The organism is Anaerovorax odorimutans DSM 5092, assembly GCF_000426305.1.
Taxonomy (GTDB): Bacteria; Bacillota; Clostridia; order Peptostreptococcales; family Anaerovoracaceae; genus Anaerovorax; species Anaerovorax odorimutans.
On record NZ_AUFC01000009.1, the window covers coordinates 1 to 57671 of the forward strand.

The following is a 57671-nucleotide window of genomic DNA, read 5'->3' on the forward strand; positions in this document are numbered from 1 at the left end:
TACCGTTGGCGCATCATTTACCTCATTTACAGTTATCGTTGCCGTTGCTTCTTCGGAATACACTGTTCCATCATTTACCTTCCATGTAAAGCTGTCTGTTCCAACATAATTTGTATCAGGAGTATATGTAAATGTACCATCTGTGTTTACCGTTACGCTTCCATGACTTGGATCTTTTACCTTTACATAAGTTAAGTGATCTCCTGTATCCGCATCTGCTGCATATGTGGTTAAATCTCCATTAATTGCTGTATCTTCATTTGTTGTAAAGGTATGATTACTTACTGTCGGTGCATCATTAACTGCCGCAATTGCTAATGTCATTGTTGCTGCTGAAGAATATGAATTGCCGTCACTGGCTTTCCATGTAAAGTTTGTATCTCCGTTAAAATCTGCTGTAGGAACAAAGGTTATATTTGCTAAATCAGCAGCATTGATATCTTGCCCTGCTGTTACATTTGAATCATTCACTTTTAATGTTCCGTTCGCCGGCAGGGTTACAATCTGTACCTTACTTAATGCATCACTTTCTTCATCCGCATATATTTCTGCCCCGTTAAAATCCGCTATGGCAAAACTCATTGTTGTATCTTCCGTGCCATCTTTTGAGCTGTTTGAAATCGTTGGCGAATTGTTAGCAGGAGCAGGAGCTGTCATGTTACTAACAGAAAATGAGTCTAACTGCAAAGTACTAGCATTAGTCGTGTCAGCATAAACAGTAAAATAATCCAGATCCTTTGATGATAAAATATCAAATCCGGTAAAATCAGCCTGTTTAGCCCCTCCAGAGCTATGAACATATGAGTCAGTTACGGTGAATGTACCTCCAGCATAATGTCCAACAATTCTCACATTGTTTAAATCCGCGTACGTCGCGTAAAATGCAAGTAAGCTGATAGCATCAAGTCTAAAAGTACTAAGTGAGGAGCCATTGGCTGCAACTTTAATTGCAACAGTTCCTGATGATGAAGAAGATGCATAAGCGCCATAGTATTTATCTAAATCTACAGATGTACCATTAACATTTGCACTTACTAAGAAATAGTCATTACTAAGAGTAGCACCATTATCAGTAAGGTCGTTATAACTGCAAATACTAGTAGGCCATAATATTTTTATAAATTTTCCCATTGCTTCTTTTGTAAACGGTGGCTTACTTGCTACATCCCCAACAACCGCCTCCAGCGTCCAGTCTCCACCTTTATCTTCTGCACCTGTAGGATTAATCGATGCAGCAACATCAGCTCCAGTCACTTGAGCTAATTTGGTTATAAAGTTTTTTCCTTCTTCACCTTTTGCAACATTACAGCCAAAAAGCTGAATATCCCCATCCTTACTTAGATAACCTGAAAGCTTTTGCCATTTATCTTTATCTTTTTCTAGTTCTTCAATATCAATGGCTCCATTTTTAAATTTTAATTCTCCGCTAGTACCATGAGAAATAATATTCAAACAATCTACTTTCTTCATAGCTTCTAATTTAGAAAGAATAGCATCTAAGGGATCATTCTTTCCATCTAATAACAGAATTTCTCCCTCTTTTACCCCGTCCCTGAGCAATTCCCAATCTTCTAAAGAAGTATCAATAACTGTGAGGATTTTTCTTTCTTGTTTTTCAAAATATGTGATATCAGAGTCTCCATCAATTAAGACCCCTTGAGCTTCTATTGGTTCATATGAATTCTTAGGTGCTTTACTTGTAATCATATGAAGCGAGGTAGTCTTGATGTCCTGTACTGACTGTGTATTTTTATTACTTAGAAAGCTATCTTCATCCAAAACAACACTGCTTTCTCCACTTAAGATAGCATCATTTTCATCCTGTTTCAGAGTATTTGTAATCAAGGCGGAAGACTGATAGTCCGAAACTGCTTGTGCCATAATGGGTGTTGTCTGTAATGTGACCAAAAGGGCCGCGATTGTCACACAAGATGCTATTTTTTTGTATATTTCTGTTCCTTGAAAAGCATCAGCAATTTTTTCAATCATTCTACGTTCATCTATCTGTTGATTCTTATCAATTTTTTCAAGTAAATCAATGCAAGCTCTTCTTTGTTTATGAGTCTCTAAATAACTTTCATCAATTTCATATTTGTTAAAAAGTGATTGTTGATATGTATTAAAGCCCTTATTTCTTCGTTTCATTTTGAGATTCCTCCTTTATTGAAATACGCTTGGTATCCACTATATTCTCCACCCATTCACATCCAAATGGAGTAATTAATGCTCTATGCTTTAATGATTGCTGATAATTGAGGATATTTACTCGTTTATATCCTTCCAAAATATGAACGTCATACAGTTCTTCCACATCGCTTTCATACTCTATTTTACCCACAACTTCTCCAGAATTTAGATCAACAATAACTACGCCAGCCTTTATTTCTTTATCTACAAGTTCTAAATCCGAAAAAGTATGTGTATTTCGAAGTTTGCTTATCCCAATGAACGCATACTGGTCTTTAAAGCTGAGACCTCTGATAAATCCATCCAATTTTGCAACCACTTGATAAGACTTCGTTTTTAAGTCTACCTTGATTAGCTGCTCCGTAGCGGATAAAAGCATATAAATATCCCCTTTATATACTCTGGGCGAATGAGGCATAGGCAGACCTGATAAAACAATCTGATTTGTTTTTACATCCATTAGAATTCCACTTGTCAGCTTGTTCTCACGCCATCCTTCCTTTGAAGCAGTCTCTCCAAACGCCGTAACATATCGAATCTCACTGGAATCATCCACAGCCATTCCATTAAGATGACACAAATCCTGAGGGATATATTTTTCAATAAACGGAGGCTTCCAAATTGGATTGAAGGAATATTCGCCATCCAAACGACAAAGACAACTAAAAGAAGTATTCACTCCTATCAATCCTTTTTTAGTAAATGCAATATCATGAATATCTACATAATCTGTTCGAAAAACTGAAGTTGGATAGTAGAAAGCATCATACACATCAGGCTTTTCTGGATAAGTTTTTGCTAAATTAGGATCTGTTCGAAAAACTGTCACCCCTAATGCTCCTGCTAACGCCATCAGCGGTTTTCGTAAAGCAATCCCCATGGGTCTAGAAAATTCTCTTACTAACTGATACATCCTTTCTCCGTCACTGGACAATATAATTACTTTTCCGGCCTGATAAGTAGACAATATCAAAGAAATGTTCAATTTATCAAGCAATTCCAGCGTTTGTCCGCTGTAAGAACATTGAAATGGTCTCATTCTATTCCTTTCTGATACACACTTTTGTAAATGCTATATGTGATTCTTTATTTTATAATATTTATGAAAATTTTTCCATTTATTTCTTGAAAATCTCAGGATATGAAAAACATGCTTTTACTAAATATTTTATCCTATACAATAAGTAAAATGATACTTCTGAGATTTAGGATAATTATCAAAATACCAACTATTATAAGCAGATTTTTTGTTGGCATTTTCTTGCATACATAAGCTGCCAAAGGGGCTGCTAAAACCCCTCCAATAGCCAGTCCAGCAATATATTTCCAATATTCTCCAATTCCCAAAAAAAGAGTAAACGTTAATGCTTGTACTATGGTTACAAAAAATTCAGCGGTATTTACTGAACCTATCGTATATCGAGGCGGGTGACCAGAGGCAACCATTGTTGAAGTGACAATAGGTCCCCAGCCTCCACCTCCTACTGCATCAAAAAATCCTCCAATCAATCCCACCAAAACTAATTGTTTTCCTTTAATTAACTTTCGAGAAATACCATGTATCCCTCTAATCAAAACAACTATACCCATAACGAGCAAGTAAATATTTACTATAGGAGAAATCATATCACCAGGAAATGATGTAAGAATATATGCACCAAGAGCTCCGCCAATGACACCGGGAAAAACTAGCTTTTTAAAGATTGTCCAATCAATGTTTTTCATTTTCCAGTGAGAAATCCCTGAAACCAAGGTAGTAAACACTTCTGCTGTATGTACGCTGGCACTGGCAATTTTAGGTGAAATTCCTATAGTAGTTAAAAATGTTGTTGAACTAACACCATACGCCATTCCAAGTGATCCATCAATCATTTGTGCCATAAACCCAATAATAACAATACTGATGAAATTAATGTCCATTATCTTTTCTCCGCTTTTATATTTTAAAATGCTTTTCTAAATAAAATAGTACCTGCTCTACACACTCTCTTATATCATTCTTTTCTGTATCTAAAATCAAATCGGGACAGTCTGGTTCTTCATATGGAGAAGACACACCCGTAAAGTTTTTTATTTTCCCCTCCATTGCTTTGGAATACAAGCCTTTGGTATCTCTTGCAAGACACGTTTCGAAGGAAGCTTTTACGTAGACTTCAACAAATCCAAGCTCTCCTATGATATTCTTTGCTTTTTCGCGCATACTCCTAAGTGGTGATATAAAAGAAACCAGAGTAATCATTCCACTCTCTTTAAAAAGCTTCGCTGTCTCTGATACTCTTCTGATATTCTCATCTCGATCAATAAGGGAAAATCCTAAGTCTGAATTCAATCCATCTCTAATATTGTCACCATCTAGTCTGAATGACAGTTTACCTTGATTCATCAACTGTCTTTCCAGTTCAATTGCTATAGTTGATTTTCCTGCACCAGATAGCCCTGTAAACCATAATACGATTCCCTGTTGCCCTAATTGTCCACAGCGTTCTTCATAAGAAACTTTTCCGCTTTGAGTAAATAAAGGCATTTCCAATGTTTCTGAATAGTTTTTAATATTTTCCAGAATTATTCCACCGCCTGAAATATTATAATTTTCTACTATGACAAATCGTCCTGCACTTGGAAAAAGATCAGCTGTGTCAAAAGCAATTTCTTTATCAAGTGTCAATATACATTCTGCGATTTCATGCCTTTCCACTTTATTTTCATTTTTTGCTAAAATTTCTATATTGGAAGCATCCATTATACTTAAAATTTTCTCAACTTTTACATCTATTTTAGTTGTCCCTATTTTAAATAAATATTTTTTCCCTTCCATTAAAGACTGTTTCCCCAACCAAAAAAGCCTTGTCTTTATATGCCTTCCTACAAAAGGGGGCTGCTCCCCAAGCTTTATGGCAATTTCTCCCCTTTGAAGAAAAAGTTGTTCTTCTAATGTAAATCCGGTAGCATACCCTACTGTGACCTGATTAATTTTTTCTTTACCAAAACATTCAATAGATTTTAATCTGCTTTTCTTTTCAGATGGATAAAAAATAAGTTGGTCGCCAATGTTCAGCGTGCCCGAGTCTACTGTTCCTGCTATAATTCTCCTTTGATCTCCATCTTTAGTAAATTTATAAATATCTTGAATGGGCATTCTGAAAGGTTTTTCCAGCGTTTTTTCTTCTCCTTTTAAAGTCTCCAAAGTTTCTAAAAGAGTTTTTCCGTCATACCATTCCATATGTTCAGAATAATTGACAATATTATCACCATAAAAACCACTTATAGGGATGAACGACTGTGGTTTTAAAGATGTCCCTTGAAGAAATTCAATGTATTCCTCTGTTATTTCATCAAACCTTTCTTTCTTGTATCCTACTAAATCCATTTTGTTGATTAAAATGCAAACCTGCTCGATTCCCAATAAAGATAAATATACACCATGCCTTTTAGAGTTATCCCGTACACCTTCAACTGCATCAATTACCAACACCGCCGCATCTGCACGAGAAGCACCAGAAACCATATTTTTTATAAACTCTGTATGTCCCGGTGCATCAATTAATATGTAATTTTTATTTTTTGTTTTAAAAAAACATCTCGCTGAATCAATGGTTATACCCTGTGACTGTTCCTCTTTTAGTGCATCTAATAAAAATGCATATTCAAAAGGTCTGGCTGTTTTACGGCATTTTTCTCTTATCTGCTCTAATTTTCCTTCCGGTAAAGAACCATAATCCATTAATAAACGCCCAATAACCGTACTTTTACCATGATCTACATGTCCTGCGAAAACTACACGCATGTCTTGTTGAAGAGAAGAAGTATCCATTATCTTATCCATGCTACATATACCCATCCCTTCTGAGTTCTTCCAGCCCTCCGCCGTCTTCCTTATCTTGCTCTCGTCCAGCTCGTTCAGCAATATTAGCAAATTTGCCATCCTTTAGTTCATAAACAATTTCCCGGACAGTTTTAGCTGTTGATTTTACTGGCTTTGTACATGGAGCACATCCTAAAGAACGATACCTGCTGCCTTCTCCTTGGTCAAAATATAATGATACTACGGGAATTTTTTCTCGTTCAATATATTCCCAAATATCTAATTCTGTCCAATCAAGCAAAGGATGAATACGTACATGTGTGCCCGGAGCAAATTCTGTTTTATATTGGTTCCATAATTCCGGAGGTTGTTCAGCAATATTCCAATCATTGTTTTTATCCCTGGGCGAAAAATATCTTTCCTTTGAACGGCTTCCTTCTTCATCTGACCGAACGCCTACAATGACACCAGTAAAAGGTTCCGTGTTTTTATCTTCTTCGTATAATCCACTCTGATGATTCAACCTATATCGAATACCTTCTCCATTTAAAACTTTTTTTAGTGCTTCTGTCTTTAAATTTTTACAGCATTGTATTCTGTTTGTAACTCCATCTGGATAAGTATTTTTATTCATCAATGCCTCTGTATTTTCTCCATAGATCATATCCAGATTCCATTTTTTTGCAATTCTATCTCTATATTCAATCATCTCAGTTATTTTAAAATGTGTATCAATATGCACAAGAGGCATAGGAACATGTCCAAAAAAAGCTTTTCTTGCAAGCCATAATAAGACGGTGCTATCTTTACCAATCGACCAAAGCATACAGAGGTTTGGAAATTGCCTGTAAGCCTCTCTTAAAATATAGATGCTTTTATTTTCCAATTTATCAAGATGGTTCAATTTAACTCCTCCATTACTATACTATCTAATCAATTAATAAATAAGAGTATATAATTATGATTAAATTTCTCACACAAATTAAAAAATTTTTTCCTTTTAATTTTTTTGCTTCATTTTAAAGGTATAAAGTGGTATATTTTTCTTGTTAATACCATTTTAAAGAAAAATTATTTTCTTTAAAGTACTGAACCTGCACCTGTTTGCCACAAAATTGGTACTTGACAAATTGACATATTTATGTATAAACCGTATAATATAAAAATCTTGAAATATGATTTTGACGAAAGGACTTCGAAATGGAGTATTTAAATATTGCTGTCTGTGAGGACTGCCTCGAAGAACAAAAACAACTCATATCTCTCATTGAAAACAATGGTTTTTCTACAAAAATATCAGTATTTAACAGTGGAGATGAAATACTTAAGGAATATGGAACGGGTAAATTTGACCTTATTTTTATGGATATTTATATGGATGGTATATCGGGTGTGGAAACCGTTACTGCCATTCGTAAGATTGATGAAAATGTTCCTGTTGCCTTTACTTCAACCAGTACTGAGCATACACTGGAAAGCTATCGCTTAGGAGCCTTAAAATACATAGAAAAACCTGTAAAAGCAAAGCCTGTTCATGAACTTTTGGAACTGGCACGACTAAAAAAAGAAAACACTCCACGGCTTATTCTTAAAATAAAAGGAAAAGATATCTCTATTCCCTTTGATAGAATATTATATGCCGAACAAAATGCTCACACACTTTCTCTGTTTTTAGAAGGTGGTGAATTGTTACAGTTAACTGAAAAACTGGATAATATTAAAGAACAATTTGAGGGACATGATTTCTTTCGCTGTCACAAAAGCTATCTGGTAAATTTTGCTTATGTAAAAAGCCTAGATAAGGAATTAATGGTGTTTTCCATGAAAGAGGGCAAAAATGTGCATATCCGCAGAGAAAGTATGGCAAAAGCACGAAAAGCCTTTGAAGCTTACCTTTTTGACATGGCAAGGAGGATGAGCCATGAATAAAAAAAGAATTATTTTTGTCTTTATAGCCGGTATCTTTTTTATTTTGTTAACAGCACTAGTTATAGGTGCATTACGTTTTAATAACACTATTTCGGCAGATACTCTCTCAGTAATCGAACTTACAGAAGTCACAGCAGTTATTGATGGCAAGGAACAAAATATATCTTTGCCATATAGCTTTCAAAACCTGTCTCCAAGAACTCCTGTAACAATTACGTTCAAATTTGATGCAAAAAAGAACGATTGTCTGTATATCAAAAGTGTATATGCACCTCTGAAGGTTTATTCCAATAATAGTTTGATTTACAAATACGGACAGAAAAGTACCTACCCGAAATTTATGCAGGATCCTGCTACAGCAGTGGAAATTGTGCCGCTGCCGGATACGGAACAAAATATCAAGCTGCGAATGGAATATTTGTCACCTTGTTCCCGTGATGTTCTTATTATTCATCCTGTTTTACTAGGCAGCGAGACTGCTATCATGAAAAGCCTTTGCATTAAACTGGGATTTTCGTTTGTTTTTTCTTTAATAGAACTTTTTATAGGGTTATTCCTGTTTATAGCTAGTTTATTTGTAATATCCTTTGAAAAAAAAGGCATTGCTTTTTTTTGGCTTGGTTTTTTTGCATTTGCTACAGGAATTTGGGCATTCGATGAATGTAACTTGACAGGTCTTTTTATCCATAATCCTACAATCCTGTACCTTCTGGCATTTGCCGGGCTTTTTACTCTGCCCATCCCATTGATATATTTTGGACTAGAAGTAATAAACTTTAAAAATAAAATTCCGCTTTTACTTAATGCTCTACTACTTGGCATTTTTGCCTCTCTTGCACTGTTTTTCCAGCTTTTTGGCTTAGTCTCTCTTTCAAAGAGTATGTATCTATTTCATATCCTTATACCTTTTACACTATGCTTTTTTGCAGGGTGTATTTTGTATGAGGGTATAAAATGCCAAAACAAATCTGCAAAGCGATTCTTTTTTCCCATGTTGGTGCTTGCACTGTTTACCATATTGGAAACTGTGAACTATCAGCTGCGCTTTACCAATGTGCTGTCTCTTTTCTTCCAAATCGGTATTATGATTTTCATTTTAATGATGTGTATGAATGGTGGTATTTTTATCAGGGATTCTCTTCATTTACATGTGGAGAAGCAGCAACTTGAATTTGAAGTAAATCTCATGGAAAAACAGGTGGAGGCTCAGAAAAAACATCATAAGCTACTTCGTGAAAATGCAGAAATAGTTAAGGCACAGCGTCATGACTTACGTCATCAGCTTGCTGTAATCCGCAATTATAGTGAAAATGAAGATAACAGCAAGCTTATAAGCTATCTGAATACACTGATTGCAGAAATTCCTTTAGAGAAAGGTACAGACTACTGTGAAAACACAGCAGTCAATGCTATCGTTTCTCATTATGCTGGCATTGCTGAACAAAATGGCATTAAGCTATCCATAAAGCTTAATGTCCCAGAATACCCCGAGCAAATCACAGACAGCAACCTTTGTGTAATTTTCGGAAACCTTTTGGAAAATGCGGTTGAGGCCTGTGCGCGCATGACAGAAGGACATAAATTTATACGTCTGAACAGCCGTTTGCAGTACGAAATTTTGACTATCACCATGGATAACAGCTTTGATGGTAAATTTGTAAAAAAAGATGGTAAATTTGTTTCACGAAAGCGTAGAAAGCTGGGAATAGGTCTGGACTCAATAACATCAGTTACCGAAAAACATGGCGGCAGTGCAAGGTTTGAAGCAGACGGACTGGTATTTAAATCCTCGGTTTATGTAAAAGTATAAGATTCATAAATATCAGGCAAAAAAATACTAGAATACCAAAATTCTACAGTAATTGTCTATTTTTTAATAACTTTGTATGGAGTCTAAATCAAACAAACACAGAAAACCTCTAAAACTTAATTCAAATTATCCTTTTACAATTTTTTTCTATGTGCTCTTGTGTAGACATCCTCTATTCCAATGATTCTAGCTTGCCCAAAAGATCATGTATATTATAAAATTCAACTACTTTCTTTGCTTCTTCAAAAGAATTATAAATAGTAATCGTATTCTTTATCTTTTTCGTAGTATCAAGAGACATCTTATTGTTCCTATCTGAATTAAGTACATTTACCAGATAATCATTACCTGCTGAAGAAGGATTAATCCCTAAAAGTCCATTTTTCACAAGTTCTTTTTTCCAATTGGGTTGAAATACAATAAGTTGAATAAATGTAAACATATTAGGAGCTAAATAATAACACTGCAATTCATTATTCACGTAATATATTGGAGCATCTTTCACGGAAATATCAACTTCAATGTTGGTGGAGCCAAAACAGCCACCTAAACTATCTATTGCAAAAACACCGATTTGAGGCATAGGATAAAATTCCAACTTAGGAATTTCATCATCAAATATAAATCGTACATCATATTCTTCCGCTAAAACTCGGTATACCTTTTCCTGCCTATCTGAAACAGGCATTGAGAGTATATATTTTCCCGTAAATACTAATTTTTGTTCCTCTCCTGCACCATTTATTACACCAAGACTAGGTGCACCACTAAATCTTCGATATAATTGTTCCATGTCTATATAAAGTATTTTTTCTTCCATTAACATTTCAGATAACCTTTCTTTTCCTAATACGCTCACACCTCAAAATATTAACTATTTATCGAAACGTGATTATAATTTAAATAAAGATATTTTTGAATTTTGACGACTTACAAGCAACTTTATTCAGTAACAATCAAATATTATGCAACGTAAACAAACATACGCATGTAATATTGTATATGCTTCCGCAAAACAGGTTGGTTTCGATTATCTATCTAACTATTGCGACTATATACTTTTAGCCATCTCAACAAATTTTTTATAAAGCCCATCATCTATAATGCTGTAATACCCATTATAACCAATTTGCATAACAGATTTTCCATCTAATAAATAGGTATAATAATCAGTTGAAGTACCGTCCGGATAAGTTTCACGTATGAGATAACATTCATTAAGCGTTTTCATATCAATATTCGAAGGCCATGCAGCAGATTTTATCATATAATCAAAAATTAAATCTTCTGTAAGCTTTGCCTTATCACCTGACAACTTAAAAAAATCTGATTGCACCTGACCATTTTTCAGCTTAGCCAATGAGTAAGATACAGAAAATGCAGGTGTATTTAGTAAATCTACAGTTCTTTTCATCATTTTACCGTTTTCTCCAGGCAGATAAGCTGTAAGAGTCAGCTCTGTATAAGAATTATCTAATGAAATACTGTAACGTTTACCCGGCTCCCATGTTTTTGATTTATTAATATCCTCAAATAAATTACAAATTGCTGAAAATCCATCTGATTTGATTCTTCCAACAATGTAAATATTCCAATTTTCAGGATTTCCATAGCTTTGTGGAATTTCGAAACTTACCTCGTCTTCAGTGTGATAAGCACTCGCAGCAAGTTGATTAAGAGTTTCTTCAACAGAAATAGACTCAGCTCTTGCCCCTGTAAAAGTACCCCCAACGCATACCGCTGCTATTAAAAGCACAATAACCATAGTGGATATAAAAGTTTTTGGTTTCTTAATAATCATATTTAATCTCTCCTTTATGCCCCTTTTCCCTGATACCATTGTAGTCGCCGCATATAAAATACCGGAAGGCGCTTTTTTAACAGTAATCATATCAACAAGCGTATGTCCGTAATCCAGACGGTTTTCCTCTCCAATTTGCTTGATAACTGACTCATCGCAAGCCAGCTCGCTGTCAATGCGAGAAAGAATTGCCGCAGCCCAAACAAGTGGATTCCACCAATAAGCTGCAAGACATATGCCTCTCAAAATTGACCAGATATGGTCACCGTGGCGATAATGGCATAGTTCGTGAGTGAGTACATAACTAATACTATTTTCTTTTTCCGTAGCTTTAGGTGTCAGATAAACTCCCGGACGAAAGATACCAAACAAGCAAGGCGAGGCAATGTATCCACTGACATATACCGGCAGCATAAAATCAGCAGCATCATAAGCACTTCGCGTTTTATAAAGCCTCCTGTAAAATAACAAATTCGTTCCACAAATCCACGATCCAACTACGATAATGCCAACTAACCAAATAAGGTTCAATGTTGTATTAGCACTCTCTGCGTAATAAACGCTGGCTGCATCCCGTAAAATAGCTGGATTAACAACATTGACAGCAGTATTTCCAATACCCGTAGATATTGTACTGATATGCAGTTCTGAAATTGGCAGACCTTTCATTATGATATTCATAATGCTAAATGGACTTTTCAATAAAGGAAATGGCAACAGCAGTCGGATTAAAACCAGTCCCCATAGAGCATATTGTAATCTGTAGCTAATTTTACTGCGGAAAAGAAAACGCAAGACAATCACAGCCAAAATCAGAACGGACGATGTAATAATACATTCGATCATTTGTCTGTCTCCTTTTCTGCCTTACCTAATATGTCATATAGCTCGTCGATGTCCTCTTTACTCAATGCCTTTTGCCCTGCCATAGATGCCACCATCAGCCCAATACTTCCTTCGAAAACCTTGCTGAGAAAGCTCCCGGTTTCATAGAAAGTTGCGTCCTCTTTTTTCAATATAGGATAATAAAGCTTTGAGCGCCCTTCTTTTTTAAAACGAACTGCGCCCTTTGCTTCCATTCGCGACAACATCATAAAAATAGTTCCCTTTGTCCATGCGGTATCATCCTTTAGTGAAGATACAAGTTGTGCAATTGTACGAGGTGCTTTTTCCCATAAAAGCTTCATTAATTTCCATTCTCCGTCGGATAGATTGATATTTTCAGTCACAGTAATCCCTCCTTGGTTGACATTTGTTATCTTTACTATATACCGTTAGATAACAAATGTCAACCATCTTACTTTCCTATATGACTAAAAGATCCTATGCTTATTATTTTATAAAATTTGAAATAACCTTAACCTTATTACCCTTTTAAGATCTTATGCGCATATACTATCATTTGTATCTGAGTCATCTTAAATAATTAAAATTCTTGTCACATTGTTCACTTCCTATCATCAGAAAAACATTACGTTATCATTATTATCCTATCATACAATATCGGCACGAATATATTGATTATTAATTTCTACTGCTATGGATTTGCTCTTATCTGTATTTGAAATACTGAAAACTGTACCATAACTCCAGTTGACTCTTTTCTGCTTAGATATCTTACCGGGTTTAATTTCAATCTTATTAAGATCGCTTCTAAGGATTTCCAAATTTGTTTCAGAATCAAATACCTTATTACTGCCAATCACGCCGAGATACGCATCAAGGTCATTATCACTAATTTCAGTTTCAGTAATTTGGTACACACTACCTCCATACAAAATCTGAGTACAGTTGTCAGCGTTAATCATTATTTCTCCATCAGCTTTGTTCTGTAATTCTTCAAAAGATATTATTTCTGCATCATCAGCCAGTATTTTGGGAACTGCCTTATGAAACCTGCCATTTACACCAATAACCAGATTCTCACCATCTTCACTGTTCTTATAAATGTTTAAAAACTGAACCACATAAACAGCTTCATCGGGCAAACTACTCTTTAAATCTGACAAACTTAATTCCCGTAATTCAATAACTGTACGCTGTTGATCCAGCACAGCAAGCTTTTGGATATATCCGACCCATTGGCCTAGATTATCTTTGTCTACCGTGTCCTCTAAAATAAGATAATCTGTTCCTCCATAAATAAAAATAGCACCATCTTTGTCATTAAGAGAACAATATTCTCGTTGGCTTTTCCTGTCAGCTATTTCATTGTTCAGGAAAAAGCAGCCTGATATACTAAAGCACAAAAAGAGTAGTAAGATAACTAAGATTATTTTTTTCATTTATAATTCTCCTGTTCGCAAAATAATTTATATTTTCAATCTAGCATGTAAATCTAAAGAAATTATAAAGAAAAGTTAAATTATGATCTTATTTGAGTTGATTCTATACAATCCGAAACAATACTACTTTATTGGCATTTTGATCTTTGTGGTAATTCCCTATATAATATAAAAAAGAAAAAGGCTAACTACATTTCAAATGTATAAGGAGTATATTATAAGAGATAAATCGATAACACTCTCCAAAAAGAAGAAAACGAAGCTTTAGCAAGACACTCCATATCCTTAACCTTCCAAAGCCTATAAAGGTTGGAAGGTTTTTTCACGTGTTAGTCTGTATTCCCTAGAACCGATCTTATTTTTAACGCTATTTCATACATTCCCTTATAAAGCAGCGAATAGCCTCTTCTGCACATTTTGAAGCCTTATTATTGTAATTTCTAGAATAAGAATCTAAAAATCCATGCTCGGCATCAAACTCAATGATAGATAAATATTGTTTATCTTGAAGTTGGCAAACCAACGTATGAACATCAAAAGAATCTTCCTTCGCAAATAGTAAAAGCATTGGACAAATAGGATTTATATCAATATAATCCCTTATACGAGAACCATAACAAGCTACAATACCACTACATAATAAATTTTCACAGCATCTCCACGCTATAGTCGCTCCTACACTAAAACCAACAATAAATACATTGTCATATTTATTATTTAATTGATTAATAAAACTGCTGATTTCTTTATATACTTCAAACCCAACATTCTCCATAAAAAAGTTATATGCTTCTATAGATTCCTCGTATGAAAACGAAGACCTGTCAATCATATTTGGACAAAAGACATCATAACCGGCTTCTATAAACTTTTCACATTGCTCTATTATAAATTGGTTAACTCCATATATCTCATGTAGCACAACAATTGCTTGTTTACTTTTCTCTGATTTCATATCCAATAATTTAACCTCTTAAAATATTAATAGTAATATATTAAACTTTACGTACTACCGCCTTTAATCACAATAGCTATTTTTAATTGTAAGAGTTACAACCGCTCCGTGACCATCTTGTCGATTTGCGATTTCAAGCTGCCCTCCGTGTGACTCAGCTACTGATTTGGCAATGTAAAGTCCCAGACCATAGTGTTTTCCAGAACGTTCTGCCCTCTCGGTAAAAAACTCCATCGTTGCATTTTTAAATCCAGCAGCAGAAAACCCCTTACCGCTGTCAGCTACAATAAAAGATAATGTTTCTTTGTTCCCAGTAATTTTAAATTTAATGGCACTTCCATTAGAGGAATACTCAACTGCATTGTCCAGAATATTTAAAACGGCTCGGCTAATAAACGACTCATCCCCGCAGAATGTTTCCGGCAGAATGCTTTTCTCTATGCACAAAGCAATGTTTTTTACATTGCAGAGTGCTTTTGCTTGTTCCTCAATTTCCAAAAGAAAACCTTGAACGGGAAATGGATGCTTCAAAAAAACCGCAGAATCTGTGACAGTAGCAGTATCCATAAGCAGCTGGATATAGTTTTCAATTCTACCCGAGCTTATTTGGATATATTGCAACAAATCTTTATCTGTCTGTGGTAATTCTGATTCTAACAACAGTTCAGTATTGCCTTTAATAATTGTTAAAGGTGTTTTTATATCATGAGCAATGGCAGAAATTTGTGTTTTTTTACTTTGCTCTATATCCCATTGCTGGTTTAAGGAGTCTGATAATGCTGTTTTTAGTTCATCTATGGATTGCAAAACTGTATTTAATTCTCTAATTTGTGTAGGAACAATATTAAAATACAAATCCTTTTGTTTTATAGAATCAGTAGCTTTGATAATTGGAGCAAGTTCTGTTTTTAACTTCTTGCTAAATCTAAAGGCAATAATCACCGCTATAAAAATAAAACAAGCGAAGGATATAATAATAGCCATTATCTCAGGTTCTGGAAATAGTTTGTGTAACACAGGGGATGCAAAATGTGCCAATATATCATATTTAACGACAAGGCTGCTCCCGTCACTGCGTTGAATAAGCCTAAATTGTCCATTCGAGTTTCCAGACAAATACTCTTTCGCACGAGATATCTCGTTTTCCGACATATTGCTGCTTTGCACATCACCGCTTCTTCCAAATAATACATAGGTGCAGGATAGAGGAATTAAAGATTGATCAAAAGATTCACTTTCTATAAGCTGATTTTCTACTTTCTGTAAAGCTTGTTCAGCATAATTTGCAGGCAAAATAATCCCTTTTGCAAGTGCGTAGTAAAAGCTAGATATAAGAACTATAACAATTAAAACCATAATAGCGCAAAACGCCGCTAAATGACGTAAAAATAACGCATATAAAGAGGTAGCTTTTGGTTGCTTTATTTCCATTTATATCCTAACCCCCATACTGTTTCAATTGGACTTTCTGAACATCTGGCAAACTTTTCTCTGATATTCTTCACATGGACACGAATCGCAGTAATATCACTTTCAGAATCAAATCCAAAAGTTTGTTCAAGAATACGTTCAAGTGAAAAAACTTGACCTCTGTTTCGTGCCAATAGTTCGCAGATTTCGTATTCACTTTTTGTCAAAGGTATCTGGTTATCATTTGCTTTAATTTGTTTTTCGGATAAATCAAAGCGAATATTATCAAGCAATAGTGTTTGATGACGTTCTCGATGCTCTCTACGAAGATGTGCCGATACTCTTGCACGTAATTCAGAAAGGCTAAATGGCTTTTTAATATAATCATCTGCACCAAGTATAAGACCTTCTACAACATCTTTATCCATTGTCTTTGCCGTTAAGAAAATGATGGGACAATCTACATCTTGTCGAATACTACGGCAAAAAGAGAATCCGTCAACCTCAGGCATCATAACATCAAGTAAAATTATATCATATACTTTAAAATCTTTAGCCGTTAATCCTAATGCACTATTTTTACATGTAACAATATGACCATCCCTTGTAAGGGTATTCTCAATTAATTTGCATATATCTTTTTCATCATCAACTACAAAAATCTTTGCCATTTAATCCCTCCTGTTATCATTCTCTCTCTAATTCAGCGCAATTACAATTTCTATATTAATTCGCTTCATTTTTTCTACCTTCCCATTTTTCGCTCCATAGCTTTAACACTATAATGAGTATAGTACTTGAAATTAATATAAACAAGAATCCTTTATCTACTCCGGGATTGTTTAGAAAAAGCCTATTTGTTGCTTTACTCTCTACAAGTATACTACAAAAACGTGTTGCAATACTCCAAGGAAGAAACGGCCAAATGCGATCACCAAGCCCTGTTAAAAGGAGTGCCGATAATAAGCTGCCAACAATACCAGTACCAAGTCCTATTCCTTTTCCAAAAGCAAAACTTAAAATATATTGTAACACATATAATGGTAAATTCCCTAAAAATAAAAGTATAGCTGCTTTTAGATACAATGAAATCGGAAAAAATACATTGCCCATTGCATGAAACATAATACCAAAACCAAAAACTGCTATAAAAGAAGATAAAAGGCCAAATATCAGCAATACTGTGAGTTTTCCAAAGTGAGGGATATATTTTTTCCCAGGGGCACAGAGAAGCAATTGAAATGAGCCTGCTTGTAGTTCTTGTTCGGCTACCATTACTGTAATTATTCCTATTAAAAGTGGAAATGCCATTGATAACACTTGCAAGTAAGCTGATACTTTTAGTGTTTCGTCACACAATGAAACCGTATAGTAAGCAAGAAACGCTGCGGCCCCCAAAATGGGAATAAGAAGATGGACAAACAGCAGGGCTGAATGTATTACTTTAAAGCCATCAGACTTTATGCATCTAACAAATTGTTTCATTATTACACCTCACGTTTCTGAAACCATAGTGAAGTAACAAGTGTTACTAAAACATAAAGAACAACAGTAATCAATACCCCAGGCAAAATTACATTGGCATTGGCCATTTCACTGCCTGCCTCTACTTGTAATCCATTTGGCAGCACACCGATAGTAGGGCTCATAAGTCTTGCAGGAATAGCAAATGGAACCCACCAAAAGCTTTTTACCGCACAAACTACTGCAATCCCCAAATTACACAGCAGACTAAACAGAATAGCTGTAAATGCTCCCAATTTCTCTGTTACAAACATCCATAGTGGAATTTGCCATGCAAAAGTAATAAACAGCAATATACTTGCACAAAAGCTTGAAACTATAGTAATTGTATGTCCTAACATCATACCGCCAGCAGTAATTCCTATAAAGAATATCATACAAGTTGTGAATAGGAACAATGTGCATAGTATGGTTTGTGCATTCCAAAGTTTATTTTTCTGCACAGCTACCCCGAACAAACCATGTCTATTCGTTTTTTGTTCTCTCGCAGCTGTAAAAGCACAAAACATTGTAAAGCAGCCTGGTAAAAGCGTCGTATACCACCAATTATAGGCCCCGTTTTGCAGATTACTTCCCCCCATTAACGCAAAAGCCAATAAAATTGTAATAAGTGGAGCCAGCCACAATAATACTTTGTTAAAACTATGCTTTTGCTTTAACCATTCCGACTTAACAAAATTAAGCATTAAATTCACCTGCCTTTCGTACAACATCCATAAATAGTGCTTCCAGATCATTTGCAGCATCAATTTTATCCTCATACCATAGTCTGCCATTGGCAATAATACCGATATGATCAGCGATCTGTTCTACCTCTGATAAAATGTGGCTTGAAAGAATAACTGTAATTCCTTGCTGTGGAAGGGAGCGAATGAGTTCTCTAAGTTCTCCAATCCCAATAGGATCCAGTCCATTTGTAGGTTCGTCTAAAATTAGTAATTTTGGATTGTTTAACAATGCCATGGCAATGCCAAGACGTTGTTTCATTCCCATGGAAAAATGACCTGTACGCTTTTTTCCTGTGTTTTTAAGGTCTACAACTTTCAAAACCTCGGCAATACGACTATCAGGTAAACCGTAAAGTAAAGTTCTTACTTTTAAGTTTTCGTGAGCAGTCAAATTTTCGTAAATTGGAGGTGATTCAATAAGTGCCCCAATAGACAATAAATCATTACGACTCCATGGTCTTCCATTAAAATAAATCTCTCCAGAAGTGGGAGTTATCATTCCTGTTAATGTTTTCAATAAAGTGGATTTTCCCGCACCATTCGGACCAAGCAGCCCATAAACCGAATTTTCCATTATAGAAATTGAAATATTATTATTTGCTTTTTGTTTTTTAAAATTTTTGCACAAATTTTGTGTAACCAATATGTTTTTCATAAAAAATATCCTTTCTTCTTGTGATAACAAAAGAATAAAGGATATTTATAAAGATTTTATAAGCTTTTAATTTTATATTTTATATATATAATCTGTGCCAGATAATGCTACTAGTAATAAACATGTTTTATAGATTCAAAATTACCTTAACCTTCCCATTTATATTATATTATCTCAAAATATCTCAGCGCATCTTTAATCGCATCCATGCCTTAAAAATGGTATTATGACTTTAGTAGAGACAATGATTTTTAAAAAAATTCACTAGAAAGCCCAAAAATATACAGATACACAAAAGGAAGAGGCTGTTAAGTATTATTTTAAGTATCGAATAAATGCTTAAAAAACTATAAGTGCATTATGTTATCCAAGCAGAGCTATTCTTAATGCATGAATGGCTGAATAATATCCTTGGACAGCAAAAGAGTTGTTCATATCACAAGTCTTTGATAGAATAATACTAATGACCAAAAGGATCAAAAAATTATAAATTCAAATTTAATGGGAGGAATTTAGATGGATTGTAAAATACGAGAATGGCAAATAGAAGATGCAGAAAACCTAGCATTAACATTAAATAACAAGAAAATCCAAGACAATTTAAGAGATGGATTACCCTATCCATATACTGTCAAGAATGCAGAAGAATATATTACATCCATGTTGTCAGCAGATAAAGATACAACTTATGCCTTTGCAATTACGGTAAATGATAAAGCTATCGGAAGCATTGGAGTGTTTCGGTGTAACAATATTCATTTTAGAACTGGTGAAATAGGTTATTACATTGCAGAACCATATTGGGGAAAAGGGATTGGAGTAAGTGCAGTGAAACAGACTTGCCGGTATATTTTTGAACACACAGATATTATTAGGATTTTTGCAGAACCTTTTGCTTACAATACTGCTTCTTGTTGTATTCTTGAAAAGGTAGGCTTTCAATGTGAAGGCATTTTGCGAAAAAATGCAGTCAAAAACGGAGTTGTCCTTGATATAAAAATGTATGGGCTAATTAAAGAATATTAAAATAAACATTAACGGATTATTCTATTTATACGTCTAATTTAATTTTGGTATAAGGCAATTCCTTTTAAATAGAGTAATTTTAAATAAATATATAGTCTTAATAATTGCTATAGTTCATTATCTGCTATAAATAAAAACAAAGTAGCAAGAAATTTATAATCAATATTCTTTACCACTTTGTTTTTTGATAATTTTTTTAAATCTTAGTCGGCTATCATAATTTTTATACTAATATTCAAAAGAAATACAGCCAACTCATTCATCATATAATATTGAAATTAAGTTCATTTTGTTCTTACCTATTTTATAATCATCATTATATACTTTTATTGATTAAATCAAATTCAATGATAAAAGCATTTTATTAATCAAAACGGCTGTTTCAGCACGTGTCATGTATTCTTTAGGTCTCAACTTACCACTACTTCCTTTGACAATATTCATCTTTAAACAATAAGCAGCAGAACTCTTAGCCCAATTTGAAATATTTTTTCCAAACTGGTTAGATACTTTATCAATTTGAATTTGTTGTGCCAATTTTAATTATATTCTTACTTTTATAAAAGCTAACACATTGGATATATTTATTTCCCATGGGTATCCTAATTTTGAGGTGATAAAAATGGATTTTAAAAACCGAACTATCTTGGAAGGAAACATTGATAAACCAATTCCAGAGGATGTCTATCCGGTAATCGATACCGATCTTGCACGTGACAACATTGAAAACGATATTCCTGAATCTGATCTACAAGACCTGTGATTCCCTGCCGCCTATTCAGGCGGTTTTGGGTATAGAAATACAAAACTCAAAATTATTTGATACAATAAAAAAATTTACAACAGAAATTGTAAAACAAGGCGCAGAGATAATAATTAATAGATTATATAAAGATTTCTTTAATAGTTTTAACTTCTGAATTTTACAAAGAAATAAAAAGATGGTAAACTATACTAATAAATACTCAATTATTAATGAAATACTAATTGCTGTAGATAACCATGAAATATGACAAATTGAAAATGGTAATTATAATAGCAATATTGGTGTTAATAAATTAGAAATCATAAGACATGTTGTATAAATTAAGAGGAGTATTATATGTTGGAATTTTACAGAAAAAATTATATATCTAAAAATAATTTTATTAATATATTTGATGTCATTTTTGCAATAACTGTAACTATTGTAGGATATATAAGATTGCCAGGAGGTAATTTCTTTGCTTTATGGGTTATATTACTCATAATAGTTTGGATTAAAGCAATATTGACAATTTTTTGTATGATAAAATATCGAAATGCGAAAGAGATTGAATAATAATAAAGTTTGACAAACTAATTACAAACAATTTCTAAAATAGAACGTCAAAAGCTCTCTAGTAAAATGTAAACGCTCCGGCGGCGGCCGGAGCGTTTAAAAGTACTATAAAAAAGGTCCCTCGTTTTATCTTTGCAAGTACTCTTCTACAAATATTGGTTCAATATACTCTTTAATAAGTTCTATCCTATCCTTAGCATCCGGCATAAAAATAGAAGCAATAGAAATCACCATTTCTTTCTTTGCATTGACATAAATCACATTTCCGCCGTCACCCAGAGCCGCATAGCAATCCTTGTCAATGATCCACCAAAGATAGCCATAGGACAGATTGCCCCATTGGAAGCATCGGCTATGTTCAATTGTGCTCTCTGATATCCACTTAGCTGACACAATTTGTTTACCATCCCACGTTCCACCATTTAGATATAATTGGCCTATTTTTGCCATGTCCGTAGGTGTCAGGAAAAGTCCCCAGCTTGCTGTATTTATTCCTTGCGGGTCAACAACCCAGCCACTGGTGTTTTTATCATTCATAACGGCCATATGTTCTTCTTTATTTCGCAGCACCAAATTGTGCGTAACATTAATTCCCAATGGTGAGAATAATTTTTCTGTAGCAAAATCTAGTATAGACTGTCCTGTAGCTCTTACAAGAATACCTGACAAAAGGTGGGTGCCTCCGATAGCGGAATAATTGAATTCCCCGATAGCTCCCTCCCCGCCTAATAAATCAAGTGCATCTTTTGTGGGATTCTGGCTTGTGAAAAATTTTTCGTATGGTTCCGTCTTATATTTATATGGAGCCGTCATAGTAAGCAAATTTCTAATTGTAACACCTTGTATTGTTTTTTCACCTATTTCTACAGTGTAATCCGGGAAAAAGTCCAATACCTTCCGATTGATACTTTTAATATAGCCTTTATCAATAGCGATTCCAATTAACGCAGAAAAAACACTCTTTGTCACCGATGCAACATGAATAGCATTATTAATGGCATATCCATTAAAGTATTTTTCATATAATTTTATACCGTTTTTTTTTACAATAATGCCCGCAATATTACTATAGTCACTGTTTATTGTCTTTTCAAGCTCTTCGATTTTTTTCTGATTCATATAATCAATTTCCTCCTTTAAATTATAAAGGATATCCTTAAAATAAAGGATATCTTGATTAAAAAAATTTTGCAAGATCTATTTTAAAATAAATCATAAACATGTCAGTAAAATTTTAAATTCAGATAAATCAAATATATTTACAAAACATAATTTGTTTTATATATATTCCTTCGTCTCTTACACCCTTACACCCATTGAATCACTTTGATCATTATGCTTAATTAGAAAACATTGTACTTAAATAGCATAGACAACAAAGACTTTTTTCTGTACATGCCTCAATTTGAGTTGTATCAATAAAAATAGCAAAATACGATTTTTACCAATATCAAAAAGTGGGAAATTTATATTTTAACTGGGATTTATTTTGGCAGTAAAAAGGAGCTGGCTACTAAATATTTAGCACTACTACAGTCCCAGTGCCTTATAAATATATCTTGATTAATTTAAAACGGTGCTTATAATATGTCAACTTATATTGGCATCAAAGTATTTTAAATTGTCCTTTCTGTCTTCTTGTCAAAGATATGTATCTTATTTGAGTCAAAGGTTAAGTCAATAAAATTATCAGCCCTACAAGATTCTATAGCTGGCGTCTTAACTATAAACTTGCTTTCGCTTAATGCACAATGCAGATACATCTCTGAACCGAGATGTTCTACTAATTCTAGTTTCATCTTAATAGACTCTGAATCAGCTGCTTTCCGAACAAGAATATCCTCAGGACGAATACCTAATATAACTTCTCCTCCCTCATACTGAGCAAGTTTCTCTTTTCTGTTCTCTGCAAATTCTATGTAATGTCCTGAAAATTCAGTGCCATATTTGTCTCCTGTTTTTATAATTTTTCCATTAAAAAAATTCATCTGAGGTGTTCCGATAAACCCTGCAACAAAAACGTTGCAAGGGCTATTGTACAACTCTTGCGGAGTACCAATCTGCTGAATATATCCATCCTTCATTACTACCATTCGATCACTCATGGTCATAGCTTCCGTCTGATCATGAGTAACATAAATAAAAGTAGTTTCCAAATCTTTGTGCAGCTTTAAAATTTCTGTACGCATTTGATTCCTCAGTTTAGCATCCAAATTTGACAGAGGCTCATCAAGTAAAAACACTGCCGGTTCTCGAACCATAGCACGCCCCAGTGCTACACGCTGGCGCTGCCCTCCAGAAAGAGCCTTTGGCTTTCTGTCAAGGAGATGTTCAATACCCAGAATTTTAGCTGCATCCTCAACCTTTTGTTTTATTTCTTTTTTAGGAAGCTTTCTTAAAGTAAGTCCAAAGGCCATGTTTTTAAATACTGTCATATGTGGATATAAAGCGTAGTTCTGGAATACCATAGCAATATCTCTGTCCTTTGGTGCTGCATCATTTACCAGTTTGTCTCCTATGTATACTTCTCCAGCGCTTATTTCTTCAAGTCCTGCGATCATTCGAAGTGTAGTTGATTTTCCGCAGCCTGACGGTCCTACCAGTACAATAAACTCCTTATCAGCTATCTCCAAATTGAAATCATGAACTGCTGTAACATTGCCTGAATAAATTTTTTTTAAATTTTTAATTATAATCTCTGACATTGTTTTCTTCTCCCAATGAATGTAATTCTTGTATTAAAATTATAATGATATTTGTAAAAAATCCTATTATTATAATAAGTGATATATAAATATTCAGCTTTAAATTTGAAGCTATTATACTAAAATCAGAAGAATCATTAAACTTCATAAACGGCATATAATCACTGAAAAGCAAGAAATACTCGATAAAGCTAATGGTAATATTCAAAATCAGAATAATGGTTAATACCATTCCGATCAAAAGAAAAACGGCTTCTAAAACTTCTTTAAAATGATCCCGAACCAGCTCTATTATATAAATTTGTTTTGCTAAACTTCTTATATTATTTAAATTTTCCCTGAATCTAACTTGACTTATTTTATAAATAAAAATCAAAATACTGATAACCGCAAATTTCAATCCACTGAAAGATATTTTATAAACCAATCCCTCCAATTTTTTTAGATAAGTAAAACTATAATCATTTTCATCCATTATTGCTGATTTACATTTATTTTTTACTTGTTCTTCTGTTATATTGGCTTCCATTTTAACAGCAAAGGAATCTGGATTCGCACCTGAACAAGCAGCCGGAACGTAAATACTCTCTTTCTCACTTTTATCTTCTATCACACCCGTAACTGTATACTCATCCTGACCCGTATTTATCTTACTTCCGCATATATTAATATTTCCGAACATTGCATAGGAAGCAGCCTTATTTAAAACAGCAGATTTTTTTCGTTCCTTTTGATCCTGTTCTGTAAAAAAAGAACCTTTGATAAGATTGTTTTTCATAGTAAAAGGATATGAATAGTTAGTTTTTTTCAAATTTACTTCATAATTTTTGTTTAAAGCTTTTATACTTTCCTTCGATATAATTTCATAAGTCAAAAGAAATGAATCCCCATTAAGCTTTTCTAAAGCTTCCGCATTGATTTCCGATGTATTTGATGGAATTGGCATTACTAATAGCAAATCATCACAGTTCATAAGTTTCACATGAGCAGATATGAGCAGCAGACATATTAAGAAAGCTACTGCAAATATCCGTAAAATAATTTTAAGTTTACTTTGCAAAGAAATCACCTTCATTTTCAAGTATTACAGTATCTCCTGCTAATATTTCCTTATTGCAAAGCAATACAACCGGTTCAAAAAATGTAATTCCTTTTGTTATTATGGTATTCTCATTGTCGTTATCACCAATATACACTTTCAGCTTTTCAACATAAAATTCTTCTCCAAGCATACCCTTTCTTTGTTTTATCTGATACACAAAATATCCATCACTGTCCTTATTCAATGTACCGTTTGGTACAAGTGTATGAGATTCGCTGCTTTTCTTCTCAAACTTAACATCAAAGGTTTCTCCTGCTTTCACTTTATCTGATTTAATCAATACAGATACAGTTTTGTTCCCTTCTTCTGCTTTTACTTCATTAACAGTTCCCTCAAAAGAATGTGATGAATTTTCAAGCTTGCACTTGTCTCCCTCCACAATAAAATTGTTCTCTAATGCAATACTGCAATTTATTTTAAAATCCTCAGATAATCCACATTTTGCAATAAGCTCTCCACTATTTACTTTTTGACCTTCATGAACCGATAATTCCGAAACCATTATATTGTCAGGAGCATATATTGTCATTGACTCCGATTGAGAAAGGTCCTGATATTCAAGCATAAGCTTCTGTCTCTTAACATAAAGAGATTGAAGCTCTCTATCTACTTTATCATAATCGCCCCTCGGAACAGCACCTGCTTCATACAGCATTTTTAAGTCCCTGCAATCATTTTCTATATTTTTAATATCCATTTTCACCTGCTGAAGTTCATAAGACTTTTCTCTATTTTGGGATATTTCTTCTTTTGATAATGATAATCTTGCAATCGGCTGCCCCATCTTAACATAATCCCCCTGTTTAACAAAAATCTCTTCCACATTTCCTCCGTTATCAGTATACACTTCAACCTTATCTGCACATTCTGCAATTCCTTTAACCATTTCTAACTTGTCCAGCTTTCCCTTTAACGGAGTTGTTGCTGTTACAACAGGCAGGTTATAGTTATACACCGTTTTTGAAACAAAAGTGAGAATTAGAATCAAAATTATAATTACTGCTCCTATTGTTTTTATATTGATTCTTTTTTTTAAATGATCCAAATTATTCATGGCAACTTCCTTTTTTCTATTTTATTCCCGACAATTCAATTCCTTTTTCTAAGTCTTTCTGTCCAATGGTTAAAAACCAAAGAGGCAGAAGCATATAAACTGTAGATACCGCAAAAATTAAGCTGATGTTTTCTGAAGGTATCATAGAAAGAAATACAGAAAGCGGTTCCCTGTAATATTCTTTGATAAAGATAATTACCTGATCTACAATATTCCAATATTCTATAAATACCAGCATGGATAAAGCCGCAATGCCGGATTTCATTTCAGGCAAACCTATATGACAAAAAATATAAAGTGCACTTGCTCCATCCACCTGTGCGGCTTCAAAGTATTCCTTAGGTATTCCCTTCATAGTCTGCCTGAGCAAAAATGTACCGAAAGGACAAAATATTCCGGGAAGAATTATAGCAAGGTAACTGGTTGTCAAGCCAAGTTTATCAGCTACAATATAGTTTGGTACTAAAACTGCCTGAAGCGGCAGAAGCATTACTATAATATAAATTAAAAAAACTTTTTCTTTATGCTTCCATTGCCAAATTGTAAATCCATATGCGCTAAGCACAGATATGATAACATTTCCAATAACTACTGGTACTGTAATCTTAAGAGAATTTGCCAAAAGTATTAAAAATACAGGCTGATCAATCAACGCATTCTTATATTGTGAAACTGTAATCTGGCTTGGAATTAGTGGAATCTGTATAAACTTTTCCTTTACCCCATTTACTAAATCAAAAACCGAAAGCGTTGTAGTATAATGGGTTATGATATCATTTCCCGGCATAAAAGAATTTGTAATGGTCACAATAAGAGGAATCAAAAACAGTACTCCCAGCACAGTCAATATCCCCATAATGACCATATTTTGTAGTTTTTGGCTCATTCCCCATGCCTCCTTTCAAACCAGAATAAAAACTGAACCAGTAATGTGATAATTAAAACCATTATACTTGTAGCTGTTGTCAGTTTTTGATAATTCAATGAGTAAAACATATTGTTCATGAAATGCTGAAGCATATAGATGCTTTCATGAGGATATTTTCCTGTTATCAGGTAAATTTCTTTAAATACCTTAAAGGAATTTACAATAGACATAATTGCAACAAGTACAATCATTGATACCAACCCCGGTAAGGTTATATAAAAGAAAGTCTTAACTTCATTGGCACCGTCAACAGTGGCAGCTTCATAATTTTCCTTTGGAATATTATGAAGTCCTGCCATGAATAAAACCATATTGTAACCAAGATTCTTCCAAATAAAGATAACTGCTATAACATACAGCGAAGCTGAAGTTTCAAGCCAATTAATACCCTTAAGCCCAACTGTATTCAGTATCGAATTGACATAACCTTGATTCATAAACAATGCCTTCCAGAAAAACACCATTGAACCTGACGGAATCACCAGAGGTATGAGAAAAACCAAAACAAATAATTCTTTATACTTCTTTATCCGGTTAATCAGCATTGCTACCATCAAAGATAAGAACATACCCAAAGGGACACTGATTCCAATAAAAATTAATGTGTTTTTTAAACCCAAAAGATAAGGTTTGTTATGAAATAATTCAATAAAATTTCTAAGACCAACAAAAGAGCCGTTTACCGTTTTATCCATAAAAGCATATCCCATGGACACAAAAAATGGCCATATATAAAACATAATCAATCCTGCGAAGCCTGCAAGCAAGAATAAAAACGCAGGATCGATTTTGTGTTTTTTTAAGATTTTACTAGATTTCTTTATTTTAAATTTATTTAGTTTTCCTATTTCTTCTAATTTATTCATTTAGATATAACTCTATTTTTTTCTGCAAAATATTTGCTACTTCATTTGCTGTTTTTGAACCATCAAAATAGTATGATACTTCTTTTTCAATCATTGTATCTATAGTATCGTCTTTAATTGGGCAGCAATTTAAAGATGCAGAATATTTCTCAATTAATTTTTTATAAGTCTCGTACACTTTTTTCTGTTCCTCAGTTAACTCCTTGCCTTGTTGATCCATAGTATTCTCGCCAAGCGACAGCCCCAAAATATCCGACTTACATTTTTCCAAACAAGCTTCATTATTAATAGGCAGACCAATAGAAAACGATTGTGTATTACCATCTATAAGGAATTTGATAAATGCCCACGCTAAACCTTTATTCTCCGAATTAGAATTGATTCCATAAGCCTGCGTATATTTAAAGTTAATATTACCTTCCTTATTTGTCAAAAGCCCCAGTAATTTATCATTACTTTCATCTCCAGCCATAACATCAAACGAGTTTTCTGGATCTATTCCTACTCTTTTAAAAGCCTCATCTAGTAGAAAAAAATTCCCCTTAGTTCTATAGATATACTTTGCTTGAGTCATTTTTTTATAGTCTTCCATAGAAAATTCATTAGAACCTGAATCCAATTTCAAATAACCATCTTCTCCATATTTTTTTACTGATTTCAATAGCTTCACAAAGCTTCCGTCTGTCAAATTTACTTTTCTGTTTTTTACATCAATGAACTTTTCATAATCCGCTGAAAGTAATTCTCTAAGCATTCCTGCATCAGCAAATTCATCAAACATTTTTATTTGGCCATCAGAATTCTTATTTACACGTTGAAAAGGTATCTTCCCCGCTTCAATCAATTGATTATATGTAAACTTGCTGTTATTTTGCAGACTTTGTTTTTCATTTTCATCAAATAAAGAAGTATCATATGTAAGATAATAAAACATGTAATCCAAAGGCAGGATATACTGACCCCCTTTATATTCCATTGCATCCAGTATATTTTTTCGATAATCTTTAATATCAAAGCTGCTGTCAGCATCCATATAGTTCTGCAGATTTTCAAGCTGGCCACCATCTGCATATTTATAATAAGGCAGAACATCCATAGCCAAAATATCTGAACCTTTTCCGCTCATTAATTCCGTATTAATTTTACTGATATAATCAGTACGCTGCTGCTCATCATCACCCGCTGTCATCGTCACAATAGTTGCGCCTCCATCTTCCATCTCCTTTTGTTCAGGCATTGGAGCAAAGCATTCTATATTTATTTTCGTACCGGGATTCTTTTTTTCAAAAGCTTTTGCAGCCTTTTCAAGAGCATCTTTATAAGACATCGTATCATAACACGATACTGTAATCTCCCCTGATAACTTTTCATTTAATATATTTTTCACCGTTTCTTCTTCTGATTGTTCGCAACCTGTTGCTGAAATTACAAGAGTAACAGCACATAAAACTGCAATCCATTTTTTCATAATACACCTCCATTAATTATTTCAAATTATTTCCTATATAGGATACATGCTTAACCTGTATCCTATCTGAAATTTTTCTGTAGTTATTCTGTAGAGGAATATTTTTTTAGTCTACATCCTATTACAGATAATTCAAGTATAACAACACATAAAAAATACCACTGCTAGATTATAACTTAGCAGTGGCATCCCATATTTATCCAATATATATTTATTCATGAATGGGTATTTCCATCCAAAAAATCACATCTTTGTTTTGCATCTCCAAAGCAAATGTAATATGTAATGAATCAAGTATTTTTTTCACAATGGTTAAACCTAATCCTCCACGCCCATCGTCCCTACTTCTAGCTTTGTCCACTCTATAAAATGGCTGAAACAATTTTTCCCTTGTTTCTTCATCTATATGAGAATTAGTATTAAGAATACAAAAACGAATAGTATTATCATCCTGCACTTCGCTCCAAATGCGGATTATCTCTCTACTTGGTGAGTTTTGAATAGCATTCATTATTACATTTGAAAAAACATTACTTATCATTTTCCGATCAGTAAAACAAAAAACATTTTCTGGTACATTGATAATGATGCTTTGTTCCTTTTTATCCGCAAGCGTAGTATACTCTGGCAATAAGGAATGGATAATATCCAAAAGATTTACATTTTCTTTATGCGGAGCAATTCTTTCATCAGAAAGTTTAACAATTTCAAGAATTTCAGTTATAATTCGATTCTGAACACCCATCATACTTAAACATTCCCGCAAGTACTTTGGGTGATTATTGTAATCTCCTATTCCTGCTATCATTCCCTCTAAAAGTGCAGAAGCTGCAGCAATAGGTGTTTTAAGTTCATGTGAAGCAGCCGAAAAGAAATATCTTTGATTTTCTTCCATTTCTTTTCCATGAGTAATTTCATCTTGCAGTTTTGATATAGTATATTTCAATTTTTCATACATATTATGAACGTCCTTGGCCAGCTGTCCTACTTCATCCTCTCTTGAAAAGGATAGTGAAACCTCTTCAAGGCAAGCCATCTTACGAGTATCATTAGCCAATTTTTTGATTGGGCTTGTAATTCCTCTTGCAAACAATACTGCTCCTGCAATGCTGGCACAGAGCAAAAGACACAAAATAAATACTGCTTTTTTTATAAACTTCTTATATATATCTTCACTGCCTGTTACCACTTCAGTACAAATAATCATATCATCATCCAAACTAATAGTAACCGTCTCAACATTATCTTGTGTTTTATCTATATCACTACATATATATGATTCATTATTTGGTTCAATCGCCACAGATTTTATGCCATCTTTAGTATTTTTATCTTGAATTTCTAATTTTATTTTTTCACTATTATTGGAATCAATTGTAGCTGTCCCTGAAGTTGTGTCCCTTTTAGAATCAATTTCATTCGAAATTATGGCACTTTTTTTCTGTCGTTCTAAATTATCTGAATTCAAGGATTCTTCACTATCACTTGTAATTTTTGTTGTATAAACCACATATCCATCTTTGTTTTCAATACTAAACGGAAACGCTTGATTCTTATCATGAAATTCATTTGCCGATTTTACAATCTGGTCAATTCCGAAATCTTTTGAAATGCTTACTTTTAATGGTTGAAAAATAGTATTATACTGCTGTACTTGAAGATAATCATAAAAGTCTTTAAACTGCTGTGCAAAAACCATTACAGTAATGCCTATTGTAAGTAAAAGAAAAAGCAAGGTATATAAAAAAACCTTTCCAAAGAATCCAAATTTCTTTACAATCATGCTTCTTCCTCCAAACAATATCCAATTCCTCTAATTGTTTTTATTACATTAACAGGCAATTTGCTTCTCAGATTTTTAATGTGTGTATGTACAATTCCCTCATCGCCATCATAATCATAGCCCCATATTTTTGTCAAAAATGTCTCATGTGAAATAACTTTTCCTTTATTTTGTGCAAGTAAAAGTAAAATTTCAAATTCTCTCAAAGTAAGAGGTAATTCTGTTTTATCATAAACAGCCTTAAAAGATTCTGTAAATAAAGACAATTTTCCAACGCTGATTTCTTTTTTAAGCAAACCGCTTCTTCTCAGCAATGCTTCTACTCGTTTTATAAGAATCAGCATAGAAAAAGGCTTAATCACATAATCATCGGCTTCATTTTGAAAAGCTGTCAACTGATTTATATCATCTGACAATGCCGTCATCATCAAAATCGGCGCATTACTAATCTTTCTAAATTCTTTCAAAAGTTCTTGTCCATTTAAATTGGGAAGTAAAATGTCAAGAATCGCAAGATGATAGTTTTTGTCATAAAACATTTCCAAAGCAGTTTCACCATTACAAGCAGTGTCAACAGAAAATCCTTCATTTTGAAGAAAGGTTTTAACTGTGTCACAAATATGTTTATCATCTTCTACAACTAAAATCTGAATATCCATTACATTACCTCTTTTGCATTATTTTAACACAGTAATCTGAAGTTTTTCTGAAATATTTTAAAATAGTTCATTATCATATATAAGCAAAAACAGAGTGACAAGAAATTGATAATCAATATTCTTTACCACTCTATTTTAACCGCTCCTTAATAAAGAGCTGTCATAAAATTTTTTATCATATTAGGTCTGATTTCTGCAAAAGATTTTTTATAATGATTGCCACTTGCGCACGGGTTATATATACTTTGGGAAAAAGAGTATAATTTTCATTATCTTCTATCACTTTCGTCATGGATAGTATCCTCCGACTAATGTCCTTCTATTTACGTGTAATCGCTTTTTGATTAATAATAAAGTCTACCGTTCTTTTTGCATCATATTGTGAACTGATATTCAAATTGATTATTAGATTCTGTTCAGCATTAATGTAACTTACTTCATGATAGTATATTAGTCAGTGCTATCAACTCTTTTTGCTACAACAGCAAGCCTCCCATTTTCAGTCCAGTAGTCGCAGGTTGAAAGGGTGATTAGTGAGTCTCCGTACTCAGCTGTTCTCCCCGTTTGATAAAGAGACAGTTTCTCAATATTGCTAACATACTCATCAAATTTTGCTTTTGTCTCTATATTCGTATATTGATAGTATTTGAAGACATCTTGATTTTTTCTGTATACTTGCGAAACAAAAACTGCAATAATTTCATAAACACCCTCTTCATATATAGTATCAAATTGAATAAAAGGATGTTTTTTATAAAAATCTTGGTTTTTGTAGTTTTTGAGCATTCCAAACATGCTCCCATCCGCAAAGTAATGTCCGTAAATAATCCAGTTGGTACTTGAGCTTAGAAGGTTACTGGATATGTCCAAATAAATGGCCCCATATTTACTTTTTTTCCTATCCGGACCATGCGTAAGATAAAAATTATTATCTTCTATTGGTTTCATAACTGGGTAATCTATCATGGTATCATCTATTCTAATCCAACCTGCAAACTGTGGATTTTTCTCATAGTTAGTTAGGAACTTTGGTAATATTTCAGTTCCTTTTATTTTTTTTATATGTGATACGTTATCCTCTCGAATATTTTCACTCATTTCTTTCTGCATCTCATCTGAATAATAGGATTTCACGGAAGTATACATAAGATAAGAAGTACTGAATAAAAATAAAAGAAGAAAGGTGATGGTTAAAATTTTTAATTTCAATTTAAACACCACCTTTCTACTTATTTTATAGCTTTATTCCTATATTAATTTTCTTTAAAGCCTCTTCTCACTTACTCTTATCTAGGACTGCAATTTTCTTCTTCTTAAAACTTCTGTCAGAATTAGTCCGATTACTGAAAGAACAGCTAAAAAGATTATAAAGTTTATTGATATTAAGCTGACCCCTGTCTTAGGAGTATCATCCAAATCTGCTGGGCCCATAGGAACATCTTCATCAATAATCCATCCTGCCGGTACTTCTTCAGGATCAATTTGAGAAATTTCTCCACTTTCTATCTTATAATTTTTGAATTGAACGGTAACATCACGTTTTCCTGCCTGATCTGTCAATTGGAAAGAATACTCCTTACTGCTTTTCTTATATCCTGCTGGCGCAAATTTTTCTCTTAGAGAATATTCTACACCCAGCTCCAATTGCTCAAAAATTACAACTCCATTCTTATCTGTTAACTTAGATGTTTGAATGAGATTCTTACTTTCATCAATCAGTTCAAAAGTAGCACCAGATAAAGCCTGTGAAGGATTTTCTCCATCCACTTTTATGATTTTTAAACTTCCCAGAATTGCCTCAGGTGTGGTAATGGAACCTGGTGTCGTTACTCCTCCAGGCGTAGTAGTTTTGCCACCATCACTGCCACCACTGCCACCACCATTACTATTTTTTTTAGTGTTTGTAAAGACAGCAGTATGAGTTTTATTTGTGTCAATTATTCCCTTTTCACCTGTATGGGTGGTGGTATATCCATCACTGGAATAATCCTTTTCCGTTACGACATACTTCAAATCCTTGGGTAGTCCGTTGATGGTAATGGCATCACTGTCTTTAAGGTAAAACCTATCTCCGCTTTGGATTACTCCAGACAGCAAACCGTCTTTATTAATATATTGATAGGAGTTAATGTTCATCGAGCCATCAGCATTAAAAAATTCTATTATAAATTCGAAAGCTCTATTTTCATTGGCATTACCTGCAACGATTTTTTGAATCGTCAGGTTTCCTACTGTGTTGTCCGCAAAATCTATTACAGAGAGCTTGTTGGAATTCGCTCCTGTCTTTCCATCAATGGAAGAGCTAACTGTAGTACTTACAGTCGTTACTGTAATAGTGTGAATCACGCCTTCCAGCGAATATCCTACCGGCGCTTTTGTCTCCTTAAGCAGATACGTTCCGTCAGGAATAACCTTCAGTATGAGTTTGCCATCAATTCCGGTTGTTCCCTTACGAATGACCGTCTTACCATCCTGGGCGTAAAGCGTGAATTCCGCTCCGGCAAGAGGAAGACTTGAACCATCAGTCTTGGTGATTTCTAGCCAGCCGTTTCTCTGTAGAGTAGCAAAACCATCTTGTTCAGAAATGGCATAATCTGTTCCAGTTGCTTCAACATCTCCACTGCTACCAATCAACTTCACATGATTTAATACCGTACCCACTATGCCGGTGACATCCGTAATGTAGGTCAGTCGATAAGCCTTACTACTATCTGGTATTTTGAAAGTCAGAATCCGTGTTTCGTTGTCATACGAAAGATTATCACCGAGATTCAAAGCCACTGGAGTTCCTATCTGGTACGTTCCATCCGCTTTAAGCAACATTTCGTTCGCTGTGATATTGCCGTTGACCAGCAATGTACCGGCATTATCGGTTCGCAATTCTAGTCCCATAGGCAGCTTATCCTCGATTCTTCTTTCACCATTCTTCGTTAAATCGTAGGATTTGTATTCCACTGTCCATTTTACTTGTCCAGCCTCCAGTAATGCATTGGTCTTATCCAGTACTTTATTCACTATGGAAACAGCTCGTTTAACGGATACTCCTGGCTGCCAGTTTTCAGCTTTTAAACCCAGACTATTTTCTTCTGTCGTAATCTTATTTGTATCAAAGTAATCCTCTATTTTATCTGCTTTAGGTTTCGCCTTTACCAAAATAACATAAGGCTTATCCAGTGTAGAAAAGGTAAAGGTGGCTGTCTGAGGATTTATACCTTTCTCAAATACTGGTGTTAGTCCAGTCACATTGGCTAGTGCTGTACCAGAAGCCTGCAAGGTTCCAGTTGTATTTGGAATTCCCTCGAAAATTAGAAAGTCTTTTCCGGGGAGAATCTCCACAAACTCCCAGTCAGCTGGCAGCGTGTCGGTGGCAATTGCAGACCCTAACTTATCACCAACCGCATTTATGTCAGCTCCTGTCCAGTTCAGACCATTAGCGTTAACGCTGAGGCGAAAAATCACTGATTTGTCTATGTAGTGAAAGCCGTCGGATGCTGTTGTTGTAATGTTGTTGACCCCATCTGCGGGATCATTATGAGCCTCGCGTTTAAGCATTTCTTTAGCAAGCACCCTACTATTATAAGAAGGATTTGCCGTCACCTCTGTAAGCTTTGTCGTACCGTTGAACAGCATGGCTGTATTGTATATCTGCTTGCTGGTGTTACTAGCAAAGATATCTGGATTCAGGACGAGGGTATCAAAGGTAAATTCATTGACCTGCGTACCCGACAGACCCGTGAATACAAGTAGATCTGCAACCGGTTTACCATCTTGCATTATAGTATGCACAGTAGGCGCCGAAACAAGCGTCGGTCCTATGTTGGTAAAGTTGCCGTTGTATTTCTGGTCATACCGAATATTTGTAATGTCTGAAGTGTTAATCCCTGCAGGCCAACCAGTAGCTGTTGCCTTATCAAACCCACTAGTGCTGTTTCCATAAACCAGAAGATCATATACCTTAAGATTGTCAAGGCTGCTCTGCCCTTTTGCGTCCACCTTCAACGTCCATTTCACAGTACGATCTTTGACATTTACCGTTCCGGTTTTAGTAATTGCATTATATCCGATATTCACCCCAATATCACCTGTTGTCAAACCATCAGAACCGGGAGAACCGTCCCAACTAATGCTAGCCTTGTTTGTATATTTTGTGATTGTCGTCGTGCCGTTTGTATCATCCGCTACACTGGTAATAAGGAGTAAACGACCTTTCCTGTTAATATCGCCGATTTCATATTTCCCATCCACAGGTGTCGAAGGAAATGTCTTTATTTCTGCCCATGTATCAGGAGCAGTTTCTTCTTCCCATTTCGCTGATACCCAGGTCAGACCAGGATTCAGTACATCGGTAATCACGACGTTTTTAAGAGATGCTCCTTCGTGGTTAGCGGTAATGGTCCATGCGATGGTACGCCCTGTAGGAATATAAGTACTTCCTCCTGTATCACTTGGCAAACCAGTTTTTTCAATCCATTTCGGAGGAGTGAATTGAACAGTTCCCAAAGCATCTTTTTTCAGAACATCAGAGCTATCCTTCAGAACGGCTTTGTTCATAATCGATTGCTCTCCACTACCATAATACTTGTCCTCGGGTATTTTGGTTACAAAACTAATATTTTTTGGGCTTGTAGAGCCTTTCGGGAAAATATAACTTAGTATAGAACCCGTATAATCAGGCGTCGGTGAGACTATCCCACTGACTGCAAAAGTATCCGCAACATAACTGCCCACCTTGCTTAAATCATCCACAAACTTGTAACCTTCCAGATCAATAGGATTGCCGGCCTTTACTGCTCCCACTGTTACATTCCATTCAACCTGCCTTTCGGCTAGATTTACAGTCCCCGATTTTACCACTGTATATTCAACTGGAGCTTCCGCTACATGTACAGTGAAGTTTTTCTCCAAAATACTAACGGTTACATCCTTCTCTGTGCCGTCATCACCGGTTTTATCATATTTTAAATTTGCGGTGAATTGACATTTAACCGTATTAAGAGTAGGGTCGCTACCATCAAACAATAGCTCATCTCCGTCAAATTGGACTTCGGCAAACACTTTACCCGCTTCCGAACCAGTGCCGCTTACAAGTGTAAGATGCCCAACCGTAATAGTGCCAAATTTTAATTCCTTTGATCCTGTACTGCTCGCCATTAAAGCAAATTTATCGCTCACCTCAAAACGAGCTGTATCACCTGCATTAACAGGATTTGCAGGAGTTGGTTCATCACCTATTACAGGCACCCGAAAGGAGATTTCCACCGAAAGTTCTTTTTCGCTGTCTATTTTATCAGAAGTTGTCAATATCTTATCATCTTGCTTCAGCGTTACCTCCTGCTCAGTGAGATTATCTGTCACATCTGTTCCCTCTGCAGCATACGCTACGGGGGTAAATAACGAAAATAGAAGCATCAACACAAGGATAAATGCAATTGGCGACGCCGGACTTCTTTTTCTGTTTCTCATCCTATTCCTCCTTTGAATAAATATTATTTTTATACAAAGTAAAGTAACGAGATGAAAATTAAGCCGGTTGCACTACTTGCTCATTTTATACCAAGTGCCCAAATATAGTATAAACCTCAATGCAGTCTCAATAATTCTGCTACATTACTTCTCCTCTTGAGTTTATACTCTCCTGCTCACAAAACCCTCACAACTGCTATAATTTTTGAAGATTCGTCAAAAATTCTCTGTAAAACTTTTTTGTAGAATCCTTTGGATCGATATGTAATTCTTTTCTTAGATATTCCTCCAGACGTTTATAGCAATAAATTATCTGCATCTTATTCCCTGTAAGACAATACAGCCACATCAGTCTCACTACAGAGTCTTCATTTGTTGGTTCTATTTTAATTATCTTTTCAAAATGCTTTTCAGCCTGATAATAATTTTTACAAACCATATAATACTCTGCAAGTTTTTTTCTTCCTTCTAAATAATTTCTTTTTATCTTCTCGCTTTGCTCTATAGCCCATATGTACCCTTCTGATTCAAACAATTCACCCTGATAAAGATTCAGTACCTTTTCAAAAGTCAAAATGTTCTTACTTGTTATCTCTTGATTACTATTCAAATAAATTATCATTTCCTCTGCATCCCATAAAAGACTCTGTAAATCAATAAAATATTTCCCCTTATTGCATTGAATAGTCGTTTTAATCCCCCCTGCCTTTAAAGCGCTTTTCATTCGGTTCATTGTACTGTGCAGGCTGTGAATTGCTTTCTCCGGTACAGCATCAGGCCAAAGAATATCACAAAGTTGCCACTTATCCAACTCTCTATCTCTTTCACAAAGAAAGTAAGCAAAAAGCTCCTTGGTTTTTAAAGTAGGCCACTTAACCAATTCTCCCTCTTTCTCTCCATAAATCTGTAATCCCCCAAGTGATAGAATCTTGTTTTTCTTTCGCTGCTCCCAAAGATTCTTAGGAGGTTTGTAATATTTTAGCAAACGCTTCACGGTAATATTCAAACTTTCCATAGTAATAGGCTTCATAATATAGTTCACCGCATTAACTTCAAAAGCTTCCAGTGCATAATGCTCATACGCGGTAACAAATACGACTTGAGTATCATCTTTCTCCTTGATTCTCGCCGCAAAATCGATTCCGTTTAAATAAGGCATCTCTATATCAGCGAAAACCACATCCGGTAAAAGTATATCCATCTGCTCCAGGGCCTCTTGTCCGTCCATAAATTCTCCAACGATCTCAAGATTTTCATTTTTGCTAATTATTCTTTTTAAAAGTTCTAAACTAGGCCTTTCATCATCAATAATTATAGTTCTCATCTGATCCCCCCTTACATCAATCATTCTGCTGAATTCTTATAGTTACTGTGGTCCCTTCTCCAAGCTTGCTCTCTATCTCAATTTGTGATTTCTTCCACTTCTTGATCCTTTTACTAATATTTAAATAACCGATGCCTTCATTTCTGTACTCTAAATTTTTTAAAGTTTGCAATTTTTCTGCAGACATTCCTATACCAGTATCCTGCACTTCTATCCACAGATTAGAATCCTCTTTTTTGACAGAGATAAATACACTCCCTCCCTCCTTCTTTTTACAAAGTCCATGCTTTATTGCATTCTCCACTAATGGTTGTATGCAAAGAGGTGGAATTTCTGTATTTAAAAGATACGGTTCAATATCATATTTTACTTTAATCTTATCCCCAAAACGAGCTTGTTCAATTGCCACATAAGCATCAATCATTTCAATTTCTCTATTAAGAGGAATGATCATAAGCTTATGGTCTACATCAAAAGTCAATCTTAAATATTTACTGAAGTCTGTAAGCAGCTTAGCTGCCTTTTCACTGTCTGTATAACAAAAAGAAATCATCGTATTTATAGCATTATAAAGGAAATGGGGTTTAATTTGCGCTTGTAAAAAAGCTAATTCACTTTTCACCGCTTCTTCCATAGATTCCTTTAATTCAATTAAGGTTTTTACTCTTGCTTTGATCTCCGATTCACGGAAAGGTTTTAAAATGAAGTCATTAGCTCCAGCTTCTAATCCAAGATTCAAATCATGATTTTCCATTCCTACCACGGAAATTATAATTGGAAGTTTGATTAGAGAATAGACTTCTCTTATTTTTTTGCAGATTGAAATACCGGATACCCCTGGCATCATCGCATCCAGTATTATCAGATCCACCTGCTGGTTCTTTATAATTTGCAGAGCTTCTTCGCTGGAAATTGCCGCCAAAATACGATATCCTTCATCTTCTAATACATTAGCGGCAGTCTGGATATTAAAGATTTCATCATCAACAACTAGTACAGTATTTCTATTATCATGTTCTTTATTAGCTTCAGCATCTAACGATATTTTTTTTGAATGAACATGATGATCTAAAGCCTTTAATTTTTTCTTTTCCCCGACATGTGCTACATTTCTCTTTGACGTGGCTTTAGGTAAAATAACTGTAAATCTGCTTCCTTTACCCATTTCTGACCATTCCACATAAACCTTGCCATCCATCAGTTCAAGCAGACGGCGAGATACATATAACCCCAATCCAATACCTTCAGAGTTTAAAGTCATATAAGGTTGGAAAATCTCTTCCCACTTTTCTTCCTGAATCCCCGGTCCATCATCCTCTATGAAAATAGCAATCATGCTCTTTTCTTGCTTACCTCGAATCCATATGGTTCCTTGTTCCATATTTTGTAAAGAATTAAGGATCAGATTCCACAAAATCTGCCTTACTCTACTTTCATCCGCCTTTACTAAAAAAGATTCCTTAATATCTAGTACTATTTCAATTTTTCTATTTTCTACTAATTCCCTCATACTATCAATGACAAGCTCTGCGCAAACCTTCATATCTACAGAAGATAATTTCATCTTCAGCTGATTATTGTTCAGCAAAGTCAGATCCAAAGAAGTATCTACAATATTTAATAATTTTTGAATAATATTTTTTGTAAGTACGGCATTTTTCATGCACTTTTCTTTAGAATAAGCATCCTCTGAACGCTCTTTAATGATATAGTCTGAAATATTTAAAATACTATTTAAAGGAGCCTTAATTTCGTAAGATGTCTTAATTATGAACTCATCCTTAATCTTGTCCAGTTTTATCATTTTCTCATAGTTTACTGCAAACCGGAAAGCAATAATAATCTGAGAAAGAAGTACAAAACCGCAAAAAGCTATGGATCCGAGTATCCTACTGGAACTCCATGTTAGATTATATAAAAAATTGCTGAAAAAGGCCGTGAACAGGCAAGTAGTACATAATAAATAAAGAAGAACCTCCTTTTTCATTATTACATCTTTCTTTACACGATCGTATGCAATCCATAATTTTATAATAATATAAAGGTATATTAAACAAGTAAATGTAAAAATGATCCCATTCAAATAGCTGGTATACTTATAATCCATAAATATAATAACAAAAAAATAAATGGAAAAAATAATAAATATTATACGTACCAGAAGATTTGAAATCACCCATTTTTCTACAAAATTAATATAAGCTGTAGTAGAAAATGGTACCCCTATAAGACTAATTAGCTGAATTTTACAAAATAATTCAAAAGGAATATCAGGAAAAAATCCATAAATTATCTTTTGACCCGTAAAAAGCAACAGGATTGCTAGCGAAAAAAATTGAAAAGAAGCATACAATGAACCTTTATCTTTTCCGCCTGTGTAACAAAGATACAGATAATAGACACCAAAGAAAAAGGATAATATTGCTCCTGATAATTCTATAGAATCAATTACAGTTTTTTGTAATTCAATATTTTTTTGACTGCCTAATATTATATATAAGCTATTGCTGTGGAAAGGATAATCAAAATTTGCCATTTGCAGCAGAATTTCTATTTCTTCTCCATCAACATCAAAATAGGAGTTATATGCGGCATTTTTAGGTACATAGCCTTCGTTCTTTTCGGCTGGATTTCCGCAAACTCCTTCCATATGGCCGTTTACATAAAGTCGATTACTCATTCTAATGTTATCTATTTTAATTCCAAAAGGCTCTTTTGAAGGTCTTATTTTTACGTTCAATCGAAAAGTTCTGATTCCTCTTGGATTTAACTTTAGGTTATGGGAATTCTCAAGCTTGCTTCCCGTTAGTTTAATATATCCCGTAAGTTGAGGTTTGCTGCCTGTTGTGAAATTAAAATCTTCTGGGGTAAGTAGCTGACCTTCGTAGCACTCCCATTCGCCATCCAGTTTAACCATACCATCTTCATGAAAATCGAATGAAGAAAGGTTAAGCTTTCCTTGCACTGCAGAAGGCGAGTTTCTTATAAAAAAAAGATTTGATGTATAAAGAAACAAAATTAATAGAGCAAATAGAATAATGGTAATAATTTTTATAATATCTTTCACGGATTTTCTCCTTGTTTTGTATACTAATTATTGTAATAATATCTAATCACAAGCAACAAAGTATGATTTAAGAAACGTTAGGCAAATTATTAATAATTTTTATGAGATATTTTTATTTAAGATTATAAATCAAAAGAAGGGAAAAAATAAATTACCATAATCCCAGATTCGGTGTAATTACATATTTCCAATTAATTCTTTTACTTCCATAATATGCGATTTGCTAACAGGAATAATAGCCGAATAATTTAATTTTATATTAAAAGTACCGCTACTTGTAGGCATAATTTCTGTAATATGTGTAGGATTGATAATGTAACTTCTATGGCATCTAAAAAAGCCTCTACTTCTCAGCCGTTCATCCATCTCTTTCATTGTTTTCTTAGTAGTATAATCCCCTTCCGCAGTTACAACAGCAACAAATTTAGTCATGGCTTCTACATATAAAATCTCATTAAAATTAATAAAATGATAGTTCTCACCATCAAAAACAACAAGCCTATCAGATGTTTTATTCATTATTTTTTTTAAATCTGTCAGCTGATTAAACAATCGTTCTTTGGTTTGAAAATTATTTTCTAACATTTTTCGTAATTTTTCAACTGTTTGTGTTAAACGACTCAATCTTACAGGTTTAACAATGTAATCTATAGCATTCACTTCAAAAGCCTGCAGTGCATAATTGTTATAAGCCGTAACAAATATAATTAAAAGATTTTCGTTATGCTCTAGTATCTCAACAGCAAAACTCAGTCCGTTAAGGATGGGCATATCAATGTCAATAAAAACCACATCTGGTTCCATCATCTCAACTTCTTTCAGGGCAACAAGTGGGTCTGTAAACTGAGCAATAACATTAACATCATCAAAATTATTAAGTTGATAAGATAGTTCATCAAGAGCTGGCAGCTCATCATCAATTAAAATTACTCTCATAAATATTAATTATTCCTCCTAGTGTGAAATCCTTAATTGTACTTTGGTTCCATGCCCCGGGTCACTTTCAATTTCAAGACCATGCCCATATATGGCCATCATACGTCGCTGTACATTATAAAGTCCAATTCCCACACCATCCACCTTATTTTGTAATAGCTTGGGAATCAATTCAGCATTTAAACCAACACCATCATCTTCAACAGTTAGTAATACATCCTCACCGTCATATTTTACAGAAATTCGAACTGTACCACCTAACTGTTTTTCAAGAATACCATGGCGAACGGCATTCTCTACAATAGGCTGTAGCACTAAATGTGGAACATTGCATTTTATACTCTCATCAATGTCATATTCCACCTTAAGCTTATCCTTAAATCGAGCCATTTCAATGAAAAGGTATGACTTAATTATACTGATTTCCTTTAAAATGGGCATTGTTTTTTCCATAGAAGGAACATTAAAATTTTCCCGAAGATATTCGCTAAGCCCAATAATCATTTCCCTTGCCAAATCCGAATCAGTTCTTATGTATGATACAATGGTGTTAAGTGCATTGTAAAGAAAATGAGGTTTAATCTGTGATTGCAGAAAATATAGCTCTGCTGAAAGAGCCACTTCTGTTGTTCTTTTTAGCTCTATAAGTGTTTTAATGCGAGCTTTTAATTCTTTGTTATTAAAAGGCTTTTGTAGATAATCGTTGGCACCAACATTAAACCCAACAACCAAATCCTCATTAATATTTCTTGCCGTAAGAAGAAGTATTGGTAATTGTGACAACGTATAAAGTTTCCTTATTTCAATGCAAACATCAAAACCAGACATCTGTGGCATCATTATGTCCAACAAAACAAGATCATATTGTAATCCATTATTAAGTAAATCCAAAGCTTCTTTACCGCTGTATGCAGGTATTGGTTGATAACCTTCTTTAGTTAAAATATTGCTCATAATTCTAATATTAATTGGTTCATCATCAACAACCAAGACTCTTGGCAAGTTGTCTCCATTTAAAGTTGGTTCTTCAACGGTTTGAATATCATAATCAAGATCTAATTCATTTTCCCATTTTTTTTGTGGTAAAACTTCTGATATTGAAATTTTAACGTCATCTTTTCTTACCGGTATTGAAAACATAAACTGAGATCCTGCCCCAGGTATTGATTCTACCCATAATGTTCCTCCATGAAGCTCCACAAGGCTCTTTGTAATTGACAATCCCAAGCCTGTTCCGCCATATTTTCTTGAAATCGAACTGTCGGCCTGTTCAAAGGCATTAAAAATATATCTCATCTGTTCCTGAGCAATCCCAATGCCAGTATCTGATACCGTTATCTGTATTTGATCCTCAAATTTTACTGCGGTAATTCTAATTTCACCAGAATTAGTAAATTTCAGTGCATTTCCAATTAAATTGAATAAAATCTGCAAAAGACGATTTTCATCCACATAAATTAAATCAAGATTAGGATCAATATCATTAATAAGTTTAACCATTTTATTCCTTGTTTGATGTTCAAAAGACTTACAAACCATGTCTGTTAAAATATAAATATCCACATCCTGCTTCTGAATAATAATATCTTGATTACGAAGCTTTGAAAAATCTAATATATCTTGAACCAAACCAGATAACCTTTTTGCACTTGAAACTGCAAGTGAAATGTCATAAAGTTCTTCATCACTAAAATCTACATTCTTTGATTCTAAAATTGGTTCAAGAAGACCAATAATACTATGCAAAGGTGTTTTTAGCTCATGAGTTGTATTGGCAAGAAATTCATTTTTTAAATTATCAAGCCTCTGAAGTTCTTCGTTTTTTTCCTCTAACTCCTTGGAGTATTTCTGAATCAACAGGAGTTGTTTTTGGTTATCCAAAAATTGCCGCCTTATCATCTTATTACCCCAGAAAGCAATTCCAGACATTATTAAAAATATTGCATATCTCCCTACATGATCCGACAAATCAATATATGTCCACAAAAATGGTGATTTTACTGTAAATATAGTAATCCAAAAAAGACCAAAAATAAATGAATAAACCCAAAAAATGCTAGTTGAGTAATAGCACATGCTTATAAAAACCATGATAAGGACATTGCCCCAAACTGTAATACCACCAAATTTACTACCATCAAAAGTTATAATTATAGTGGAAATTGCTACAACATATGACATTGCCAATGTGTGCATAATTAAAGCTTCTCGTACTTTTAGCTTTTTCAGAATAAAGGGTAAAAATGATACAATAAGAATTACAGTACAGTCTACCAGTACATGCATAATCCAACTTTTATTATCTTGAATTCTTGTCAGTTCTTCAACAACAAAGATAAAGCAACAGAAAATTGCCACTACAAAGGTATTTCGTGATACAGTTGCATTTGCATCTGCATTCAGTTTTTCTGCTAAATCAGCATCTATTTTATCTATCATTTTATATTTTTTAAATATATTCATTATCCCACCCTAATTTTAATAGATTAAAAAACAAAAAAATTTAAACAACTTATTATCACATAAGTTATTATTAAATTCCCTAATCCTTTTAAATCAAATACTCTAGAATTTTTAATTATTTATAATTGTACATCCATAATGAGATTTTGTCTAAGCATTTATATCTTTAAGCTTATAACTGTTAATAATACTTCACTACAATTCTTAAACTTTTTATTTATAACTCATCTAATCCGCAAAATTTCTAAATTCATTTAACATTATGCCACAGTTTTACCTTCTTTGACCAGTTCCCTAAAACTAAAATCAGGGATTTTCAAAACTAATAGTCTTAGAAAAAAGACTGGTATTCTTTAAAATCCCTAGCTTTAATAATTTTATATTCATAATTTTTAAGCCTTAACAGCAACACTACTACTCTACCCCTGATGATGCAACCTCTACTAAGACATAATCTTAAGAGCCATTACCCCAATCTATCAATAAATGGAGTTAATGGCTCTTTTTATGAAAGTAATTATTTGTATTTACAGCTGGGTTCTATTGTTAAATCAAACTTGTATTTTTAAGTAGTCGTAACACTACCGTAGCACATTCAGCACGGGTAATAGTATCTGTAGGACGAAGCTGATTATCAGATCCCACGATCAATCCATTAGATACATTGAAACTTACTGCATCTTCTGCCCAACTGCTCACCTGACTGATATCTTCTAAACCTGTCACGTTTACTCTTGATGCAGTGCCTACATAGTCTGCGACTTCGGCCGCACGCTGAATCATAACCATAGCCTCCTGACGTGTGATTTTTGCATTGGCATCAAAACTACCATCTTCACGTCCAGTAATCAATCCGTATTCTGCGGCCTTCCCTACTGCCCCGTAGTACCATGCACTGTTAGAAACATCGCTAAAATCAGCAGTACCATCTTCACTAAGACCTAATGCACGTGTCAGTATAACTGCAAATTCTGCTCTTGTGATGCTGGCAGAGCCATCAAAAGTATTGTCCTCACGCCCAGTAATAATCATGCGAGATGCCATTTCTGAAACAGTATCTTCATACCAGGTCCCCTCGGCATCAGCAAATTCTACATTATTACCAACCAATGCATATACAGAATTGGTTAAAGAGTGAATACGTGCAAAGTAACTGCCATCTGAACCTCGTACTATTTTTGTAGGTACATGATGTTCTGTTCCATCGTCCGAAACCACCACAGCAGTCGTAATTTGGCTTGGTTCTACACTAGATGGTATTGGAATTTCACGTGTCACATAGCTGCTAAAACTGGAAACTTCCATACTCTTACCACCATACGTTGCATTAATAGTAAATTCTATCGGCTGCAAAATCAACGTATACCCTTTATTAGCAATTACATTTTTTACAAACTGCGCCGAATCATCCATCAATTCTGTAATGGTAATATTCATCTCTATTTCATCCAATGTATCATCCCTTGCCCCCATTGCACTCTTAATAGCATCCATATTGATGGAATCGGTGGGAAGATTATAATAAATACCATCAGACTTCATTTGCAAAATAACATCTTTTTGGGCCAATCCATTCAATGTTCCTGCCGTAAGTAAAAATTCACCGGTTTGTGCTGTTCCGCCGTCAATTCCTAACGTTGCTCCATTGGTTGCAGCACTTAGGATTTTATTGCTATCAATCGTAACAACTGTCCTATTTTGACCTGCATTTACACTATAAAAGTCATTGGTACTTTCTCCTGCAGAATCTGAGCTTGAACTGCTACTACTGCTGTGGTGACTGCTTCCACTGCTACTACTGCTCCCTGCTTTCCAAGATGCTTTCAAAGTAGTGTCTCTTGTCACCGCATAGCTGCTATCTGCCGAGTAAGTGTTTGTCCCATCCGACCATCCGCTCAAGGTATATCCGCTGCGTGTAGCAGATGGCAATGTAATTGTTTTTCCATCAAGTGCCGTTATTTCACTTACTGTACTGCCACCATTAGAATCAAAGCTGATGGTGTACTGATTCTTTACTTCAATGGGATAGGTTATCGTACCATAAGCAATCAAATTTCCGCCTTCATTCTTGTCTACATAGGTAAAGGTTAAGTAATATAGACCCTCCGACAGTTCATTGTCAACATCTACCGTTTGACCACTATCGTCTAGCATGGAAATTGCTACTAGACTAGAATTACAAAAATAATCTAAATCATCCGAGGTCACTGTAGTATTACTATAACTTACCTTTGCCCCAGCAGCCTGTTCTGATACTACATCTGAGGATAACGTAACCTCCGTTACATCACTTGGTAGTTTCATCAAAATAGTTTCGTTTTCATTTCCAACCGTGTCACTGCCAGAATAGACCGTACCATCCGTAGTCGTTGCCGTTACTGTGTCTCCAGATGACCTCATCCAAGCAACCAGTTTGCCATTTTCATCCGTATATGTAGTAAAGGACATATCGGTTCCACCGCCAACGTCAAACTCCATCCGTGTATTTTTCGGCATCCCGGAGAGTGTTGTTCGATAATATATATCGCTAGTATCGTCATCATATATCGGAGTAGTACTATTGGCTGCCGCATTGAGCAGTACAGTGTTGACAGAATATAATTTGACATAATCCGGCGAAGAGACCTCTCCCGATACATCCATAGCGGCGCTATCATATAGCTTTGTACCGGTTCCCTGTCCGTTATCCTGATTTTTTACTGTCACATTTCCATGTACTTCAGCAGTTGTCTGCTCCTTCATATAGAAAAGATTTGTGCTCACCGAACCGCTGACCGATAAGTCCGAATCGTCCTCCATCCAAACACCATAATTACCGCTTGTAATCTCAATATCACCAAGGATAGTTGCCTTTGCATTATTGTATAGTTTCAAATACGAATCGGAAGAAAGGGTGCCGGATACGGTCAAAACGGAATCACCAGAAACTTTGGCATAGTCTGAACAATCCAGATCTCCAAGGATGTGAAACTCTGAACCATTATATATGTCCAAAATATTGATATTCAAATCATTACCAATCGTTATGGTGGTACCGCCGCTCCAACACTCTATCGAATCAAAACCAGCGATCGTATTGACACTGACCGATACATTCAGATCAAGGTAATACGACACATCGTCCTGATTGCTGTCATCACTTTCAATACTCTCTGCATTCAAATAACTATTATAAGTGCATCTATAAAATTCAGCACCTGCATAGGAATCGGAACTATCAGAAGGATACAAGTAGATACTGCCGTTTCCCAAATCCAATTGGTCAATAGTCAAGCGATCTCCGTAATTGGAGCAAAAAACGTACATATCCATATTGTCATAGGTGCCGGAGATTGGGGTTTCAGAAGAATCGGTAGCATTCGTCCAATCAATATCTGTATAGGCGCTCCCATTGTCATACTGTCCAATGATATAGTCTCCGTCATAAACCCATATTGCACTTTTGGCTGTTGCTATTGTGATGGTTACTTGGGCATCTCCGTTAACAACAAAACTCCACGGACTTTCTGATATACTCATTCCATTGACCGCCATCTCAGAAATCGCATCTCCCTCGGGTGGTTTCATGGTAACGGTCATACCCGCAACAACAGAATAGGTCCCATCGACGTTTGCAGTAAGGGCTTCTCCCAAGTAGTAAGGAACTGCATCTCCGCTGACCGTAAGCGTAAAAGTTTCTGCCGCCATACGATGCGCCTCCACAGCGGCTTGTGTATTTTTGTTATCTTCCTGCAAGATCCAGCCGTTTACTGTTGTAAATGCAAGGTTTGTCCAGAAAGTCTCATCCATTTCTGATGCCTCTTTTGTTTCAGCAGTAATACCGCTTGTTGTGATTGCACTGCTGGTAAGGCTCAAAAAGCTCGCTGCATAGCAGCTCTCATAGGAAGTTTTACCACGGTTATTTCCCACCAGGCTGTTTGCAGCTGACGCATCAATCAAATCCTGCATGGCAACACAATTTTCAATGGATACGTTTTGAGTAGATCCTGCGATTCCACCCGCATAGCTTGTATAATAGGTTGAGGTTGTAGTTGCGTTGACTTCTCCATACGCGACACAGTTTTTTATGGATTCGTCATATCCATAATAGTACCCAACAATTCCTCCGGCTTTTGGCTCTCCTGTTCCGGAAGCTGTAACTATGCCATTGTACTCACAGTGTGTTATGTTAGCCCCTTGTTGAATATATCCGGCAATTCCTCCGGCAATACCTTTCGAAACGACGTCACAATCAACTCTGCAATTTTTAATATCAGAGGAACTTTGACCCGCTATGCCGCCACCATAAGAAGTAGACGTCTGTGTACCCTGTGTACCGCCGGAAACCTCACAATTGACAATCGGTTCACAGTAGGAACTTTCTCCAATAATCCCACCCGCATATCTTCCATTTGTACTGCTGTCTTTTGCGTTGCATAACCTGATCATTGAACTATTGCTAGCACCTCCAACGATATTTCCTGCATACTGGCCTGTCACAGTACTGTTTGCTACCGTACAGCCCATAATCAAGGTTTCATTGGTGATATATGCTGCGATTCCACCCGCATAGGTATAAGTATCGGATGATGTAATATCGATAGACGCGCCGGAAATGGTCAGATTTTTAATGGTTGCACTATCCAGATAACCAAATAGACCAGCGTGGCTAGTATCTGCTATTTGCAATCCGGAAATGGTCTTGCCATTGCCGTCAAAGCTCCCTTCAAAGGGAAGCGTATAGGATGTTCCAATGGGAGAAAAAGTCGATGTCATTGTAATATCATCTGTCATCACAAAATAGATGTCGGAAAAGCTACGACCAGTACTTGATAAATCAGAAATTCTTACCAAGTCTTCCTCTCCGGCTATTTGATAGGGATTATTCTCTGTCCCGGTGCCTGCCATCATGGTTTCATACGTTGGAGTCAATGAAATATCCGCTGTTAGTATGAATTGATAAACTCTATCCTCACTTTTGGTATTTTCATCTCCATCAACCCATTCATAAAAAATTTCTCCATCGCTAAGTGGCGCTGTTACCGTGATGGAGTCTCCTACATCTCCAGTTAACATGGTAGTGGCTTCGTTCGTGCCAATATAAGCTCCGTCTGTTACTGTTACCGTACACTGTTTCGGTGTTCTAAAAGGTTGCCAAACTCCATAATCCGTACCGGAGTCTCCCGTAGTGTATGTACGATAGTAATATTCGGTGTCGTCGTTCAATCCAGTAACAGTTGCTGTGCCATTTGTCGCTGCAACTGTCAAAATATTACCGGATTCCCCTTCCTTATATTCAAATCCACTGATGGTTGCATCGTCTTCAGACAACGTAGCACTGGTACTGGTTGCCGATACTTTGCTTGCATAAGTGATATTTCCATTTAGAGACAAGCTATCACTATGATAAGCCGCATCATAGTACATGGTGGCTAAAGAATACCCCTGAAAATTAGTGCCCGTCGCTGATGTTATTCCAATATGATATTTATCATAGCTGCTTAAATCAACGGTGTATGTCGTTACCGGAGAAGTGGGTCTTGTGTTCGATTTACTGACATAAACCGCTAACGATTGCGTGTCTCCATCATAGTCGAGCCAGAAATACAGGTTGCCCATTACAGGTACTGTGTAGCCGGTAGCAAGTGAACTGTCTGTGTTTTGTACGCCGTCTTGCCCTAAAGCAATCTTCACGGGTCCACCATTTGTAAAAGCCTGCACCGCCATGCTGCTACCAGTCAAGCCAAGGTATCCAAGTCCGGTTCCACTGCTTGCAGTGTTACATTCGCTTACATCCTGCGCCAGAACCAAAGCAAAGCCATCTTGTGCATAGTTGCTGTTGTTAGCAGGCGGTTGACCACAGTAAACGGTAGCTGCTAAAGAAAACCCTGAAGTTCCTGCCAGCAGTTTATTTTGGGTAAAGGCTCCACCTACTTTGTTTCTACTTTCCGGAACCAGTTGAATCCTTTCATTGTCTTCATCATAGGTCGCATTACCAGAGAGCTGAAACGCAGTAAGCGCATCCGCTTCACTCACTGAGGCGTAAGCCATCGTAATGTGTTCTGTGCTTGCCCCAAAGACCGGAAATGCAGTCAGCGGAATCATACCAATGACCATGCACAAGCTTAGTAGCCCACTCAGTAATCTTTTTTTGAATTTCCTATTCATATTATTCTTTTTTCCTCCTTTTTATATTAGAAATGATTTTAAAATGCAATAAATATATGCTTTTTAAATGCTCCTTTTCCACACTTTTATATACGCAGAAGTTTTCTACGCTTAAAACCGTTACATTATATAGCATAAAATAATTTTATAAAATGAGTTTTGGATGAATAGCCGGAATAGAGGTATGAATTGACTGAATACAGGAACGAATGATTCAACACCAACTAAATGGTTTTAACAAACATTATCTGTATAACACCAAGGACGGTTTTACAAATAACATTTCACACAAAAACCCCTTTTACTGCTATTGTCCAGTAAAGGGGGTACATATCATTTTAGGTCTAACTTATGGGGTTAGTTTAGAATGAAGGGTTTTCTTTATACAAAAAACTGCAAATCACTAATATGATTTGCAGTTAAATTTTATTATATTAAATTTGAATTTTGAAGACCCCCCCTTCCTTTAGTTTAAGTTCTTTACCATTAAGTATAATCATAACTTCTCGCTTTAATAGTTTTATAATATCTTATATAACTTACGTGCAAAATCTCTGGCTTGACACTCTTTTTCAGAATTCATAAAAACATGATTATATCCCAAATCACGAGCAGAAAGCATACCGAAATAGGCAAGCTGAGAGTGCTTACAGTATCTTTCTATCCCAATTTCAAATAGGTCTGAACTTTTTTCTGGTCTGTAGCCACCAGTGGTTATCAATGCTAATTTTTTTCCAGCCCAAAGCGAAGGTCCTTTTTCATCGCCATAGTATTTGTTCATACCATAGACTAAGCGATCTAACAATGCTTTCATTGGTGGAGTACAGTACCATGAATAAATTGGTGTTGCCAAAACAATCATATCAGAAGCGAGAATAGTATCAAATATTTCCTGTACATCATCGTCACGATGGCAGCCGAATTTTGACCAATCTCTTTGACATTCCCTGCATGCAACGCATGGAAGAATATTTTTGTCATAAAGCCTGAAAAAAGTAGATTCAACTCCACAAGCAGATAACTCATTCATAAAGGGCTCTAAAAATGAGGCCGTATTACCCTTTTCCCTTGGACTTCCCATAATAATGACACATTTCATTGCATTTTCCTCCCCTAATCTTTCAGCTTTTCCTCAACAAAAACTTTGTTATTGTTGTATATACTAAATTTGTGTATAACGTTCCAACAAATTATGTAGACAAACATTCTCTATTACCATTTACTTTATTTCCTTTTAATCTCATATACCATGCTATACTCTCTTACGTACCATAATGAGCATTGAACATTTGCCTCTAATCTACCAAGTTTAATCATTTGGTACAGCATTTATAGTATACCCCAAAACAGGTTTAATGGCGACGTTATGAAAAACAGCAAAATTCCTACTCCGGAAACTACCATAATTTGCTTTGGTTTTTTATATAAAACAGCAAGGGTCAAAACCCACAACAGCAGTTCTAGTGCATAGCAGACATCAAAATACCAGAACCCGAATACAAACGCCTGCCTTGTCATTATCATCAAAATCATAACGGAAATGCAAAGGGAAACTGGATGTATCCCCTTTGCATACCAACACACGGCACCTATAAAGGGCGACAGAATTGTTATGGCAATCCAAATCATCATATAAGACTTCGGGAAAAATCCTGCAACCTTAACAGTGTAAATATAATAACTGCTTACCATTCCAGCAAAAAATAGTAAAATATTTATGGCAGCCCGTAGGGGTGTTTTGCTGTAGATTGAAATACAAATGCCACTAAATAGCCAAAATCCAATACGCGAAAAGAAATTTCTTAAATCAAGTATTTCGATAAAAGGCGGAAATGAATTAGAGGGTGTTTCGTCTAATATTTTTGCGATTATACCTAGTGCAATTCCCACTATCAATACTAAAGCAGAATATAGAATCCGTTTAGACACCGGACTGGATATGGGCTTTCTTATTGTATTTAAAAATTCCTTCATTGTTGCCTCCAAATATATAATCTGTAGCTTAAATTATACAACAAATTCCATTATTTTTCCAAAGTATAGTACATAAGTGTACTTATTTTACTTGTCAATATACCTTATCAGGCTACCACTGTCTACTTTTGTAAGATAATTATTTATCTTCTTACCGCCAGGCAATAATTTACATTGTCAAACCCAGTCATAAGGTGCTTAGGATTTACATGATTGTAGTCTTCAAAATATTGTTGTGTCATTTCCAACGGTGTTAAATGTTCATAAATTAAAAAATCTTGTTCGGAAAGAATTTTCTCCATATCTTCATACGAATAGCTTGCAAGCATCTTTTCATTTGCACCACCTGCCAATAAAGCTTGTTTTTTTGCACGTTCTCCTGCTTTCTCGGTATAATTATTTTCATCAGGATAATCAAATACAATTGAACTTCCCTTTGGTAAAATTGCGCTAAGCAAGGTAATCAATTCCTCAAATTTTTGTCTAGAAAGATAATACACAACACCGAGTATACTGCAAAAGCTAATTTTATTATCATCAAATGTAGTATTTTGGATCAAGGCAGTCTCCCACTGTTCATTTGTGAAATCTGCTGCAATAAAGTGAACATTATTTGGTATTATAATCTTAGCTTCTTCAAGACGTATTCTCTTATCATTTGCAGTAGCAGGATGATCAATCTCAAAAATCTGTATTTTTTCCGCCCAGTTAGGTTGACGGTAAGCAAAAGTATCATACCCCGCACCAAAAACTAAATATTGTCTTGTATTGATTGATACAGCTATCTCGAGTGCTTTTTCTGCAAAAGCTGCTCTTCCAAGTGGCGTAGGCGATAATTGGTTATCTACTACCCATCTTAGAGCATCATCTTTTGTACCTTTAAAATCAGTATTAAAAAAATTAATACCATCTGCCATACTTTTCGAAATTTGGAAATATTCTTCGTCGGTCAAGAGTAACCTTGCAATGCGGTCATCAAAAATTTTAAATTTGTTATTTTCAACATGGTATGCTCTTGAAAACGCACTAATAAGTGCTGTCATGCTTTTTTGTTCCATTTTAAATCACCTCTTATACTTAATACATCTAAAGTGGGGCGAGTACAAGACTTGAAATTTTGCTCATTTTATGGTATAGTAAGTATAGAAAATCAATATAATTTACATTTCTAACCCATTTATAGCTTCTGCATTTTCCGTGACATTGGGTAAAAATTCAAAAATATTTTAACTATTTGATTAATCCTTGTATTAAAATATAAGCGTCTATTGACTAATAAAACAATTATAGTTTTAATTTACTTATTGTTTTTAGAATAGAATTTTAATGCTTGTCCAATAAATTTAGATACACCTCTTCCATAAAGCTTATCAGCTGCTTTTGCCAAAACAGAATTTGACAAATAAAGCTCTGACGTATAACCCCAATAGTTTTCTCCTTCATCTATTTTTAAGGCTTCATTCTGCTTTTGGGTCTCATCTACAATTTCTTTAACAATTTCCTGAAGTTCCTGCGAACAAGGATCTTTCCTTAAATCAGAGGTAAGTTTTTCATATAGCGTTTTTAATACAGGCTGATTACCTCCTAAATTGATTTTTAGTGCCTCGCCAATGAATTTAGAGGAACCGATTCCATATTTCTCATCAATTAACTTTATCCAATCTGAATATACCAAATAAATTTGTACCATAGTATACCAATGATTGTCTCCCCATTCCATTTTAAAAATTTCATAATCTCTTTTAGCTGTATTTTTTATATCTTCCGCAATTTGTTGAATTTCTATTGAAGAAGGATCTCTATCTAAATCAGATACGAGCCTTTCAAATAATTCTTTTAATTTAGGGTGCTTGTCTTCTAAGCAGTCTTTTTTAAATTCAGCAAATTGTTCTCCTAAAGTGAATACATTGCTGTTATAATTCTTCTTCATAGCTTTCACGTATTTTTCAATACTTCCGTATTGCTTGACAGCCATATCGGCAATTTCATCTTCTTTGGATTTACATTTTTCAATAAATTCATTATATTTATCCATACTGCCATAATCTTTTATTATCTTATCTTTATGTTCTTTTTTAAATTCTTCCAATGCATTAAAATATCCACTCATATCAAATTCTTTAAAGCTCATATATTCTTCTCCTTTTACAAGTCGGTCTAATAATTTCAATAGACCATCTAGTCTGTCGCGTTTTTCTTGAATCAATTCTTTCTGCTTTTCAAACGCTTTATGTCTATCAAACTTAGGATTTTCCATAATAAACTTTATATCTTTTAATGAAAACTCTAATTCTTTGAAAAACAATATTTGCTGCAACACTTCCAAGGCATCCTTATCATACATTCTATACCCTGATTTTGTTACTTTACTTGGCTTAAACAGGCCGATTTCATCATAGTATTGTAAAGTTCGAACACTTACACCAGTCAGTTCAGAAACTTGTTTTACAGTTCTCATTCCATCGCTCCTAACTTTAATTTTAGAGTTATCAAATACTATCAAATACTTTGCCGGCTATTGAATATTTTGTTAATAAATCTAATCTCTATTTTTACAATACACTATCACGGTACGTAAGAGTCAAACTTTTTTATTTTTATTTTGTAAAATTCTTATTTTATGCTTTTAACATCTTTATCCGAGGATTCAAAGTATCCTTACAAAAGGATAGCGAGGATTTTTATTTTATATCCTTGTTTCTCTGCATCTAGCGTTCATATTTAATTCGTTGAATCGACATCTTTACTATGATAAAATTATTAAAATATTAGGTTCAATATTTTTATGAATCGGTAATAAATAAAAAATATGTTAACAAAGAAAGTCGGTGGTATTATAAAAATAACCTATACAACAAGCCAAATTGCAAAGATAATTAAGATTCATCCAAATACTGTGAGAATGTATGAGAATCTAGGCCTTATCTCAAAACCCGTACGTAAAGAAAATGGATATCGTATATTTACGGATTTACACCTTGAGCAATTCAAGCTGGCCCGCAAAGCTTTCCAAATTGAGGTACTTCAAAATGGATTACGTAAAAAAGCCGTTTCTATTGTAAAACTATCAGCGTTATGTGAATTTGATAAAGCAATTGAATTAACGGAAGAATACATTTTCTCTGTAAAAACAGAAATCAATAATGCTAATGAAGCGATAAAAATCGTAACCGAACTGCTGCAAGGCTGCGATTACAAAAATAGTAATAACTTAAAGCGAAAAGAAGTTTCCAATATGCTGGGAATAACAATGGATACTCTGCGCAATTGGGAAATGAATGGTCTGTTAAAAGTTAAGAGAAAAGAAAATGGTTATCGTATTTATACTAATGATGATATAAGAAGGTTGAAAATCATCCGTTCTCTCAAATGTGCCACCTTCTCACTATCTGCAATCCTTCGTATGATGAATGAACTTGATAAAAATTCAAAAGTAGATATTGGTGATGTATTGAACAATCCCAATCATAATGAGAGCCTTATATCCGTTTGTGATAGACTGGTTATGTCTTTAAATAGTGCAAAAGAAAACGCTGACGCGATAAAATTAATGCTTTATAAAATGAAAAGTAAATATTCAAACCCTCCACTTTAACACCAGACTTTTGTTTGGTGTTATTCTTTGTTTATCACAAAAGGAGGAAATAAAAATGGAAGATATTATCAAGGTAGAAAACCTATCAAAATCATACGGAGAGCTTATTGCAGTAAATGACCTTAGTTTTTCCGTTAAAAAAGGCACTGTTTTTGGATTACTTGGTGCAAATGGTGCAGGTAAAAGCACTACAATCGAATGTGTGCTTGGAACTAAAACCTTTGATACCGGAACAGTTTGGATTTTAGGATTGAGTCCAAAAGCAAACCGAAAAGAGCTATTTGAAAATATAGGTGTTCAATTTCAAGAAGCTAATTATCAAGAGAATATCCGTGTTGAAGAACTTTGTGAAGTGACAGCATCATTTTACAAAAACCCCGCTGATTACAGAAAGTTACTTTTAGAATTCGGTATCGCAGATAAAAACAAAGCATTGGTTAAAGAACTTTCAGGTGGTCAAAAACAAAGGTTGTTTATTATTCTTGCCCTTATTCCCAACCCTCAGGTTCTTTTTCTTGACGAATTAACAACCGGCCTTGATGCAAGAGCAAGACGAGATGTATGGCAGATTTTACAGGATTTAAAAAATCAAGGACTTACTATTCTTTTAACATCGCACTTTATGGATGAGGTTGAGGTGCTTTGCAATAAGATAAGTATACTTAAAAAAGGCAATATCGTATTCCACGGAACAGTTAAAGAAG

The 57671-nt window shown here is 34.7% G+C and carries 44 protein-coding genes and 1 riboswitch (1 of these 45 running past the window's edge); of the genes, 8 read left to right on the forward strand and 36 right to left on the reverse strand.

Annotation, left to right across the window (positions count from 1 at the left end; translation table 11 throughout):
• The 5 genes from K292_RS16010 to cysD form a co-directional block, all read right to left on the reverse strand.
• On the reverse strand, nt 1-2145 hold a 2145-nt coding region (locus K292_RS16010), incomplete at its 3' end, for a DUF4347 domain-containing protein (protein ID WP_037372543.1).
• Nucleotides 2129-3226, reverse strand: a complete 1098-nt coding sequence (locus K292_RS16015) for a TIGR03032 family protein (RefSeq protein ID WP_051280329.1) — start codon at nt 3224-3226, stop codon at nt 2129-2131. The genes K292_RS16015 and K292_RS16010, both read right to left, overlap by 17 nt.
• Before the next feature lie 134 nt (nt 3227-3360).
• Nucleotides 3361-4107: a sulfite exporter TauE/SafE family protein gene (locus tag K292_RS0104770; protein WP_027398874.1), complete on the reverse strand. Its 747-nt coding sequence runs from the start codon at nt 4105-4107 to the stop codon at nt 3361-3363.
• A gap of 16 nt (nt 4108-4123) precedes the next feature.
• Entirely contained in the window at nt 4124-6010 is a 1887-nt protein-coding gene (gene cysC, locus K292_RS0104775) for an adenylyl-sulfate kinase (RefSeq protein ID WP_245570824.1), read from the reverse strand.
• A 1-nt stretch (nt 6011) separates the two neighbouring features.
• Entirely contained in the window at nt 6012-6893 is an 882-nt protein-coding gene (gene cysD / locus K292_RS0104780; protein WP_027398876.1) for a sulfate adenylyltransferase subunit CysD, read from the reverse strand.
• 296 nt (nt 6894-7189) lie between these two features.
• Here cysD and K292_RS0104785 point away from each other — a divergent pair, with 296 nt between their 5' ends.
• Complete coding sequence (locus K292_RS0104785; RefSeq protein ID WP_027398877.1) at nt 7190-7918, forward strand: LytR/AlgR family response regulator transcription factor; 729 nt, start codon at nt 7190-7192, stop codon at nt 7916-7918.
• Nucleotides 7911-9728 (forward strand): sensor histidine kinase, encoded by a 1818-nt coding sequence (locus tag K292_RS0104790; protein WP_051280334.1) that lies wholly within the window; start codon nt 7911-7913, stop codon nt 9726-9728. The genes K292_RS0104785 and K292_RS0104790 overlap by 8 nt, the downstream gene beginning before the upstream one ends.
• A 172-nt stretch (nt 9729-9900) precedes the next feature.
• On the opposite strand, the gene K292_RS0104795 is transcribed toward K292_RS0104790, so the two are convergent.
• Nucleotides 9901-10554 (reverse strand): hypothetical protein, encoded by a 654-nt coding sequence (locus K292_RS0104795; RefSeq protein ID WP_027398879.1) that lies wholly within the window; start codon nt 10552-10554, stop codon nt 9901-9903.
• A 139-nt stretch (nt 10555-10693) separates the two neighbouring features.
• Here K292_RS0104795 and K292_RS19510 point away from each other — a divergent pair, with 139 nt between their 5' ends.
• A complete protein-coding gene (locus K292_RS19510; RefSeq protein WP_156900474.1) occupies nt 10694-10816 on the forward strand; it encodes a hypothetical protein in 123 nt (40 codons plus the stop codon).
• Here K292_RS19510 and K292_RS17720 read toward each other — a convergent pair.
• From K292_RS17720 to K292_RS0104840, 9 genes are all read right to left on the reverse strand, one after another.
• Nucleotides 10780-12375 carry a M56 family metallopeptidase gene (locus K292_RS17720; RefSeq protein WP_051280336.1) on the reverse strand — a complete coding sequence of 532 codons (1596 nt, stop codon included), beginning with the start codon at nt 12373-12375 and terminating at the stop codon, nt 10780-10782. The two genes, K292_RS19510 and K292_RS17720, sit on opposite strands and share 37 nt — an antisense overlap.
• Complete coding sequence (locus K292_RS0104805; RefSeq protein WP_156900475.1) at nt 12372-12758, reverse strand: BlaI/MecI/CopY family transcriptional regulator; 387 nt, start codon at nt 12756-12758, stop codon at nt 12372-12374. The genes K292_RS17720 and K292_RS0104805 overlap by 4 nt, the downstream gene beginning before the upstream one ends.
• Before the next feature lie 264 nt (nt 12759-13022).
• On the reverse strand, nt 13023-13814 hold the full coding sequence (locus K292_RS0104810; protein WP_027398881.1) for a NisI/SpaI family lantibiotic immunity lipoprotein: 792 nt from the start codon (nt 13812-13814) through the stop codon (nt 13023-13025).
• Nucleotides 13815-14181: 367 nt separating this feature from the next.
• Entirely contained in the window at nt 14182-14769 is a 588-nt protein-coding gene (locus K292_RS0104815) for a dienelactone hydrolase family protein (RefSeq protein WP_027398882.1), read from the reverse strand.
• A gap of 63 nt (nt 14770-14832) precedes the next feature.
• Nucleotides 14833-16200, reverse strand: a complete 1368-nt coding sequence (locus tag K292_RS0104820) for a sensor histidine kinase (RefSeq protein ID WP_027398883.1) — start codon at nt 16198-16200, stop codon at nt 14833-14835.
• Nucleotides 16191-16850, reverse strand: coding sequence for a response regulator transcription factor (locus K292_RS0104825; RefSeq protein ID WP_027398884.1), 660 nt, complete (start codon nt 16848-16850; stop codon nt 16191-16193). The genes K292_RS0104820 and K292_RS0104825 overlap by 10 nt, the downstream gene beginning before the upstream one ends.
• A 55-nt stretch (nt 16851-16905) precedes the next feature.
• On the reverse strand, nt 16906-17664 hold the full coding sequence (locus K292_RS0104830; RefSeq protein ID WP_027398885.1) for a lantibiotic immunity ABC transporter MutG family permease subunit: 759 nt from the start codon (nt 17662-17664) through the stop codon (nt 16906-16908).
• A gap of 2 nt (nt 17665-17666) precedes the next feature.
• Nucleotides 17667-18389, reverse strand: coding sequence for a lantibiotic immunity ABC transporter MutE/EpiE family permease subunit (locus K292_RS0104835; protein ID WP_027398886.1), 723 nt, complete (start codon nt 18387-18389; stop codon nt 17667-17669).
• Nucleotides 18382-19086, reverse strand: a complete 705-nt coding sequence (locus tag K292_RS0104840) for a lantibiotic protection ABC transporter ATP-binding protein (RefSeq protein ID WP_027398887.1) — start codon at nt 19084-19086, stop codon at nt 18382-18384. The genes K292_RS0104835 and K292_RS0104840 overlap by 8 nt, the downstream gene beginning before the upstream one ends.
• Nucleotides 19087-19602: 516 nt before the next feature.
• On the opposite strand from K292_RS0104840, the gene K292_RS0104845 reads away from it, so the two are divergent.
• Nucleotides 19603-20112: a GNAT family N-acetyltransferase gene (locus K292_RS0104845; RefSeq protein WP_027398888.1), complete on the forward strand. Its 510-nt coding sequence runs from the start codon at nt 19603-19605 to the stop codon at nt 20110-20112.
• Nucleotides 20113-20445: 333 nt separating this feature from the next.
• On the opposite strand, the gene K292_RS0104850 is transcribed toward K292_RS0104845, so the two are convergent.
• A complete protein-coding gene (locus K292_RS0104850) occupies nt 20446-20649 on the reverse strand; it encodes an S-layer homology domain-containing protein (RefSeq protein WP_027398889.1) in 204 nt (67 codons plus the stop codon).
• An 85-nt stretch (nt 20650-20734) separates the two neighbouring features.
• Between K292_RS0104850 and K292_RS18800 the strand changes: the two genes are divergently transcribed.
• Complete coding sequence (locus K292_RS18800; RefSeq protein ID WP_169515421.1) at nt 20735-20875, forward strand: hypothetical protein; 141 nt, start codon at nt 20735-20737, stop codon at nt 20873-20875.
• 339 nt (nt 20876-21214) lie between these two features.
• A complete protein-coding gene (locus tag K292_RS0104860; protein ID WP_027398890.1) occupies nt 21215-21433 on the forward strand; it encodes a hypothetical protein in 219 nt (72 codons plus the stop codon).
• A gap of 126 nt (nt 21434-21559) precedes the next feature.
• On the opposite strand, the gene K292_RS0104865 is transcribed toward K292_RS0104860, so the two are convergent.
• The 20 genes from K292_RS0104865 to K292_RS0104965 all read right to left on the reverse strand — a co-directional run bounded on the left by K292_RS0104865 (nt 21560) and on the right by K292_RS0104965 (nt 55830).
• Nucleotides 21560-22552, reverse strand: coding sequence for a serine hydrolase domain-containing protein (locus K292_RS0104865; protein ID WP_027398891.1), 993 nt, complete (start codon nt 22550-22552; stop codon nt 21560-21562).
• A 497-nt stretch (nt 22553-23049) separates the two neighbouring features.
• Nucleotides 23050-24138 (reverse strand): ABC transporter ATP-binding protein, encoded by a 1089-nt coding sequence (locus K292_RS0104870; RefSeq protein ID WP_027398892.1) that lies wholly within the window; start codon nt 24136-24138, stop codon nt 23050-23052.
• Nucleotides 24119-25198, reverse strand: coding sequence for an ABC transporter permease (locus K292_RS0104875; RefSeq protein ID WP_169515422.1), 1080 nt, complete (start codon nt 25196-25198; stop codon nt 24119-24121). Before K292_RS0104875 ends, K292_RS0104870 begins: the two co-directional genes overlap by 20 nt.
• Complete coding sequence (locus K292_RS0104880; RefSeq protein ID WP_027398894.1) at nt 25188-26294, reverse strand: efflux RND transporter periplasmic adaptor subunit; 1107 nt, start codon at nt 26292-26294, stop codon at nt 25188-25190. Before K292_RS0104880 ends, K292_RS0104875 begins: the two co-directional genes overlap by 11 nt.
• A gap of 16 nt (nt 26295-26310) precedes the next feature.
• Entirely contained in the window at nt 26311-27180 is an 870-nt protein-coding gene (locus K292_RS0104885) for a carbohydrate ABC transporter permease (RefSeq protein ID WP_027398895.1), read from the reverse strand.
• The gene (locus K292_RS0104890; RefSeq protein WP_084145899.1) at nt 27177-28088 is read right to left on the reverse strand and encodes a carbohydrate ABC transporter permease; all 912 of its coding nucleotides are present in this window, start codon (nt 28086-28088) and stop codon (nt 27177-27179) included. The genes K292_RS0104885 and K292_RS0104890 overlap by 4 nt, the downstream gene beginning before the upstream one ends.
• A complete protein-coding gene (locus tag K292_RS0104895; protein WP_027398897.1) occupies nt 28081-29556 on the reverse strand; it encodes an ABC transporter substrate-binding protein in 1476 nt (491 codons plus the stop codon). The genes K292_RS0104890 and K292_RS0104895 overlap by 8 nt, the downstream gene beginning before the upstream one ends.
• 211 nt (nt 29557-29767) lie before the next feature.
• Nucleotides 29768-31339, reverse strand: a complete 1572-nt coding sequence (locus K292_RS17725; protein ID WP_051280340.1) for a HAMP domain-containing sensor histidine kinase — start codon at nt 31337-31339, stop codon at nt 29768-29770.
• On the reverse strand, nt 31336-31998 hold the full coding sequence (locus K292_RS0104905) for a response regulator transcription factor (protein ID WP_027398898.1): 663 nt from the start codon (nt 31996-31998) through the stop codon (nt 31336-31338). Before K292_RS0104905 ends, K292_RS17725 begins: the two co-directional genes overlap by 4 nt.
• Before the next feature lie 450 nt (nt 31999-32448).
• Nucleotides 32449-33207, reverse strand: coding sequence for a class B sortase (locus K292_RS0104915; protein ID WP_051280344.1), 759 nt, complete (start codon nt 33205-33207; stop codon nt 32449-32451).
• An 81-nt stretch (nt 33208-33288) separates the two neighbouring features.
• Nucleotides 33289-37461, reverse strand: coding sequence for an MSCRAMM family protein (locus tag K292_RS0104920; RefSeq protein WP_027398900.1), 4173 nt, complete (start codon nt 37459-37461; stop codon nt 33289-33291).
• Between the two features lie 52 nt (nt 37462-37513).
• Nucleotides 37514-37598: riboswitch (cyclic di-GMP riboswitch) on the reverse strand.
• Between the two features lie 59 nt (nt 37599-37657).
• Nucleotides 37658-38785 (reverse strand): response regulator, encoded by a 1128-nt coding sequence (locus K292_RS0104925; protein WP_169515423.1) that lies wholly within the window; start codon nt 38783-38785, stop codon nt 37658-37660.
• A 16-nt stretch (nt 38786-38801) separates the two neighbouring features.
• Nucleotides 38802-41852, reverse strand: coding sequence for an ATP-binding protein (locus K292_RS0104930; protein WP_027398902.1), 3051 nt, complete (start codon nt 41850-41852; stop codon nt 38802-38804).
• 177 nt (nt 41853-42029) lie between these two features.
• On the reverse strand, nt 42030-42788 hold the full coding sequence (locus tag K292_RS0104935) for a LytR/AlgR family response regulator transcription factor (protein WP_027398903.1): 759 nt from the start codon (nt 42786-42788) through the stop codon (nt 42030-42032).
• A gap of 18 nt (nt 42789-42806) precedes the next feature.
• On the reverse strand, nt 42807-45251 hold the full coding sequence (locus K292_RS16030) for an ATP-binding protein (RefSeq protein WP_051280345.1): 2445 nt from the start codon (nt 45249-45251) through the stop codon (nt 42807-42809).
• A 546-nt stretch (nt 45252-45797) separates the two neighbouring features.
• Nucleotides 45798-50657 carry an S-layer homology domain-containing protein gene (locus K292_RS0104945; protein ID WP_207637156.1) on the reverse strand — a complete coding sequence of 1620 codons (4860 nt, stop codon included), beginning with the start codon at nt 50655-50657 and terminating at the stop codon, nt 45798-45800.
• Between the two features lie 1261 nt (nt 50658-51918).
• On the reverse strand, nt 51919-52497 hold the full coding sequence (locus K292_RS0104950) for a flavodoxin family protein (RefSeq protein ID WP_027398905.1): 579 nt from the start codon (nt 52495-52497) through the stop codon (nt 51919-51921).
• Nucleotides 52498-52727: 230 nt separating this feature from the next.
• A complete protein-coding gene (locus tag K292_RS0104955; protein ID WP_027398906.1) occupies nt 52728-53372 on the reverse strand; it encodes a hypothetical protein in 645 nt (214 codons plus the stop codon).
• A gap of 143 nt (nt 53373-53515) precedes the next feature.
• Nucleotides 53516-54430 carry a class I SAM-dependent methyltransferase gene (locus K292_RS0104960; RefSeq protein ID WP_027398907.1) on the reverse strand — a complete coding sequence of 305 codons (915 nt, stop codon included), beginning with the start codon at nt 54428-54430 and terminating at the stop codon, nt 53516-53518.
• 239 nt (nt 54431-54669) lie between these two features.
• Nucleotides 54670-55830: a MerR family transcriptional regulator gene (locus tag K292_RS0104965; RefSeq protein WP_027398908.1), complete on the reverse strand. Its 1161-nt coding sequence runs from the start codon at nt 55828-55830 to the stop codon at nt 54670-54672.
• Nucleotides 55831-56181: 351 nt separating this feature from the next.
• Between K292_RS0104965 and K292_RS0104970 the strand changes: the two genes are divergently transcribed.
• Both K292_RS0104970 and K292_RS0104975 read left to right on the forward strand, forming a co-directional pair.
• The gene (locus tag K292_RS0104970) at nt 56182-56967 is read left to right on the forward strand and encodes a MerR family transcriptional regulator (RefSeq protein ID WP_051280346.1); all 786 of its coding nucleotides are present in this window, start codon (nt 56182-56184) and stop codon (nt 56965-56967) included.
• A gap of 55 nt (nt 56968-57022) precedes the next feature.
• Nucleotides 57023-57671: the 5' portion of an ABC transporter ATP-binding protein gene (locus tag K292_RS0104975; RefSeq protein WP_027398910.1), read on the forward strand. Its footprint extends 86 nt past the window's final position; 649 of the gene's 735 nt are visible here — the first part of the coding sequence; it begins with the start codon at nt 57023-57025; the stop codon falls past the right edge of the window.

What these genes read in the sequence shown, in the direction of transcription:
- K292_RS16015 (WP_051280329.1), bottom strand. Translation starts at nt 3,226, where the DNA reads ATGAGACCATTTCAATGTTCTTACAGCGGACAAACGCTGGAATTGCTT.
- K292_RS0104770 (WP_027398874.1), bottom strand. Translation starts at nt 4,107, where the DNA reads ATGGACATTAATTTCATCAGTATTGTTATTATTGGGTTTATGGCACAA.
- cysC (WP_245570824.1), bottom strand. Translation starts at nt 6,010, where the DNA reads ATGGATAAGATAATGGATACTTCTTCTCTTCAACAAGACATGCGTGTA.
- K292_RS0104785 (WP_027398877.1), top strand. Translation starts at nt 7,190, where the DNA reads ATGGAGTATTTAAATATTGCTGTCTGTGAGGACTGCCTCGAAGAACAA.
- K292_RS0104790 (WP_051280334.1), top strand. Translation starts at nt 7,911, where the DNA reads ATGAATAAAAAAAGAATTATTTTTGTCTTTATAGCCGGTATCTTTTTT.
- K292_RS0104795 (WP_027398879.1), bottom strand. Translation starts at nt 10,554, where the DNA reads ATGTTAATGGAAGAAAAAATACTTTATATAGACATGGAACAATTATAT.
- K292_RS19510 (WP_156900474.1), top strand. Translation starts at nt 10,694, where the DNA reads ATGCAACGTAAACAAACATACGCATGTAATATTGTATATGCTTCCGCA.
- K292_RS17720 (WP_051280336.1), bottom strand. Translation starts at nt 12,375, where the DNA reads ATGATCGAATGTATTATTACATCGTCCGTTCTGATTTTGGCTGTGATT.
- K292_RS0104810 (WP_027398881.1), bottom strand. Translation starts at nt 13,814, where the DNA reads ATGAAAAAAATAATCTTAGTTATCTTACTACTCTTTTTGTGCTTTAGT.
- K292_RS0104815 (WP_027398882.1), bottom strand. Translation starts at nt 14,769, where the DNA reads ATGAAATCAGAGAAAAGTAAACAAGCAATTGTTGTGCTACATGAGATA.
- K292_RS0104820 (WP_027398883.1), bottom strand. Translation starts at nt 16,200, where the DNA reads ATGGAAATAAAGCAACCAAAAGCTACCTCTTTATATGCGTTATTTTTA.
- K292_RS0104825 (WP_027398884.1), bottom strand. Translation starts at nt 16,850, where the DNA reads ATGGCAAAGATTTTTGTAGTTGATGATGAAAAAGATATATGCAAATTA.
- K292_RS0104830 (WP_027398885.1), bottom strand. Translation starts at nt 17,664, where the DNA reads ATGAAACAATTTGTTAGATGCATAAAGTCTGATGGCTTTAAAGTAATA.
- K292_RS0104835 (WP_027398886.1), bottom strand. Translation starts at nt 18,389, where the DNA reads ATGCTTAATTTTGTTAAGTCGGAATGGTTAAAGCAAAAGCATAGTTTT.
- K292_RS0104840 (WP_027398887.1), bottom strand. Translation starts at nt 19,086, where the DNA reads ATGAAAAACATATTGGTTACACAAAATTTGTGCAAAAATTTTAAAAAA.
- K292_RS0104845 (WP_027398888.1), top strand. Translation starts at nt 19,603, where the DNA reads ATGGATTGTAAAATACGAGAATGGCAAATAGAAGATGCAGAAAACCTA.
- K292_RS18800 (WP_169515421.1), top strand. Translation starts at nt 20,735, where the DNA reads ATGGATTTTAAAAACCGAACTATCTTGGAAGGAAACATTGATAAACCA.
- K292_RS0104860 (WP_027398890.1), top strand. Translation starts at nt 21,215, where the DNA reads ATGTTGGAATTTTACAGAAAAAATTATATATCTAAAAATAATTTTATT.
- K292_RS0104865 (WP_027398891.1), bottom strand. Translation starts at nt 22,552, where the DNA reads ATGAATCAGAAAAAAATCGAAGAGCTTGAAAAGACAATAAACAGTGAC.
- K292_RS0104870 (WP_027398892.1), bottom strand. Translation starts at nt 24,138, where the DNA reads ATGTCAGAGATTATAATTAAAAATTTAAAAAAAATTTATTCAGGCAAT.
- K292_RS0104880 (WP_027398894.1), bottom strand. Translation starts at nt 26,294, where the DNA reads ATGAATAATTTGGATCATTTAAAAAAAAGAATCAATATAAAAACAATA.
- K292_RS0104885 (WP_027398895.1), bottom strand. Translation starts at nt 27,180, where the DNA reads ATGAGCCAAAAACTACAAAATATGGTCATTATGGGGATATTGACTGTG.
- K292_RS0104890 (WP_084145899.1), bottom strand. Translation starts at nt 28,088, where the DNA reads ATGAATAAATTAGAAGAAATAGGAAAACTAAATAAATTTAAAATAAAG.
- K292_RS0104895 (WP_027398897.1), bottom strand. Translation starts at nt 29,556, where the DNA reads ATGAAAAAATGGATTGCAGTTTTATGTGCTGTTACTCTTGTAATTTCA.
- K292_RS17725 (WP_051280340.1), bottom strand. Translation starts at nt 31,339, where the DNA reads ATGATTGTAAAGAAATTTGGATTCTTTGGAAAGGTTTTTTTATATACC.
- K292_RS0104905 (WP_027398898.1), bottom strand. Translation starts at nt 31,998, where the DNA reads ATGGATATTCAGATTTTAGTTGTAGAAGATGATAAACATATTTGTGAC.
- K292_RS0104920 (WP_027398900.1), bottom strand. Translation starts at nt 37,461, where the DNA reads ATGAGAAACAGAAAAAGAAGTCCGGCGTCGCCAATTGCATTTATCCTT.
- K292_RS0104925 (WP_169515423.1), bottom strand. Translation starts at nt 38,785, where the DNA reads ATGAGAACTATAATTATTGATGATGAAAGGCCTAGTTTAGAACTTTTA.
- K292_RS0104935 (WP_027398903.1), bottom strand. Translation starts at nt 42,788, where the DNA reads ATGAGAGTAATTTTAATTGATGATGAGCTGCCAGCTCTTGATGAACTA.
- K292_RS16030 (WP_051280345.1), bottom strand. Translation starts at nt 45,251, where the DNA reads ATGAATATATTTAAAAAATATAAAATGATAGATAAAATAGATGCTGAT.
- K292_RS0104945 (WP_207637156.1), bottom strand. Translation starts at nt 50,657, where the DNA reads ATGTACTATGATGCGGCTTATCATAGTGATAGCTTGTCTCTAAATGGA.
- K292_RS0104950 (WP_027398905.1), bottom strand. Translation starts at nt 52,497, where the DNA reads ATGAAATGTGTCATTATTATGGGAAGTCCAAGGGAAAAGGGTAATACG.
- K292_RS0104955 (WP_027398906.1), bottom strand. Translation starts at nt 53,372, where the DNA reads ATGAAGGAATTTTTAAATACAATAAGAAAGCCCATATCCAGTCCGGTG.
- K292_RS0104960 (WP_027398907.1), bottom strand. Translation starts at nt 54,430, where the DNA reads ATGGAACAAAAAAGCATGACAGCACTTATTAGTGCGTTTTCAAGAGCA.
- K292_RS0104965 (WP_027398908.1), bottom strand. Translation starts at nt 55,830, where the DNA reads ATGAGAACTGTAAAACAAGTTTCTGAACTGACTGGTGTAAGTGTTCGA.
- K292_RS0104970 (WP_051280346.1), top strand. Translation starts at nt 56,182, where the DNA reads ATGTTAACAAAGAAAGTCGGTGGTATTATAAAAATAACCTATACAACA.